The sequence below is a fragment of the Tractidigestivibacter sp. genome, from assembly GCF_057241865.1.
Genome location: NZ_DBHHPX010000003.1, coordinates 1 through 54,340 on the forward strand (window position 1 = coordinate 1; position 54,340 = coordinate 54,340).

Sequence of the window (54,340 nt, forward strand, 5' to 3'; positions counted from 1 at the left end):
TGCATCAAAGCATCCGGTATCCGGCTCTCAGATGCAACGACTTGAAGATAGGAGTGCACCATGCGCAGATGCGGGTATCGCTCGAAGAAGTCGGAGAAAAGCTCCCTGCCCACCGCCGTGGTCTGGTCCACACAGCGCCCGTATGAGCGACGAAGGTTGTTGTAGCCCAACAGCGACTCCGCATGCACCGGCACCGGCACATGGTGGACATACACCGTGGCCCCCAGCGTGTCCAACTTGCTGAACAGCGGAGAGAACATCTTGTCATCCAGGTAGTGGTTGCCGTAGTGGGCGCACAGCTGCACCCCACCAAAGCCCAGCTCCCCTAGGCAGCGGTCTATCTCGGCATCTACGCGAGACCCTCCCGTGGCCGGTACTACTGCCAGCGGAACGAGCCTGCCGCCGGACTCGCGTGCATAGCGCGCCATGCCGTCATTGAAGAGCTGGCACGTCTCGAGCGACATCCACTCGTTGCAGCCTGGGACCTTCAATACGGCAGCATCCACGCCTGCCTTATCCATATCGGCGAGCATACGCTCGAGAACGTAGTCCCCCTGCGCGTAGTTCAGACTGGGGAATCCTGTGGGCTTCTCCACCACCACCTGGCGTACGCCGTCAGACTCCTTCAAGTACGCATTCGTGTCGTACGCGCGTGGAGCCTCTGCCACGAACCGGTCCAAAGCCTCGGGGTCATCGAACAGCCCCTCCGGAAACCAATACATGTTCGCATCTATTACCATGTAACCTCCAAGCGGACTGGACGAATACCATGTTTCGCTCCTTACCAGGAAGTCTAAAGGGGATTTTATTCCACAACAATTCAGTTGTCAGTTTTACTTATTCTTATTCTTCATAATTTGAGATGGGGCCACTGCGTGGCGCGTATGAGTTGGTCGCGAACCTAGGAGTGCCGCCCGAAATGGTCGACGTATTCCAAGAACCTCATACCTGCCGGCGAGAGTTCCCCGTCACGCAGGTAGTACGCCTTTATCTGCGTGGAGATAGTAGGCTCCAGCTCAACCAGCGCCACGTCGCACGTGGCGAGATAGCTCGCCGGCTTACGCATGAGAAGCGAGACACCCATGTGCCGGCCCACCAAATCGATGATGTTCTCCGCGCGCTTACCTTGATAACGCACCTGAGGCACAAACCCCTCGACCGCGCAGGCATCCAAGATCAACGCATGCATGATGGACCCCTTGGGCAGCAGCAGGAACTCCTCGTTCGCAAGATTGGACAGGCTGATTTGAGTGCGGGCCGCAAGCGGATGATCCTTGGGCAGCACGGCTACCAGGTGGTCGTCGGTGTAGGGAACGGTAGCAAACTCCTCGTCGCCCGAATCCTTGTTCGCGTCGCCATCCCACTCGCGGATGAAGGCGACCTCCAGTCTCCCCTTGCGCAGCATCTCCTTGAGCTCATCGGCGTCACCCTCGTACACCTGCAGACGAGTCGACAGGTTGCCCTTCTCGTACGCAGAGAGAATTGCCGTTATGCCGTATGGGACCATGATCGGAATGGAGCCAATGTCCAAGATGTGCTTCTCGTTCTCCTTCTGGTCGTGCAGGGCCACCTCAAGCTCGTAGCCATCATGTGCGATGCGCTTGGCGTAAGGCAAGAACACACGGCCGGCAGAACTCAGCTCCACGCGCCGAGTGGAGCGGTTTAGCAGCGTAGCGCCCAGCTCTTTCTCGAGTGCCTTGATGTGCTTGGAGAGCGAGGACTGCGAGATGAACAGCTGTTCGCTGGCCTCAAGGAAGTTGCGCGTCTGCGCTAGCACCACAAACTCCCTGCACCGCTCTACATCCATCACTCCTGCCTTTCCGCAACAGCAGCTACGAGCTTTTTCTTAGCTGGAATGGTGCCTGTCGGCAGCAAGGCCCGCATGCGCTGAATCCCACAGACGCCTGCCGTCATCCGGCAGGCTGTCGGGCGCGCCAGCCATGAAGCCCTCGTTCCCGCACCTTGTTGCCATGCCATAGTACCAGCGCTTCCAGTCGATCATCGCACGCGTGCGCTCGAGCTCTGAAATCTGCTCATCCACCTTGTGGCGCTGCTCCTCGAAAAGCGACAGGCGCTCGCCGTAGGTCGCGGGCCCCTCCTGGCACAGGTCCATGAATCGTTTGATGTCGCGGATCTCCAGCCCGGAACGCTTCAGGCACTCGATCACGCGCAGCGCCTCAAGCTGGCCTTCTCCAAAGCGCCTGGTACCCGACGTGCGCTCGAGCCCAGGCAGCAGCCCCATCTTGTCGTAGTAGCGAATGGTCGAGACGGGCAGGCCAAACATCCTCGAAACCTGGCCAATTGTGTACATCGTGTTCCTCCAGAAATACCTTGACCTAAAGTCAGGTTTAGATTCTACAACAGTAATATCGGAGACGCGCAACCGCGAGGAGAAAAACGCCATGCTCGGAGACTTCACCTATCACAACCCCTGCCGCATGCACTTTGGCCCCAACGCCCTGGACGCACTACCCGACGAGCTGGCACAGTACGGCCCCAAGGTACTGCTGGCCTACGGCGGTGGCTCCATCAAGCGCACGGGACTCTACCAGCAGGTCATTGATGCTTTGACAGCGGCGGGCAAGACTGTGTTCGAGGTTCCTGGAGTCATGAGCAACCCCACCGTGGAGAAGCTGCGCGAGGGCTGCAAGGCCGCGCGCGAGAACGACGTGGACCTGATCCTGGCCGTGGGCGGCGGCTCCACCATCGACTACGCCAAGGGCGTCAGCGTGGGCGCCTGGGCGGACGACGACCCCTGGGAGAAGTACTACCTGGACATGGACCCCCTGGGCAACCGCGTGATTCCCGTGGGTGACGTGCTCACCATGAGCGGCACCGGCTCCGAGATGAACGGCGGCTCCGTCATCACCGACCACGCCGCCGGCCTCAAGGTGGGACGCGTATTCGGCTCCGACGTGATGCCGCGCTTTGCCATCGTGAACCCCGAACTCACGTTCACCGTGCCCGACTACCAGATGCGCGCCGGCATCTACGACGCCTTCAACCACATCTGCGAGCAATACTTCAGCGGTACCGATGACAGCACCAGCGACTACATCGCCGAGGGCCTCATGCGCAGCCTGGTGCACGCCAGCCGCATCGCCATCAAGGACCCCACCGACTACGAGGCGCGCTCCAACATCAGCTGGGTGTGCACCTGGGCGCTCAACACGCTCATCGCCTGCGGCAAGGCCACCGACTGGGAGGTCCACATGCTCGGCCAGGCCATCGGTGCCGTCACGGACGCCACGCATGGCATGACCCTCTCCGCCGTGAGCCTCCCCTACTATCGCCTGGTCATGCCCTACGGTGTGGAGAAGTTCGCGCGCTTTGCCCGTGTGGTGTGGAACGTGGATGACGCCGGCAGGACCGAGCGCGAGGTCGCCGAGGCCGGCCTTCTCGCCATGAGCGCATGGATGGACCAGATCGGCGTGGTCAAGCACGCCCGTGAGCTGGGCCTCACCGAGGAGAACATCCCCGCGGCAGTCAAGGCGACCTTCATCCTGGACGGCGGCTACCACAGGCTCGAGCCCCAGGAGGTCGAACGGATCTTCCGTGAGAGCCTGTAGGGAAGCGTTGCACACGGAGGGAGGCCGGCTATATGCAGTCAAGGGCTCCCGCCCAGTTTTCTTGAGGCGAGGCTCATCAAGCGTCAGCAAGCAGGGCACGACATTGCACCTTGAAAGCCGAATGCTTCTGGAGAGACTCCGGCCTACCTGCTGGGATCGTAGGCAACCTCGTCCCTCATGATGGGAAGACGATGTGGCAGAGCTTTCTTGCCACCGCCGTCACGGCTACCCTGTGGGGCGTGCGCTCGGACCTCTTCTTGTCGTAGAAGGCCGTGAGACCAGGGCCGTATTGCCTTGCCCCGTTGGCAGCAAGCCAGAGCGCCTGTCTGAGGTATGGCGAGCCATGCTTGGTGATAGGACCTCCGCCCGAGTCGAACCTCCCGGACTGGCCCACCGAGGACTCGAGTCCCGCGTACTTCGCGAGGGGAGGGGTACCTCCGAACCGCGAGACATCGCCGATTCCCGAGGCGGCCTGGGCCCATGATGTGGGAGACGCCGGGATGGTGGGGATGAGGGGCTCCCGTATGGGCCTCTCGACCTTGGCGCATCCCCACTTGAGGAAGTTCTTGAAGGATATGGGCCTGCCAAGCTCCTCGCTATGCTCGTCCACGGCCCCTGTCGTGCGGTCCGCCTTCGCGACGTCCACGCCTGCGTACGGCATCGAGAGCGTCCCATCGTCTCCTTTCTGGCGAAAGGTCTGCCCGCGTCACCCGGGACCGCAACCCCCTGGAGGAGATCCGAGGTGGCCGTCCTGGTTCCTCATCCAGCTAATCCGCAGCCAAACCCGGGTGGGTCAGGATGCCGTTCTTCTCTTGCCGGAACCGGCCTGATTGCCCGAGACGAGCACCCCATGAAACGCCGGGCTCCAAGCGGACGGATGGCGGCGGCGAGCGGTGGCAGGCAGCCTGCGGATACGCCGTCCTGTGCCACAACATGCAACGAACGTGTCAGTTGATGAATGAATCATGAATGAGACATATCATGAAGCCAAGCGTCCGGCCGTGTGCTGGACAAGGAGGGCCGAGGCAGGCCCGAAGACGCTTGGATGGGAAAGCGGGCATGATGGCGGGAGAGGGAAGCCAAAGGGATGGGCTCGAGCAGGGCACGCCGCACCTGGACAGCATGCCGCGCCGTGGCTTCAGGGTGCATCTCGAAGAGTACCGCTCCCTTGCCAGCACAGCAGAGAGCAACATCGTGGAGTTTCTCCTGTCGCATCCCAAGGATGCGGTCGGGATATCCACCCACCGTCTGGCCGAGCTGACCTATACCTCGCCCTCGACCGTGGTGCGTCTTGCGCGCAAGCTCGGATTCACCGGCTATCGCGACCTACAGCAGGCGCTTGTCTACGATCTGGCGGTGGCCGAACGCAGTGCGAGCGTCATCTCGGAGGGAGCGCTGCAGGGAGATTCAGTCCAGGCCATCATCAACAAGGTCGCAGCCCGCAACATCGCCACCCTCGAGCTGACGCGCGATGGGCTCGATCCGGCCGCGATCGAGCATGCTGTGGACCTTCTGGTTGGCGCCCGCCATATCTGCCTCTACGGCATTGGCGCCTCGCTCCTCGTTGCCCATGACCTGCAACTGAAGTTGCTACGCCTCGATGTCTCCTGCGACCTGTCGGACGACCTGCATTCGCAGATGCTCTACGCCCGGAACACGAAGCCACATGACCTTGCGGTCGTGGTCAGCTACTCGGGGATGACAGAGGACGTGCTGCGTTGCGTGCGCATCGCGAAGGGAAATGGGGCGACCATCATCTCGATCACCCGCGGCAGCTTCGGCTCCCCGCTCGTAGCGCTCTCCGACGTGGTGCTCGGCGTGGCCGCGACCGAGCTTGTCGTCAGGAGCGGTGCCATGTCATCGAGGATCGCGCAGCTCAACGTCGTGGACGTGCTGTTCACCGCCTATGTGGACAGGACCTACGAGACCAGCATCGAGCGCCTTTCCACGAACTGGATCGGGAAGGGGCAGGGCCTTGGCGGCGTGCCGGATGAGAGGCCTGGCGAGGGGAGAGGGAGAGAAAGATGATCGATCTGATGAAGCTGTCGACCGAAGGGCGCAACCCTTCGACCATGCATCTGGACGAGATGAGCCCACGCGAGCTGGTGGGGGTGATGAATGTCGAGGACCACAAGGTCGCCGATGCGGTCGGCGAGGTCCTAGACGAGGTTGCCCAGGCCATCGAGTGGGGCATCACCTCTGTCAGGGCCGGTGGCAGGATCGTCTACTTCGGGGCGGGGACCTCGGGCAGGCTCGGAGTGCTCGATGCAGTCGAGTGCCCGCCGACCTTTGGCGTCTCGCCTGATGTCGTGGTGGGCCTCATCGCCGGAGGGGAAGGCGCCTTCGTGCGGGCCGTCGAGGGCGCAGAGGATTCATTGACCCTCTGTGGCGAGGAGCTCGACGCGATTGGCCTTTCGGAGCGCGATCTGGCCATCGGCATCGCTGCAAGCGGCCGCACCCCCTATGCGATCGGCGGACTCAGGCATGCCAGGGAACTCGGCTGCCACACGGTCGCAATAGCCTGCAACCGGCACTCGAAGATCGGCGAGGTAGCAGACCTGGCGATCGAGCCCTGCTGCGGTCCCGAGGTGCTCTGCGGCTCAACGCGCCTCAAGGCCGGCACAGCCCAGAAGATGGTGCTGAACATGATCTCGACCGGCGTGATGGTGGGGCTCGGGAAGGCCTACGAGAACCTGATGGTGGACGTGAAGCAGTCCAACGAGAAGCTCGTGACCCGCGCCCAGAACATCGTGATGGCAGCATGCGGCTGCACCCGAGACGAGGCTGCTGCGGCACTGGCTGCCGGGGGCGGCTCTGCCAAGCGCGCCATCGTTGCCCTCAAGGTGCCCTGCTCGGCCGAGGAGGCCACATTGCGCCTCGAGAGGGCTGCAGGCCGGGTGCGCGAGGCCTGCGCACCCGGCAGATAGCGGTGTTCCGCGGATGGCAGGGCGCATCCGTCAGACATAATGCATGGACGGGAACGAGAGAAGGAGCAAGCATGAGCATGGACTACGGAAAGGTCGCCCAGAGCATCCTCGATGCAGTCGGCGGCAAAACGAACGTCGTGAGCAACATGGCGTGCATGACGAGGGTGAGGATCAAGGTCCATGATCCCTCCAGAGTCGACGAGGCTGCCATCAAGCAGATCAAAGGCGTGATGGGTCTGGTCGCGGATGGAGACCACTACGAAATCGTCCTCGGGCCGGGCACGGTGAACAAGGTGCTCGAGCCCCTGTCGAAGCTTACCGGCATTAGGCCTGACGATGTGACCAACGAGGTGCTCATCACGGCTGCTGCCAACAAGACTACCCAGAAGGCAAAGCACGACAAGCCGGTCCAACGCTTCCTGAAGAAGATTGCGAACATCTTCGTGCCGCTGCTGCCAGGCATCATCGCTGCCGGCCTCATCAACGGCATCGCCAACGTCATCAACGTCTCGAGCGGCAACGCCTTCGCGGGCGTCTGGTGGTACCAGTGCATCCGCACCATGGGCTGGGCCCTCTTCCTGTACCTGCCGCTCTTTGTCGGCATGAACGCCAGCAAGGAGTTCGGCGGCTCGGGCATCCTCGGCGCCATGGCAGGCGCCCTGTCCATCGCGAACGCCGCCATGCCGCTCCTGGCCAAGACGAAGGATGGCGCGGCCCTCGTGAACCTGCCGCTGGCCCTCCCGGTGCCCTCGTTCGCCGACGGCGCCATCTCGGTCAGCTTCTCGACGGTCTACAACCCCGCCGCGGGAGGCCTGCTGGGTGCCCTCATCTGCGGCATCTTCTTCGCCTGGCTTGAGAAGAAGTTCCACAAGGTGATGCCGAGCATGCTCGATACCTTCCTGACGCCGCTCTTCACGGTCTGCATCGGTGCCGTGGTTTCCGTCCTCGCGCTGCAGCCGATTGGCGCCTTCCTGACCCAGGCCATCTTCGTGATCCTGTTCTTCTTCTACAACACCCTCGGCGTGTTTGGTGCCTACCTGCTCTCCGCCACCTTCCTGCCGCTTGTGTCGGTCGGCCTGCACCAGGCCCTGACGCCGATCCACGCAATGCTCAACGACCCCGCCGGCCCCTCGGCGGGCGTGAACTACCTGCTCCCGATCCTGATGATGGCAGGCGGCGGCCAGGTCGGCGCGGGTATCGCCCTCTACGTCAAGACCAGGAACGAGCGCGTCAAGACCTACCTGCGCGAGTCCATCCCCGTCGGCATCCTCGGCGTCGGCGAGCCGCTGATGTATGCCGTGACCCTGCCCCTCGGCAAGCCCTTCGTCATGGCCTGCCTCGGCTCCGGCATCGGCGGCATCCTCGCCTGGCTCTTCCACCTCGGCACGGTATCCCAGGGCGTCTCGGGCCTCTTCGGACTCCTGATCGTGGTGCCGGGCACCCAGCTCTACTATGTGATCGCGATGCTCGCCGCCTATGCGGCAGGCTTTGCCTTCACCTACTTCTTCGGCGTGGATGACGCTCGCATCGACGACGTCTTCGGCACCGAGGCATAGGGAACGAGACACGATCGGTCCGGGGCCTGCAGGACTCGTGCCTGCAGGCCCCATCTGCACGGAGGCACCACACGGCAAGCAACACGGGAGGACTCAATGGAAACTGGCATATCCATCTATCTCTCTCAGGATCCAGAGGCGCAGGCAGCGCTCGTCGAGCGCTCTGGCACCGCAGGCGTCCGCTATGCCTTCACGTCGCTCCATATCCCCGAAGAGGCGGGTGTCGACTATAGGACCCGCGCACGGCAGCTGCTCGCGCTCTGCCATGGCCACGGCATCGCCCTCATTGCCGACATTGCGCCGGCGACCCTGAAGAAGCTGGGCTGCGAGAACTTTGAAGAGCTGCGGCGGCTCGGCGTCGAGTATGTGCGCCTGGATGACGGGTTCGACGCCACGCGGACGGTGGAGCTCTCCGGCATCTTCCATGTGGTCTTCAATGCCTCCACGATCTCTGAGACAGACATCGTGGCCTGGAGGGCAGCCGATGCCGACTTCTCCCGCTTCGCTGCCTGCCACAACTTCTATCCCAAGCCGCTCACAGGCCTTGCAGTCGAGGATGTTGCCGCCATGAATGCCCGCCTCAAGGCTCTGGGGTTCCAGGTCATGGGGTTTGTTCCTGGTGACCGCGACCTCAGAGGCCCGCTCCATGAGGGGCTGCCGACAGTCGAGGCACATCGGGGAGACACCGGGGGAAAGCTGGCCCTCGACATGCTCGAGCTCGGAGATGCGGGCTGCGATGTGGTCCTTCTGGGCGACCCAGGCGCCTCGCCGGAGCTCTGGCAGCGCATGGCAGAGATCTCGTCGGGATGCCTCGGCCTGCATGCCGAGCTCGACGCTCCCTTCCGGCATCTCTTCGGCCGCATCCAGCACGAGAGGCCCGATTCCTCGCCCTGGATCGTGCGTTCGCAGGAGTCGAGGCTCTGGGACGATGTGCCCGAACCGCCATCTCCCCAAGAACATCCCGGTGCCGAGGCGCAGCCCGGCGACATCCTCATGAGCACGACGGCCTACGGCCGCTATGCCGGGGAGCTCGAGATTGCACGGAAGCGCCTTGCCCTCGATGGGCGCGATGTCAGGATCGGACAGGTGGCAGCGGCAGACCTTCCCTTCCTGCCCTTCATCAGGAGAGGTGCCGGCTTCCGCTTCGTGGAGGCCTGAGGAAAGATACGGTAGCGGCGCGGCAGGAACGCCTCACCGCCAAAGCGCAGAAGGAACCTACGCCCTCATGACGTCAATCCAGCCCTTCAGATGGGCGACAAACTTGTCGTAGGTCATCAAGGGATCCGGTTCTTCGACAACACCGTTTTCCAAATCGATGACTGCAACCCATACGGCCTGGTAGACTCTCTCGCGAAGCAATCTTTTGCCTAGGATGGTGAATCGCTCGACATAAGATGAGTCTTCGAACTCCTTGTCAAACGCATAGCGTGACTTCGCGCCAATCTTTGATGGTCTTGTGCTCTCGGGGGTCTTGCGAACCAGCAGTACATAGCCGAAGTTGGGAGGAAGGTCATTCGGCTCGAGGAGGTGGTTGTGAGTAGCGTAGTCCACATCGGAAGCACTCCCCAGCGCCTCCTCCGCCCGGTTGTTTGCGTTGTTCCCAAAGCTGCTGCTGATACTTTTCAGTTCGATTGCTGCGACAAGGACCCCATCCTCGAACGCAGTGATATCCCACTTCTTGGAGGGGCGGAACCATCCAGGAAGGGTCACGTTAACGTCATCGAGGAAGATGTCGTTCCGGTTATAGCCCACCTGCTCCATGTCCTCAGCGATTTTCATTGCTAGAGGCGCGATGTGTCTCCCACTTTGCGTCCCCTTAATCACCGCGTAGTTCACGCAGTCGAGAACCGCGTCCTTCACGTCATCACGCATGGATGACCCCCAGCCCGTACGCTCGCCGGCTTGCATTGTTTGCACGAACACGGTCTCCGGCGGCGAACGCCTCGGTCAGCTCGTGCTTTGTGTCGTCGTCAACCTCATCGGCCCGGGGAATGTGCACCATTCGCAGGTACTGAGCCTGGAAGCGCAACGTCGACCCACGCATCTTCACCCCGAAGGCGTCCACGTAACCCTCGACGAGGTCGCTCATCATGAGGCCGCCGAGCGCCCGAACATCCCACTCTGTCGACGTCATCCAATAGCAGTTGTGGTGGGGATAGCGCGAACCGTCACTGTACACGGGGTCTGCTTTCGCCGCCATGTCGGGGAAGAGAAGCATCTCCTTCCCCAAAAGGTTGTGGTCTGGTTTGTCGAGCGTCCGGTACCACGAGTCGGGATGGTCCCTCGCAACCCTGCGATGTCTGAGTCTCTCCTCGTTCTCCTCAAAGTATCTCTTCAGCCTCGGGAAGTCATCAAGGTCTACGAGGGTTCCGTCATCGTTCCATGGATTCACGAGGCACTTCTTTACGTCACGCCTGCCAGCGCGCCAGTCACGCATGAAGAAGAGGGGCATCATGCGATCATGCTCTACAAGATTGGGGTCCTCTGTTATGTAGACCTCATCGCATCCCGAGGCGATGCCGATGCCCAGCCTGATGCCCGCATCTTCCAAGGTCGGAAATTTACTGGCCAGGTCACCAAGCACTTTGAGACGCTCGGGCGGCGCCAAGGGTATTGACGACGCCCCCGAAAGGGGGGGCAGGGTTCCAGCGGAGGCATTAGTCAAACCAGCCAAGCCACCCTCTCCAAGCAGCCATGCTTTTGCAGCCGAGGTATCATCCCGAGAGAACTGAGCCTCGCAGTCCATGTATCGGATTGCCCTTCCAGCCCCTCTTTTGAGTAGGGAAATAGCCGGATAGGCGGCGACCTCGTCCTCGAAGGCATCAACGCCATGCATCCGGACGTGGGCATCGAGGCTAAAGCCCTTCGAGATGAACGAACGAAGACGGGATCCGTATCGATTCTGAAGCCAGCGGTCCGCGCAGATGAAGCAGAGGGATCCGTCTTCCGTCAGCGCACTAAGCCCCTTCTCGAAGAAACCGACGTAGAGATCAGACCCCATCGTGCAGCACGAGAGCCTTTGCGCATAGAGTTCGCGTTGTTCCTTCGGAATCAAAGTCGCCCGAACGTAGGGCGGGTTCCCAACCACCCAGCGCGCCGAAGGTGCGTCGGAGAGGAGGAAGTCTCCTTCTGACACCCAGACATCCGCGAGGCCCTTCGACTGCTCCGAAGCGAGACCATAGCCTTCGAGAACATCGCGAACGGCACGTCTGCTCTTGTCCACGGATACAGGGTCGAGGTCATAAGCGCGGATGCATCCCTCTAAGGTGCCAATGGACAGTCTGCCCTCGCGGCTCGCGCTTTCACAGAGACGCTCCGTCATGCACCGTAAGAATGCGCCATCGCCACATGAAGGTTCTATTGCGCAGTAGGATGCAAGGCTTCGCTCCGAGGTGTAGCCAGCAATATCCAAAACAAAATCGACAACCCAATCTTTTGTAAAGACCACGCCTGGACTTGACAGCACCTCTACCTTCCTCCGAATACGAAGCGAGCCATCTTTGCCATGGGAACCATCATACCCGTGGCCCGCGGCAAGATTTTGGCTGAATCAGTGTTCGGGCGCGAGAAGCCCACAGAGGCTATCTTGGGTGCATCTGCCTGCATGAATATCATTCATTGGGACATGTGACGGACAAGCAAAGAAGAACAAGGTAAGCGTCATCGGCGTCTGCCCGGACCGGGAAAGCCCCCTCTGGAAGATGGCGAGCGTCGCGCTCCATGCCGCATCGGACCGGCTCAGCATCAGCCAGATAGACCTCAATTCCCGCTTCACCGAGTTTGCCGTAGCTGATGCACTTGTCGACGAGCTGCTCCGCAAGAAGGCAGACAGCTCGTCTCCCGGCAATGGTTGATTGGCTATGACATCCTAGGCCAGGTTGCGCTCGATGGAGCCATCCAGGAATCCCATCTCGTCTGCACTCAGCTCGAGTGTAGAGGCAGCACTGTTCTCGTGCGCTCTCCTAGGCGAGGAGCATCCCACAAGCGCCGTCGTGACGAATTCCTTCTGCATGGTCCAGGCAAGGGCCACCCGAGAGACCGAACATCCATGCTTCGCTGCTACAGAGTCCATATCCTGGAGCAGCTTCTGCACTTTCGAGAACAGGGGCTCCTTGAAGGCGGTATAGAACGTGTAGCGGATATCCTTCTCCTCGAAGTGCGGAAGCATCCTGAAGGCACCCGAGAGGATACCTCCGCCAAGCGTTCCGTAGGTCAGGGTTGCAAGGCCTCTCTCGTGTGCCCACTTCATGACCGTCTCATATGCTCTGTCCACCATGGAACACCTGAGCTCAACCGCGTCGATTTTTGCATAGCGCATGCATTCCTCAAGCTGCGGGATGCTGACGTTGCTGACACCGATATAGGAGATTTTCCCTTCCTCCAGGAGCCGGTTCAGCGTATCCATGGTCTCTGCCACAGGAACCTTATCATCTGGGTAGTGCATGAGGTAGAGGTCGATATGGTCGGTCTGGAGCCTCTCGAGCGATTCCTCGATCTCTCGCAGGATATCTTCCCTGCTATCGTCAATCACTCTCGCCCCGGTCTTGGCATCACAGTAGTCGCCAAACTTCGTGACGAGAAATGCCTTCTCGCGGTAGCCGTCCTGAAGCGCCTTTCCGACCAGCTTCTCTGCAGAACCGCCCATCCCATAGACAGGTGCCGTATCAATCACATTGACGCCTTCGTCGAGAAGCGCCCTCAAGGTTTTGATGGAGCGTTCCTCTTCGGTCTCGCCGAAGAGGAGGCCATAGGCATTCCTGCCACCCATGGCCCAGGTGCCAGCTCCCAAGACAGAAAGCTTTTCTCCGATACTCTTGCCAGTTCTATAGCGCATAGAAAGCTCCAATACAGTGATGAGACGCCACAAGGCGCTGCTACACTTCGTTGAATCTCGTGCGCTCTCTGCCGATGTCGCTATCAACATCCTGCCCAACGACCAGGTCTCCACCGATGAGTTCCAGCGTGGTGCCTGCATCTGAAGCTTCTATAGCTTCGCTCACTTTTCCATCAGGGTCGTAGTCCATCACCATGGCATCGAAATCAGCAATGTCACCGAATTTGACAAAGCGTGGAGCTCTGACCTTCGAGGCATCCATCAGCATGATCCGGTCTCTTGCTTGTGCCAGGAAGCTGCGCTTCACTTCGGCGTTGCCCATAAATTCTGTCGTAAAGCCTTTGCCGGGAGTGAAAGCATCCGTCGCCAGAATGGCCTTATCCACGAATATCTCTGACAGATTCCTCAGCGTCATCATGCCAGTGATATAGCGGTGGTTCTTTCTCAGGTGGCCGCCGAGGCAGATGACATCAGCATGGGGAAGGTTTGAGTCGGCATATGTCGCTATGGAAAGGTCGCTTGTCACGATGGTGATATCGCGCTTGTCGGCAAGGGCACGCACGAATTCAAAGGTCGTCGTACCGGTATCGACCATCAAAGACTCGCCATCAGATATAAGCCCAGCCGCTTTGGAGGCAATCGCACGCTTGGCAGCTGAATTGACATTCATGCGCTGGTCCGGATAAGAAATCGTGATAGTTCGCATAATTGATACGGCGCCGCCACGTGTCCTGCGGAGCTTGCCTGCATCCTCGAGCTTCTTCAGGTCGCTCCTGACGGTCACTTCCGACACATCAAACTTCCTGCAAAGATCAGCGACGAGAACCGTGGATTTATGCTCAAGCTCTTCCATGATTCTGGCCCGCCGTTCATCGGCTAGCATTTTGTCCTGCTGACGGCTCATCAGGATACCTCCATAGCATCGAGCCCCTATCGGCTCAGATTATCGCGCATATCACTTGAACCACTCATCGCAATAATCCGGATGAAAGGTATACTCGGTCATCGTATCCATTGCGTCGAGAGCCGCCATCGCCTCGTCGCCAAGCGAGAAATCGAAGATTTCCGCGTCCGACTTGACTCGCTCTGGATGAATGGATTTCGGCAGGGGCAGGAACCCTTTCTGAAGGGACCACCTGACACATATTTGGCCAATATCTTTGCCTTGACGACCAGCGATGTCTTTCAGCTGCTGGCTCGAGAAGGCCCTGCCTCTCATAAGGGGTGCCCAAGCCTCAAGCTGTATATTGCGTTCCCGGCAGTACTGCACCGCTTCGCGCTGCTGATATGACGGATTGAGCTCTAACTGATTGACCATCGGCAAGATGTCTGCCTTCTGGGCCAATGCGTCGAGATGATGGGGCAAGAAGTTGCTGACGCCAATTGCACGTATAGCTCCATCCGAATAGAGCTTCTCGAACGCTCTCCAGGTGTCCCAGATTCTTTCATGCCAACTATCCCGATACCCCGGGCAGATAGGCCAATGAATCAGGTAGAGATCGAGATAGTCTGTCTCGAGCCATTTGCAGCTGCGCTCAAACGCTGCAAGAGTCTCTTCGTAGCCCTGGTCATCGTTCCAGAGCTTGCTCGTAATGAAGAGGTCGCCGCGGGAAATGCCGCTTTCCGCCACAGCCTGTCCAACCATCTCCTCGTTGTGATACGAAGTGGCAGTATCGATATGCCGAAACCCGAGAGACAGAGCGGCAAGCACTGCACCCTTTCCCGTCTCATCGGCTGGCATCTTGTAGGTTCCGTATCCAATGCACGGGATGCGGACGCCATTGGAGAGCGTGTAGGTATCGTTCTTGTCCTTCAGATCAATCATCTGCACACACCTTCCTGAACAGCTCGAATGCATTGGTTACTTCATCAGGTCCTATTCCGCCCTCACGCATGTCGCACAGCTCTTCGACGGCTTTCTTGGCCGTCTTAACCGGCACCGCTGAGTCAGCATGTTCGAAGGTGGATTCATCTCCAAAGGCAATCACATAATGAATTGGCACCTCATCGCCCAGGGTCTTCCTCAGAAACTGTTTCTGCTGCGCAACCAAAGCCAAGGGCGAAGGCATTCGCACCGTTTTTCCCTGCCGCGTTACCTTCCAGTTGCCATTGCCGACTGCAGAGACGACATCGCCGCTGTATGGCATCAAACAGATTGAGATAAAGCCATGCTCGCTGAATACCGTCACGAAATCCGCCAGCTTTGCACCCTTCTTGCCAACCGCCGCGTTGTAGACGATGCGATGACTTCCGACCTTGCTCTTCAAGTATGAAGACGTCGAAAGATCGTGCTGGAATCTCATGTGCCAGAAGTACTCAAGAAAGCTGGAAAACAGCTCCTGATATATGGTCCCCTTGTACGAGGGCCATAGCTGGATGCCTTGAGCAGCAATGAGCGCAACCAGCACTGCCACGAGGGCAGCCAAGACAGTCGAATCCATCAGATTCCTTTACCTATAGATTTCTTTGTACAGCTCGATAATGTCTTGCTTGCTTGGCTGCCGCCACGTATTCTGCGGGCTTCCGTTTGCAAGAGCGTCATCGGCCATCTTTTCAAGGACGCTGCAATAGGCACCCCGCTCGATGCCAAGCTCGGACATTGTCGGGATCTGGAGTTCAATCAGCAGCGCATGAATCCTTTCGATCAACGACTCAGCAGCCGCATTGTCATTCGCATCGCTTGCAATTCCGCAATAGCGAGCAACTGCAGCAAACCTCCCGGGTGCACCAGTAAGCGCAAAACGAAGGCACGCTTCCATAAGCAGTGCATTGGAGAGCCCATGAGGCACATGGAACATGGCGCCAATAGGCCTCGACATGCCATGAATGATTGTGACTGATGCATTGTTGAAACCAATGCCAGCCTGCAAAGCAGCCAATGACATTGCAGAACGTGCACTCAGATCATCCGGTGTCTCACAGCACTTGCTGAGATTCTCGAGAATCAGTTTGGCTGCAGACAGAGAAAACACTTCGGAAAGCGCCTGGGCCTTGCGGGAGGTATACGATTCGATGGCATGACAGAGGGCGTCAAGGCCCGTGGTTGCAGTGACTCCATGTGGAGCGCTTTTCGTAAATGCCGGATCGATCACCGCAACATCGGGGATGAGCGATTCGCTGGCAATGAGCATCTTCACCTGCGCGGCGGTATCCGTGATGATGGTAAACTGCGTCGCTTCTGAACCTGTCCCCGCTGTTGTAGGTATGGCTACCATTGGGCACGCTGGCCTCGTGAACCTCTTCCTCCCCATGAAGTCAGAGATCTTGCCTTCATAGCCATTCATAAGTGCAATCGCCTTCATGGCATCCATAGGCGAACCGCCGCCAAGGGCAATCAGGAAGTTGCATTCATCCGAGACAAAACGTCTGACTCCTTTATGGACCACGGTGTCTGTCGGCTCTGCATTGACCTCGTCGTATACAGAATATTGCACTCCTGATGCATCGAGGGCTTCTGTCAGCATCTGCAGGTTGCCAAGTTCTTTCATGACAGCATCTGTAACGATGAGCGCTTTCGATCCGCAACGGGCAAAGGCCGGGGCCGCTTTAGCCAATGCGCCTTCGCCATTGATGATTTTCTTTGGTACGAGGAATTCGCGTGCCATAAACGACACTTCCAATCTTGGCCAGTTTCCGAATACAAGAACATGCAGCGGCTCCTGAAGGAACCTGTTGACGAGATTAATGACGTGCCCAAGGAACAGGGCGGGGACCACTGCTGTCAGTCCAAAACCAGCAAGACTGCCGAGCATGCAGATTGAAAGCAGCACAGCGCTGCAGCACCCAGCCCGCTCTTTGTCTGGACGACAATGCCGGCAGCCAGTGCAAGAAGCCCAATGCAATAGATGCGACTCTCAGCACGAGACGCGTCAGTGCGGATTTCTTTTCCGTACTATCAAGGCAGCTCTCGTCATTGTGTGTCCGACTCTGAGACGAGGCGCTATGCACGTGCTACCATCTCGCCATAACGCGATTTCTCGTCTTCGATGAATTCGGCGACCTCTTGTGCCGTCGGCAAAGAATCAGAGCAGTTGTTGCTCCTCACCATCATCGATGCTTCGGCAGAGCCGAATTCCAGACAACGAGCAATATCCCATCCTTGGAAAAGACCATAGAGGAAGCCTGAGCCATAGCCATCTCCTCCCCCAAAGCCCTTTCTGGCCTCTACCGGGAATGGCTTTATCGAATAGCTCTTGCCATCGCTCGTATAGGCCGTTGATCCCTGCATTCCATGCTTGATGACAACGATTGTTACGCCTCTGCTCCGCCAATAGGATGCGCTCTGCGTATCGTCCATACCCGGTGATACGAGATGCTCCATCAGGTCAAATTCTTCACGCGATCCCATGATGATATCTGCCTCTTTGGCGACAGCAGAATAGTAGATTGAGATCGTATCGTCGTTTTCCCAGTTATATGGGCGGTAGTCGATATCGAAGATGACCTTTGTGCCAAGTCTCTTCGCAAGAAGAGCAGCCTTGAGGGCGGCTTCCCTAGATGGGCTGGACGCTAATGCCGTACCGGAAATGAGGATGGCCTTTGCTCTGCCAATATAGTCAGGATCGATGTCATCGACACCCAGCTTCAGATCGGCAGCATCGTTTCTATACATGAGAATGTCAGACTTTGACGGGCCCATCATCTCCGTGAATGTAAGGCCCAGCTTCTCTCCGTGAGTACATCTCGTAATATGCGATGTGTCGATACCCAGTCGATTGAAGTAGCCCGATGCAAAGTCACCGAATTGGTCATCGGATATCTTTGCAAAGAAGCCTGCTTTCATGCCATGATGCGTAATCCCAACTGCAATATTTGCTGGAGATCCGCCAATGAACATCTCGAAATAGTGCACATCCTTGAGGGGCTTGAATTCCTCCTTGATAGCATCGCTATACGCAGGGTTGAAATCGAGGGCAATCCTACCGAGACAGATGATATCGAGTGGCCGCGATGCATCATAGCCGAACAGATCCATGAGAGCCTCCATAATCTCACAGTTTAGAAGGGGAAGAAGACAAGTGCGAGTGCAACGCCGATGCAGATCAAGGGGGCAATCCTCGCCCTGTTTTCTGCCTGGCTATAAGAATTCACGTTCGAATCCTTTGCGACCCTGGCTGCAAAGGAAGCACGGACCTTTGCCAATAGGCCTATCCCAATGGCCACGGAAATAAGCTGCATTGCCTCTGAGATTTGCATCGTCATCTCTCCTGATAAGGCATATGCGCCGACACCTAAAACCAATGGCACCAGCGCATAGCGTCTCGCGAACAACAGACTAGGTGTCAGTCAGCTTCTACTCGGCAAGCTCCTTAACAAGCGCCTCAAGCTCAGGATTCTGGCAGTTTGCATAGAAGCAATCGAGGAAATGGCCCGTAAGAGCCGCCTGCACCATTTCGGGGTCAAGAGCGCGAATGATGTCGGGAAGCGGCTTTGCGACGCGCTTCTTCACGTCGTCGAGGAGCCTGACGTTGCGGTTCTGCGATTCCTTGCGATCAGCAGGATAGCCCATGCCCTTCGGCGAGCTGAATGCCCTTGTAAAGATGTTCTCGAGGTTAATCTCTGCGCCCCAGCCAAATCCCTTTGCGTACGGGATTGAAAGAGCGTTCCCATCATTGATCTGGAGGAACAGATACGCATCCGTCGGCTCGATGCAGTAGCCGCAGACAACACCCGGATACATGTTGCAGCTCATGAGGGCTCCCTGGCCAGTGCCGCAGCCCGTCACAACGAAGTCAACGGCCTTCGAGTTGAGCAGAAGGGCAGCCTGGATGCCGATATGCAGATAGGTCAGGCGCGGATTCTCGGGAGTGTAGTCCGACGGCAGATCGTTCGGATTGTCAACCTGCTGCATGCCCGTGTTGTAGACCGTGTGACCAAGAGGCTCGACTACTTTCTTGAGCGTCGAAAGAATGAGCCCGTTCTTGGATGCTTGCGAAAACTCGTTAATCAGTGCGATCTTCATTGTCTGTCCTGCCTCCTCGTGCGTTTTCAGAATGAGGGGTGCGGCACAGCTGTGTCGCACCCTTGTAAGGCCCATTCCTTCGAATCCGAATAGGCTCCGCCATAAACGTATTGGTCATTGGAACTGATAATGTGAATGTAGTCCTTGACGAACTTCTTTACACCTGCCTCGGCTGCAATCTGCAGGGCCATGAAATCAGCCTTTGGATCGTCAGCCAGAAGATCGGTCATGGCATCTTTTGCAGCGTGGAACGCATCGGTACAGACATTGATCTTGTTGATGCCCCCCGCAACCGCCTTGCGGAGATTCTCCTCTCCCGACCCAGAGCCGCCATGAAGCACAAGCGGCATCTGGAGTTCATCCTTGAGTTCAGCAAGGCGATTGAAGTCGAGGATGGGCACATATCCCTTCGGATAATTGCCGTGAGCAGTACCAATGGCTACGGCAAGGGCATCGACCTTCGTGCGATCAACGAACTCGCGTGCCTGCGCAACGTTGGTGTACATGTCATCAGTGCGCCCGTCGCCATCGGCAGCCTGGCCGACATGGCCGAGCTCCGCCTCGACGGAAATGCCCATCGGATGCGCAAGGCTGACGACAGTCGAGGTCTCCTTGATGTTTTCCTCAAAGGGAAGAGAAGAGGCGTCAATCATGACATTCGTGAATCCGGCCTGGATTGCACGGATTTCGTCTTCGAGCTTGGAGCCATGGTCGAGATTGTAGGATACAGGCACGGTAGCCTTGTTTGCAAGTTCCCTAACGACCGGAACAATCTCGTCAAGATGTGCGTGCTTTGCAATCTGTCCTGGACCCATCTGGACGATGATTGGCGAGCGCTCCTCTTCAGCCGCCGTAATCACGGCACGCACCATTTCGATGTTGATGCTGTTCACTGCCATGACGCCGTAGGTGTGTTCGTTTGCATGATCGAGGATGCTCTTCATAGAAACTAGCATGAGCCTGAACTCTCTCTTCCTCTTTGAGGTTGAATCAGCCTTCGGGGCCTTGGATTAGAAGTCGATGTCGAGGTCAACAATCTCCTCCTCGGCGTCCGCCTCTTCGGCCTGCTTCTTCTTGATGATTGCGTAGATAACGCCGGTGACCAGAGAGCCAACAACAAGAGCGACAACGGCCCAAAGCGGATTCGCCATCATCGGGAATACAAAGATTCCGCCGTGGCCAGCAACAGATTCGACGCCCATGCCAACTGCGATAGCGCCGGCAACTCCCGAACCGATCATGGAAGCAGGAATGAAGCGCAGGGGATCTGCCGCAGCGAAGGGAAGAACGCCCTCTGTAATGAAGCAAAGGCCCATCGGGAATGCAGTGATAGCCGTATCACGCTCTGCCTGGCTGAACTTGTCCTTGGCAATGAGGCTTGCAATGAAGACGCCGCAAGGAGGGGTCATGCCACCGATGATCTTTGCAGACATAGGGCCATAGACGCCGTCGGCACCGAGGCCATTCGCAGCCATAGAAGCTGTCTTGTTGACAACACCGCCCATATCGAAGCCCATGCATGCTCCAATGACCGCGCCGATGACTGCCTTGGAGCCGCCATTGAGAGAGATAATCCAGCCCTCAAAAGCGGTCATGACAGATGCCAGTGGACGAACGATGAAGCAGAGGAATATGCCCCCACATACAAGGGTGGAAATAACGGGGATGATGAATACCGGCATGAGGCCGACGGCCCACTTGGGAAGCTTCCACGTCTTCATCCAGAGGACGAAATAGCCGATAACGAAGCCAATCAGAAGGCCGCCGAGGAAGCCGGCCTTAGACATTGCGGATGTATAGCCAATAATGAATCCAGGAACGATGCCGGGGCGTTCCGCAATGGCATAGGCAATGCCTGCCGTAAGAACTGCTACTGCGAAATTCATCGCGTAGGTACCCAGCATGCTGATGCCCCACCAGAAGCCCTGCCATGTAAACGGCTCCATACCAGAAAATGGTGTTGCCCAGCCCGTAGTGTCATAGAGCGAGCCGATGGTGTAGCCGCCGAAGCCCTTCGCCAGAGCGCCGAGAATGCCACCTGCAACAACCATGGGAATCATGTATGAAATGCCCGTCATGACCGGCTTCTGAATCTCGAACTTCTTCTCTGCCATAAGAACTCCTCCCTTCTTTCTCCTTTTGCTTTGCACTTGCACGCTCAAAACACAACGATCACTCGTTGAGCTTCTTCTCAATCGTTGCAATGAGACTCTTCGGGCTCTTCATTGCGACCTTGATGGGAATATCGACGACACGCTTGCCCTTGAAGCGACTCTTGTCTACCGCAATGTCATGGCAGATGATCACAACGTCAGCATCGCGGACCTCATCTTCCGCAAGCACATTCTCTGCACCGATCGTGCCCTGCGTCTCAATCTTGCACTGATGCCCTGCGGCTTCGGCGGCCTCCTGGATCTTCTGCGCGACAATATACGTATGCGCAATTCCGGCTGTGCAAGCAGTTACTCCGACAATCTTCATGACGCTCATCCTCTCTCGAACCCCACCAGTGCCGTCATTCGCTATTTCGTAAGGACGTCTATCAGCTCCTCCTTTGATCCGACATGCTGAAGCTTGTCAATGACTCCAGCGCTCCCCAAACGCCTAGCAAGTTCAGCTTCCGCCTGAAGCTTGGTCGTATACGTTCCGGAGTTCTCCGCACCGTGAATGCAGAACAAGAAGATGAGAGTTACCGGCTCATCGTCGTAGCTCTCCCACTCGATCATCGAGGACGCTCTGCCAATCGCGATTCCGATCCTCTTGGCATGAGAGCTAATGCCATGGGGAATCGCGATGTGGTCCCCCATGCCGGTGATGCCTTCAGCCTCGCGCGCATATATATCAGACACGAATCCTTCTACGTCATCTATGTAGCCATGAGCCAAAAGCAGCTTCGAGAGCTCACGAAGCACCTCACCCTTTGTCGTTGCTTTGAGATCAAGCTCGACGATGTCTTCATCGAGTAATTCTTCAAGTTCCATCGCCTTGCCTCCCGCCTGTTTCAGCTCGCGATCATTACTATCAGCTGTTTGCACATCACGGGAAGCACGCCGTAGGCAGGCGGTATATTTTCGTTCGTAAACGGTTCTTAAATACTAGAGAAGCCCGTTATCTTAGGCTTAAAGAATCTAATAATTATGCCTATTAGCCTTTTTATCTGCTATTTTATCATTATCAAAGAATTCGTACTTGAAAATACAAGATTGTGAGCTGAGGATAATATCGAAGATATCGTCTTTTTAAACCTTATTTTCTTATGTTTTCTTTCGTTTTCTATAATTCATTGGAGGATGCCGAGGTCAGCGCATTTAATTTCTGCGATTCCACTGAAACGAAAGTGATTCCGAAAGGAGCAAGTAAATGGAATATGAAGAGGTGTTCAGCCTTGAGGACAAGGTCGCTCTTGCGACCGGGGCATCGCATGGCATTGGTTTCACAATTGCGTCTGCGCTTGGCGAGGCCGGTGCAAACGTCGCATTCAACCGTCGTAACGAGGAGCATCTATCCAGGGCTCTTGGGCAGCACCGCAGTGAGGGAATCGATGCGGCTGGCTCTATCTTGGAAAGATGCCTGGACCGGATAAGCAATCCTAGCGCATAACATAGTCCCCAGGAGCGGTTAGCTGCCAAAAGCAATCTATAGGAGTCCTATGGTGCGCCTCATATTCTCTGACCTGGACGATACATTCCTTGCAAGCGACAAGACCATACCGTACCCAAACCGCCAGATGCTCGAGAAAGCCGCGGCAAGAGGTATCCAGTTCGTTCCCTGCACCGGCAGAAACATGAACGGCATCCCGCCCGCGCTTGCAGAGTACGAGTGTGTGCATTATGCCGTATGCTGCAACGGTGCCCTTGTTGCGGATCTCGACCATGGAAAGATCCTCCACGAGATAGATATCGAGAAGGAGGAAGTCCATCGCCTTTTCGACGCGCTCAAGGACCTGCCCATCACCTTCGACCTCTTCGCGGATGGCCATGTCCTGACCGCACAGAACCGCTGGCACCATCTCGACGAGATTCCCGTGACCGAGGCGACACGCGCCCATATCAAGGAGGTCAGGACCTGCTACCTAGGAACGACCAGCAGCATGATCGATGCTGCAGGGCGTATCTGCCGTATCAACATCTTTTATCTCGACGACGGGACCAGGGACAAGGTCTGGAAGGCCGTGGATTCCTTCCCTGACCTCATCAGGGCGTCCTCCCAGCCCTGCAATGTGGAAGTCACTAAGGTTGGAGCGGACAAGGGAGCAGGACTTCTCTGGCTCGCATCCTATCTGGGCGTGCCAAGAGAAGAGACCGTAGCCTTCGGAGACTCGAGCAACGATATCGCCATGCTCAAGGCGACAGGAGACGGTGTCGCCGTTGCAAACGCACGACCTGAATGCCTGGCCGCAGCAGACCACACTGCCCCTGAGAACAGCAACGGTGGCGTCGGGCTCTACATGGAGGAGCTCTTCAAGAGGCAGCCGCGAGAGATCGGATATCGACGCTGAAGTATTCCGTGTCCCCCTGGTTCAGGAAGTTGTTGTATATCTATCGCGACAGTATTCCGCACACGAGCGGCAACGCAGCAAGCCAGACAGGGTCATTCTGCATATGAATGGGGTGCCGCACCAAGTGCAGCATCCCATTTCGTTACTTGCTGTTTCCCTATCTACTGCTTCAGAAGCCCCACCCCGTCATGCCATGCCTTTCCGACTTCCTCGCCGACGACCCGGTAGCCGTTGGCAGAAGAATCGAAGATGGTGTGACGGAGCTTGTCCAAGCCGACATGCCCATACGTCAGGATGCTCTCATCAGCCCGCTCGGCCACGACCTTGTCGATGGGCATCCCGTGCTCATCATCGGAGAGTTCGACCGTGCATTCAGGCGTGAGCGGATGCTCCTCGACGGCCGAGACATCCACATGGGCACCCTTGTGGACATGCGCGTTAGCTTGCTCAACCTTGTTCTCTCTGGCCCTCCCGGCAATGCCGAAGTAACCCGCCCCCAAGAAGGGGCAATCCCTCCTCTTTCGCACTGCGCCAATGAAATACGGGCGATCGGCGTTCCATCTTGTGGGAGGTGAGAGGAATTGGAGACACCAATGCATAGGGCGGGCCGGTACGGCAATACGTTTCCTGAGAGGACTGGAGGCAGGGACATGGGAAGCAGGAAACGCTCAGCACGCGCAAAGGAGAGGAAGAGGTTCCTCTCCGGTCTTGGCGGCATAGACGATGTCTTTGCCGAGGAGGAGGCGCATCAGCGCAAGGCTGAAGACGAGAAGGAAGAAGCCCGCCTAATGAAGGCCTGCCTCTCGAAGCAACGCTATGCAACGCGCCAGGAGGCAGAAGAGACCGCTGCGCTCTGTGCCCAGCATGGAACCCATGGCCTTGCGGTCTACCGGTGTTCCCATTGCGGAGGATGGCATCTCACGTCGCATCCGTGGAAAGACTGACCTTTGCATAGGACCGCCGCAGCAGCATAGTGCCTGCATGGCGGCCACCAGGACACCTTCGCCAAACCCTCCGTCTGCAGACATCAAGAGCCAATGCACCTGGCTTTATCTGCATGGATTTCTTTTCTGCCAGAAGGGGCAGAATCGACCTTGCTGGGCATCTGGACATCGCACGGCCTCTGGCAAAGATGGAATCTATCTCGTGATGTAACGGTAGGTATCCCCCACCTGGACGAACTCGATTGGCGCATCGGTGCCAATCGCCTCTGCCAACCACGCCGGGGCATAGCGCATACCAAGCTCCTCGCAGTTGAAGTGGCCCATCTCGAGGATTGCCTTGTGGGCTCCCAGGGCTGCCGCATCCTTCACATACTGCGTAAGCGTGAAGTCGCAGATCCCGAAGGGAACGAAGACGTTCACGTTTCTGGCCTCGGCAAGGATGTCTGCATCCATCCTGTCGCCCATCGTATGGCTCGAGAGCCAGATGCGACTGACGGGTGCATCGAGGTTGCCGACACAGCGCAGGCCATCGAGATAAAGGGCATCGATGAAGAGTTCCGCAAGCTCTCTCGGCGTCGTCTCGGAAATCTCGAAACGCTGGCGCTGGCCAGGGACGGCAAATACGACGAGGCAAAGGCCAAGCTCAAGGCTGCGGACAAGGCACAGCTTACGGCCCACAACCTCCAGACGGAGCTTCTCCAGAAGGAGGCATCGGGCGACCATACGCCGGTTGATGTGTTTCTTGTCCATGCACAGGACCATCTGATGTGCGCGATGCTCGCTGTCGAGCTCATCAAGGAGATGGTGTATCTCTACGAGTGCAAGCGGGATCGCTAGGGATTCCGCACAATCTGAGGGCGCGCAGGGCATAAGGCCTGCGCGCCTTCTTTCATATCTCGGCATGATGATTCCCGTCTGGCTGAATGAGACTCCGTCCGAATCAGGCAGTACGGCAGGGTATAGGTTTGCTGTCCAGGTACTTGCCATGCAGAAGGAGACAGCGGATGGAGACAGTCCTCGCGTTTCTCGAAGACACCTTCATGCCTGCAACCCTTCTGCCGGAAGGTCAGGGCTGGCCGGGGCATCTCGTCCCCCATGCCCTTGGCATCCTCGGTATCTGGGTCCTCATGCACAAGCTGTATGGGAAGCTGCACGGAATCGAGAAGGCCGCATATCCCCTGCTTGGAGGCTTAATTTATGCCGAATGCTGCAAACGCCTCATTAACAATTCGGCCCTTTCTTGATGAGATTGTGAAGTACTGGGATACTTGCCTCTCGTAACTGATGGTGGTGGTATCCGGAAGGCAGGTGCCTTCTGCTTCTTGGGTACTGTCTTCGCGAGAAAGGGTACAGATGGAAGCACTCAAACTCCTTGGCATCCTGATCGTCGTGATCGGATTCGCACTCAAGTGGGATTCGATCTTGACGATCATGGCTGCCGTTGTCGTCACTGCCCTCATTGCCGGCATGGATCCTCTGGTGTTCCTGCAGACGCTCGGCAAGAGCTTCGTCTCGAACCGCAACATGCTCATCACGGTCGTCGTGTTCCTGCTGACAGGCACGCTCGAAAGGAACGGCCTCAAGGAAGCGGCGAGAGACGTGATGGCAAAGGTGAAGAACGCCACAGCCGGCCTCGTGCTCGGTGCCTACGGCGTCTTCCGTGTCATCTTCGCTGCCTTCAACGTGAGCTTCGGCGGTGTCGCCGGCTTCGTCAAGCCTGTTGTCATGCCCATGGCTGAGGCGGCAGACGAGGCAAGGGGTCACAAGATATCCCACAAGCACCATGAGGGGCTCAAGGCCATGGCAGCAGGCATGGAGAACGTTGCCTGGTTCTTCGGCCAAGTGCTCTTCGTTGGCACCTCGGGCATGCTGCTCGTCCAGGGCACGATGTCCGATCTCGGCTACACGGTCGACCTTCCCCAGCTCGCCGCCATCCAGATTCCCGTTGCGATCGTCGCAGTCGTCGTCACGACGATCTACTACGCAATCGTCGACAAGAAGCTCACGAAGGAAGACCCGAAGCAGCTCGAAGCTGAAGCAGCAGGCGTGAAGGGGGATGAGGGTTGATGGGTATCATCGAATTCTTCCAGAGCGCAGATGTGACGCTCTCCCAGAAGCTCCTCGAGATCGTCTATCTCATCATCGGCCTCGTCTGCATCTATGCCGGCGTCCGCAACACAAAGGATGAGACGAACGAGAAGAGAATCGGCACGACCTTCTTCTGGTGCATCCTGGGCGTCCTCTTCATCGTCGGTCCCTGGGTGCCCTATGAGGTCGATGGCGTCCTCGTGATCCTCATGGTCATCCCGCCAATCACAAGGCAGGTCGGCAAGGGCGAGGATGTCACGAAGCCCACAGAGGCAGAGACCCATGCCGGCTACAGGCAGCTCGGCACGAAGATCTTCATCCCTGCCTTCTCAATCGGTGCCATCGCTCTAGCCTTTGCACTGTTCACGAAGATCAGCTCCCTTGTCGGCATCGCGGTTGGCGTCTTCATCGGCATGATCATCCTGCACTTCATGCGTCCAAAGCAGAACACGATGAAGGTCTACCTCGAGGATTCCCGCCGCATGCTCGATATCGTGGGCACGCTCATCATGCTCCCGACCCTGCTTGCCATCTTGGGCTCTGTTTTTACGGCGGCAGGCGTTGGCACCGTCATCTCCGATATCGTCGGTGCCATCATCCCGCAGGGCAACATGGTCATTGGCATCGTCGTCTACTGCGTCGGCATGGCCCTCTTCACGATGGTCATGGGCAATGCCTTTGCCGCCATCACGGTCATGACGGTAGGCATCGGGGCTCCGTTCGTGCTGTCGCTTGGCGCCGACCCTGTCATCGTCGGCTCCCTGGCCCTTACCTGCGGCTACTGCGGCACGCTCATGACGCCGATGGCAGCCAACTTCAACATCGTGCCTATCGCGATCCTCGAGATGGACGACGAGTACGGCGTCATCAAGAAGCAGATCGTCCCTGCCCTCATCATGCTCGCCTTCCAGATCCTCCTCATGGTCTGCCTGGTCGCTCTGTAGGATGCGTCGTATCTGGGTAAAGAGATAGAAAGCGCAGGAAGAGAGCCTGCCTTCGGGCAGGCTCTTCTGGGAGAGAGAAGGATCTCGATGAAGAAGATTTTGGTAACCGGCTTTCAGCCGTTCGGCGGCGAGACCATGAACCCGGCCTGGGAGGCCGTGCGCAGGCTTCCCGACACGATTGCCGGCGCCTCCGTCACGAAGGTCGAGATTCCCGTCGTCTTCGGCAAGGGTCCCGAGGCCGTGGAGAAGGCGATCGACGAGGTCCAGCCTGACCTCGTGCTCTGCGTCGGCCAGGCAGGCGGACGCGCGAAGATCACGCCTGAGTTTGTCGGCATCAACTATGCCGATGCCCGCATCCCGGACAATGACGGCAACCAGCCGGTGGCAGAGAAGATCGCAGAAGACGGCCCCGACGCCTACTTCGCGACGCTTCCCGTCAAGGCCATGGTCCAGGCCATGGACGAGGCAGGCATCCCGGCAGAGGTCTCCTACACGGCCGGCACCTACGTCTGCAACGACGTGATGTACTCCCTGCTGCATACGCTTGCGACCCGCCGCCCGAGCGTCCGCGGCGGCTTCCTCCACGTCCCGTATGCGACGGAGCAGGCCTGCCACCTACCATCCTCGACGCCGAGCATGTCGCTCGACATGATGGCCCACGGCATCGCGCTTGGCCTTGCGGCTGCTGTCGAGCACGAGGACGATGTGAAGACGGCGACCGGCACGACGCACTAGCCAGACATCCGTGAAGCATCTGTGGGAAGCCTCGGAAGATTCTGCTCTTCCGGGGCTTCCTTCGTCTTTTGGCATGAATTCGTCGACCCCTATTACTGGCAGGTCGTGAATTAGGCAGCAGAGTGGCTGTATACCCGCATCTGGCACTAGCCACAGCAATCCGACCTCTTAAAAGTAACCGCATACCGCACGCCCAGCCCCTGATCGAGCATGACGTCCCACCCGCCGTCGATCACCACGTGGCGAGCATGGATGGTGTGCGGCTCGTCCAGGTGGTAGGAGAAGTCGATTCCCATGGGCCGCAGGGATTCGGCGATACGGTTCAGGTAGACGGTCTGCTGGGAGTCAGGATACTCGTCGGGCAAGGTCAGCAGGCGGACACCCGCCTCGGAGGATGAGCAGTCGAAGTGGCTCGGAATCACCTCGAGGGGCTCCTTGAGGTTCCTGCGCTGGTAGAACTGGCGGATGTAGGGGTCAACGATCTCGACCTTGCGCACCATGTAGCCTGCGAAGTTGTCGTTGCGCTTCCTGTCGAGGTCATCCAACCACTTGCTGACTCTCGGTATCGTTGCTTGCTGCTCGTCAGCTTGTCTGAAACCGTGCGTTCGATAAGAGCCCGCTCGAGGGTGGGTGTCCTCCGGTAGTTCCTCCTGAAGTTTGTCCGATGCTCGAGGCCCATTCTCCCTATGAGCTCGAATATGAAGAGTTCGTCATCGCCGAGGGCAGTAAGAAGCTCGTCGACTGGGTCACTGGGCCGCGTGACTTGTCGTTTGATTGGTGGATTTGATCGTGTTGGTATGATTAGCACTGCCATTGACACCAATATGCGCATCATCGTCTCGTTTCGCGGGCCAGAAATCCCGCCGGCCTTCCCCCTCGTCAAGAGAGATGCGAACCTTTCGGGCCAGAGGGCATAGGCAAACCGTTCGCACCCTCCTCGGCACCAAGTACAATCGCTCCCCCGTCAGCGAGAGTGAGCGATAGCCACATCATCTCCCGGTCAATAGCCGTCCGTTACATCCTTAATGCAGAGCCGCCCCGGAAAGTGAGGTGAAACATGCTGAACGAACTGTCGAAGGACGACTTGCTCTGCACGTACTACAAGGAATGGATAGCCGTCTACAAGGAAGGGGGCGTGCGCGCGGTCACGCTCAACAAATACCGGCTCGCACTCTCTTGGATCGAGAAGCTCGCTCCCGACCAGAAGCTCTGTGATCTCGACCGCATCGCCTATCAGAGCCTGCTCAACGGCTATGCGAAGGACCACGAGCGGCAGACGTGCATGGACTTCCACCATCTGGTCAAGGGGGCAGTGCTGGACGCCGTTGACGAGGAACTCGTGCCACGCGACCCCACGCGCAAGGCCATCATCAAGGGAAAGGCACCGCGACCCAAGAAGCCCCGTTACCTCAACCAGTTCGAGCTTCACAAGCTGCTGGAGGGCCTCGAGCTTGGGAAGGAGCCGAGCTGGGAGTGGTTCATCCTGCTCGTGGCAAAGACGGGCCTGCGCTTCTCGGAAGCCCTGGCCGTGACGCCGGCAGATTTCGACTTCAGCCGCCAGACGCTCTCGGTGAGCAAGACCTGGAACTACAAGAATGGCGGGGGCTTCGTGCCTACGAAGAATCGCTCGTCGGTACGCAAGGTCCAGATCGACTGGCAGCTCATCGTGCAGTTTTCGGTGCTGGTGAAGGACCTGCCCCAGGACGAGCCGATATTCGTGAGGAAGGGGGCCAAGGTCTACAACTCTACCGCTAACCATGCGCTGGCGAGGGCATGCAAGCGGACCGAGGTGCCTGCGATTTCCATCCACGGCCTGCGCCACACGCACGCTTCGCTCCTGCTCTTTGCGGGGGTCTCGATCGCGAGTGTCGCCAAGCGCCTTGGCCACGCGAGCATGAACACAACGGAGAAGACCTACCTTCACATCATCCAAGAGCTCGAGAACAAGGACATCGATCTGGTCATGCGCTCGCTCACCAGCCTCGTCTGACAGCAAGCGTAAGTCAGTATTGAACGAATGGGGCGGCTCTCGCTGATGAAGTGCGATGAGGGAGTCGAGGCGGGAGAAGAGGGCGCCGATCCGGCGCTGCTCGGCCTTGTCGGCAGGCACCGCAAATTCCGAACTCGATATGAGAGCCCAGTCCGCACGGGGCATCTTCGAGCCCGACGAGACGCTCGCAAGGGCATCGAACCGGTCGCTCTGCACGAGCCGGTAGAGGAACGAACCGTCAACACCCTTGGGCTCCAGAACCCAGAAGTCGCCAACCGCAATGCCTGCGAACTGCGGAAATAACCAGTTGTGAAGGTATGGTCGCAGCTTGCCGTATAACACGTCGCCCGATTCAAACGCGATTCCCACCTTGTGAGTCTGCTTGCTCTTGAGATTCTTGTTGAGAGTCCCCTGTCCGGAGTCGATGTCCTCGTATTCCACGGTCGGGAGCGTGGGATCGCCGGACATGGACGCCCTGCGTTCGACGAGCTCCCCCAGCTTACGCTGTTCCCAAGCAATTCCCTCTACAGGTCAAACCCTCCCTTGATGATGAACTCACGCAGGAACCTGTCGAGCCGCATCGCTACCTGGAAGGGCAGGATTGGCTTGCCCTCCTTGGCCGCGAAGTAGGCGGCGGCCTTCTTGGTGTCGCAGCTATCTTCAGGGCGTCGAAGCGCCCGTACTCGTTGATGGTGGCGTCGGTGGGGTGGCGGGCCATGAACTCGCACAGCTTGGCCTCGTCCACGCCAACGGCCTCGACAAGGGCGGTGACCTGATCGTTCTTCCCCCGGACCTGGAAGTCGTTGATGTAGTCCATGAACGTCTTTCCAGGCTCTATCGCAAGCTCCCTGCGCTGGACCGCGTGGATGACCAGCTCGGCATAGCGCTGCTGCTCCTGTGTGAGCGTCGCGAATGACCCGTGCAGGAGCCCCAGGGCCTGTCGCGTGTCTTGCCCGGCGTCTATCTTCCTCAGCCACTTGGCGAAGTTTTCGTTCATATAGTCGGAATCGATGCGGCCCGTGTCAATCTCGGTCAGGTAGCCATCGATGTCGAAGGGCATGTCGCTCGTGCCGTCCTCGTCCCCGGGCTCCTTCTGGAAGAGTTCCTTGTAGCGTAGGGCCAGCACCAGGTAGGCGTTGAGGTCAAACTCAAGATCGATTTGGGTCTTGCTGCCGTCCTGGTCGAACTCGTAGCCGAGCTTGTCCCAGGTGAACCCCTGCACCTCGGCCGCCTCGATGTAGGCCGAGAGCTGCTTGAAGAGCTTCGCGAAGCGCGCACAGGCGGCATCGGAGTCTGGCAGGTGCTCGAAGTTCTTCACATCATAGCCCTCGAAGAGCCTACGTATGTCGTCAAAACACAGGTTCATGTGCTCAAGGTTGCTCGGCAGCTTCTCCACGAAGAGGCCGAAGGGCTTGTCGCCCGAGTAGAGCCGCACCGCATCCTCCACGTTGCACTTCATCGTGTGTGGGTAGCGGTAGTGCTTAATCACGCCGAAGGGCTTCTCCGGGCCGAACAAACGGTTCGTGCGGCTGAAGGCTTGGATGAGGTTCTCGTAGACAAGCACCTTGTCCAGGTAGAGGGTGTTGACCCACTTGGAGTCGAATCCGGTGAGCATCTGGTTCACCACGATGAGGAGGTCCAGCTGCTCCTTGGGGCGTCGTTCGATGCCCACGAAGGGCTTCTTATGGGCGAGTCTGGCTGCCACGTCCTTCTTGAACTGGGCGTGCGTGGGGATGGTGTATTCCTTGCCGGGGTAGGTCCTGGCGTAACCGTCCAAGATCTCGACCAGACCCTCCTCCTTGAAGATGGTGCCGTCGGGGTTGTCCGGGTTGTCGTTTCCGATGTTGGGGTCGAAGAGCGCTGTCACCTTGAGTTGGGGCGCTCGCTCTTGGAACATCCGCCAGTAGGTGATTGCCTCCGGGATGCTCGATGTGGCCAGTATCGCGTGGAACTTGCCACCGTGCGAGAGCGTAGTCCAGCCCTCGAGAATGTCCTTAACCACCATGTCGAAGTGGTCGGGGTTGCCCGCCCCGTCGACACCCGCATACTGGCTCTTGGGGACGTAGTCCTCGATGCCGGGGTCGTAAGTGCCGTCGGGCAGCAGGTGCCCCGCCATGGGAACCTTCGAAGGGTCCATGTAGCGCAGATAGGCCTCGCGCTTCTTGGGGTTGGCAAGGGCCACGGACTCGCTGTCGGCTCGGGCCTTCTCGAGCGCCACCTCCCGGCGCAGGTTGCGGTCCTTGAAGGTGCACACCATATAGGGGTCGAAGGCCAGCACGTTGTGGTCGCGGATGCCGTCGGCGATGCTGTAGCGGTGCAGCTCGTCGCCGAAGACGTCCATGGTCGTGTTGAGCTTGCGCTGGTTCTCGTCCTAGATGGGCGTGCCCGTGAAGCCGAAGAGCATGGCCGTGGGGAAGGTCCGCCGGATCGTCTGCATCATGTCTCCGAAGGTAGACCGGTGGCACTCATCCACGATGAAGACCATCCGCTTCTCACGAATGAGCTCAAGGTCGCGGGCGGTAAGGCCTTTGTCGTGTTTGTGGATATTGCTCATCTTCTGAATCGAGGTCACGATCAGGGTATCGGCCGGGTCGTCGCTCTTGAGCTTTGCCCTGAGAACATCGGTGTCCTCTGTGGCCTGCACGCTCATGGAGTCGTCTGCGAAGCTGCGGTACTCGTCCAGCGACTGCGTACCCAGCTCTATGCGGTCGACCAGGAATATGACCTTGTCGGCGTCGTGGGAGTCGGCGATGAGCTGGGCGCTTTTGAAGCTCGTCATGGTCTTGCCGGAGCCCGTCGTGTGCCACACGTAGCCACCGCACGCGCCCTGCCTGTCCCAGGTCGCCCGGGCCACCCTGTCCGATATGGCGGAGGCAGCATAGAACTGGTAGCTGCGCATGACCTTGAGTGTGGCGTCCTTCTCGTCGGCGACTGAGTAAAAGCCGATGAGCTGGTGGGCCATGGGGATGGAGAGCAGATTGGCGATGACGTCGGCCCAGTCGTTCATGGGCTCGTTGTTGAAGTCGGCCCAGTGGAAACGGAAGAGGGAGAAGTCGCTACCTTCGCCCGGGTTGGCGAAGTAGAGAGTCTCCGCCGGCTCCATGGCCACGAAGACTTGCACGAGCGAGAAGAGCCCGGTGAAGACGCCCTCGTGAGCGTACTTCTCTATTTGGTTGCAGGCCTAGGTCACCGGAATCCCGCTGCGCTTGAGCTCCACGTGGATGAGCGGCATCCCGTTGATAAGCAGGGTCAGGTCGCCGCGCTGGCTGTTGAGCCGGGCCGACTTAGCAGCGAAGACGGGCTGCTCGGCAATCTGGTAGACGCTCCTGCCGCCAGCGATGTCATGTCGGTCGTAGACGTAGAGGCTCACCTCACGACCGAAGTGCAGGGTATCGTCGGGGTTGTCGCGGGTGATGAAGACACTTCTGCCGTTGATGAAGCTGTTTAGACGCATGGGAGTGCGCAGGGCCGTGATCTGCTTCATGAGCTGTCCCATCTCGCCCTGCGTGAGCGGGCAACTATTGAGCTGGTCGATGCCCTTGTTGTTCTCGTAGAGGATATGGGCCCAGTTGTTCAGCAGATCCTGCTCGGTGGGATTGTGAAGGACACCGCCCGTCCAGCCGTAGGACTTGAGGCGCTGCACGACCGCGTCCTCGAAGGCGGCTTCGGATTTGAATGTGTCAGCCATCTAACCTACCCGATTTCCTTGTTTCTGATAATGGGCCGTTGGCTCATCCATTAAGGTGCCTGGCATCCACAAGCCCCGCGTTGAGGGGAATCTTAGGGTCACACGGAATGGCGATCCTCAAGAACATGTCGATGAGGCCGCCGTAGTCGCGTTCCTCCGCCGCGTCGCGGCTGGCCCGGTCGTTCTCCTCGCCCGACACCGACCTCCACATGAGGTCGTATCCCGCATCGTGGCACACGAGTGTCCAGAAGAGCCTCTGCGTGCGACCATTCCCCTCACGAAAGGGATGCACGAAGTTGTAGTTGTCGTAGTGGTAGGCGAGACGTCGTGCGAACTCGTCACGTCCCATTCCTCTCAAGTGGTCATCCTTCTCCAACTCGGACAGGGACCAGACAATACCCATGGGTATGTTCACCGACGGGAGAAAAAACTGCGACCCCTCCTCGTTCTTCCGTATCTCCACAGTCCTGATCTCCCCGGCCCAGTCGTAGATGTCCTGGAACAGGTAATGGTGGATGATCTTCAGGTCGTCAAGCGTCCCTACGACGTGAGGCGAGAACTTGCTCACGAACTCGGCAGCGCGGGATGATACGAGTTCCCCCTCGGCGTTGGCCAGCTCGTCGTACGAGGTCGCACCAACGAGATTGCGGAGTACCCCCGTCTCCGGGTCGATGTAGGGATCCACGAACTCATCCGGCATGGGGTGCACCCTTCTTGCGCTTTGGGTCCCAGCGCCGCTTCGTGCGTCGCATGAGGTCCTCTATGGGAATGTTGCCCTTCACGTACTCGTCGGCGTCCTTGCGGAATTCCGCGGAAACGTAGGCGCCTTCCATCTCGCCCGAGTGAATCGATTCCTCTACGAGCGTCTTGCGATCCATACCAATCCTCCTTCTGACTGTCTAGACGAACATCCTCTCGAGCAGGGACTTCTTGACCTTTTGGAGCAAGTCCAGCTTACGCTGATGAAGGGTGCTCTTCTCTCTGGCTCATGCAGCATCTCAAGGCCCGTACGAAGAGTCTACTTCTTGAGTGCGGAAAGACCGGCACGACGGTCGAAAGCATCGACTTCGCGAAGATGAAGTCGATGTCCCTCATGCTTCCTGAGCTTGGCGAGCAGGAGGCAATCGGCAACATTTTCTATCAGCTCGACTCCCTCATCACCCTTCATCAACTGCAATGATGAGGTGATTATCGGTGCGGATGGTCCTGACGAGGAGGAAGCTCTGATTGCGCTCGCTGCGGCACTCCGCGATTGAGCCGTCTTGGATGAGACAAAGGGACTGTCCCTTTGTCTCATGCCTGCTGGGAGTAGTCGTTGGGACCCCAGACCCATGCGGGAGCCTCGTCGGGAACACGATAGTACGGCTTCTGGGGAATCCGGTTGATTGCCGCCATCTCTTCATCGGTGAGCTCGAAGTCGAATATGTTCGCATTGTCGGCCATGTGCTGTGGGTTGAGCGTCTTGGGAAACACGATGTTGCCCTCCTGCATGTGCCAGCGCAGGATGACCTGCGCCACGGACTTGCCGTACCTCTCGGCAATGCCCTCGAACACGGGGAGGCTCAGCAGCTTCTTGTCGCCGTGTCCCAGGGGATACCAGCCCTCCCACACGAAGTGCTCATCGGCAAAGACCGACTTGAGCTGGTGCTGGTTCGAGCGTGGGTTGATCTCCACCTGGATAACGGCAGGCTTGATCGTGGCCTCGAGGAGAATCTCCTTGACCTTGCGATCGTTGAAGTTGGAGAGGCCGATGGAGCGGACCTTGCCCTCCTTGACGGCCTCCTCCATGGCACGCCAGCCGTCAACGTACTCGCCGTAGGGCTGGTGGAAGAGCAGCAGGTCCAGGTAGTCGAGGCCCAGGCGCCCAAGCGTTGCGTCTATTGCGGCCTTGCACTTCTTGTACGGGTAGTCCTGGGGGAAGAGCTTGGAGGTCACAAAGAGGTCCCCTCGCTTGGCACCGGAAGCCTTGATGGCCTTGCCCACAGCCACCTCGTTGTAGTAGGCGTTCGCCGTGTCGATGTGAGTGTAGCCGGCGGCGATGGCCTCAGGCAGGTGTGCCTCCACCTCGGCAGAGGACATCTGGAAGGTTCCGTAGCCAAGCTGGGGAATCTTGTTTCCGTCATTCATGGTCAGGTATTGCATGGTACTCTCCGTCTCTCGTGGTTATCGTCGCTGATGCCTTGCCGTCACTATGCCTGCTTGGGCGCATTCTCGAACCACTTCATGAGACCGGCAATCACCTTGGGGTTGCGGTGGTCGAAGATGATGGACCTATTGTCATCCATCGCAGCGATCTGCCTGCGGTCCTCGTCGGAAAGCCGGAAGTCGAACACGTCGATGTTCTGTGCCATACGCTCCTTGTGCGTGGACTTGGGGATGACAATGACACCCAGGTCCATGAGGTAGCGAAGCGCCACCTGACCAACGCCATGACCGTACTTCTGGCCGATCGCCGTGAGGGTGGGATCCCTGAAGAACCCGTTGGCACCCTCGGCAAAGGGGCCCCAGGCCTCATGTGCAACGCCGAGCTCCTGCATAACCTCGTGGTTCTCGCGCTGCTGCCAGTAGACGTGCGTCTCGATCTGGTTGACCATGGGCTTGACCTTCGCAAAGGTGCAGATGTCCAGGATCCGGTTAACATCGAAGTTGCTGACGCCGATGGCGCGAACCTTGCCCTGCTTGTAGGCCTTTTCGAGGTCGCGATAGGCACCGTAGTAGTCACCATAGGCCTGGTGCAGGAGCATCAGATCGAGGTGGTCTGTCCCCAGCTTCCTGAGAGAGGCATCTATCGAGCGCATGGCGTTGCCGTCACCGTAGTTGGACACCCACACCTTGCTCGTGATGAAGAGCTCGTCACGCGAGACGCCCGACCTTGCGATTGCGGTACCAACGCCCTCCTCGTTGCCATATGCCTGCGCCGTGTCAATGAGGCGATAGCCACAGTCGATGGCATCCGCCACGCATGCCTCGGTCTGTGCGTTGTCAATCTGGAAGACCCCATAGCCCAGCATGGGCATCTGGACTCCGTTGGAAAGTGTCGTGTACTCCATAGCGCTTCTCCCCTTGCCTTTCTCCTGGCATCTGACATGTTGCGCGCTACAGGCCGAGCCCGCTCACCCAGTTGTCCACCTCGTCGTCGCCTGCGTTCTCCCCAAAGCGCTGGCCGTCCTGCCAGTCGCCAGTCCCCGCAACCGCGGCAAGATTCTTCGCGGAGCTGCCCACACCCGAGGAGATCGAGGTACAGAACGGAATCACCGTCTTGCTCGCAAAGTCGTTGTCGCTCGCGAAGCGTCTGATTGGCCACGCGTAGTCATACCACCAGATGGGGTACCCCGCGAAGACCACGTCGTACTCGGACCAGTCATCCGGCATCGTCGCTTTGAGCGCAATGTCGCGCAGGCTCTCGTCCTGGTACTCCTTCGAGACGCGGCTGTCATCGTCGTTGTAGTCGAGGTCGTCGTCGCTGTATGCCTGCTCAGGAACGACCTCGAACGTGTCGCCGTCCATGTCCTTGGCGATGCGTTCCGCGACCCGCTTGGTGTGCCCCTGCGCGGAGAAGTACGCCACCAGGACCTTGTGGGAGTCTCCGTGCCCCTCTGCCCCGTGGCTGGATCCGGAGTCGTCAGCCGCGGACTGTGAGGAGCCGGAACCGCCGCCCGTCTGGGTGGAACCGCCGCTTGCGCACGCCGAGAGGCCCAGCCCGGCAACAAGCGCGAGCGTGCCCGTGACAAAATCCCTGCGGGTGATGCCAATCTGGTTCTTCATGCCTCTCTCCGATCCTCTCGAGCAGCGCCGCCACCCGAACGGGCGCCGCGACCTGACAACACGCGAGCCAACGCACCAGCAAACACAAGGGGAAGGCCCGCCAGCAGCACCTCGAGCACCCCGTACGCGACGGGCGCGTCAACGGCGACGCCCGCAAACCCGTACGCAAACGCAAGGTGCACGGGGAATCCCATGACCACAAAGTCGTATGACCCCAGGGCGAGAAGAACGGCGCATCCCACAAGCGCGGTCGCTCGCGCCAGGGGCCACGCCCCTCTCCACCAGGCCTGCACGCCGCGCCCGCAATGCGTTCCCACGTGGAGCTGGGCCAGCACGTACATCCAACACGCGAGCCCCGCGTGGACGGAGCGCGACCGCCACAGGCCCAGGGGGCTTGGCAGGCGCAGGGGCAGCGCCGTCGTGAGCGGCCCGACTGTGAGCAGCAGCGCCACACAGACAACCACAAGCAATACGATGGGGACGACGACCACGGCCCTCAGAGGCGTCCACCGTCCCCTGCCAAGCGTCTTCCACCAGGTGCGGTTGAGGAGGTTGTGCGCGACGGCAAGCGCAAAGAAGCCGATGCCCAACCACTCGTGGACGGCGCTTCCCGTGAGCGAGCGCGCCACGAGGAGTACCAGATCCAGAAGCATGGCCACGTCGACCATGACCTTGAGGCCGCGGCGCAGCCCCCTCCGCACGGCTCTAGCCAAGCTGCTCGTACGCCTGGGCGTCAACGGGCTCCAGCCACTCGGCGCTGGCGCCCTCGGCAGGCACGGCCAACGCGATGTGCTGGAACCAGGAATCCGCCGCGGCACCATGCCAGTGCTTGACCTCGGGCTGGATGCTCACGACGTCACCGGGCCTAAGCTCCTGCGCGGGCTTACCCCACTCCTGGTACCAACCGCGGCCGGCGATGCAGACGAGCACCTGGCCGCCCTTGTGGTGGATGTGCCAGTTGTTGCGGCAGCCCGGCTCGAAGGTGACGTTGGTGGCACCCAGCTGCGGGTCACCCAGCGGGGCCACCCAGCTGTTGCCCACAAAGTACTGGGCGTAGGCGTCATTGGGCACGCCCTTGGGGAACTCTTTGGAAAGGCCAGACGGTTCGGCAATGCGCACGCCCTTCTCGCCCGCAGGCTCCTCGTCGTCCGTCCAGACCTCCTTGGCGAGGCGGAAGGCCGCCCAGCCCTTGGGCCAGCCGCTGTACATGGTGGCATGCGTGATGATGGCCGCCGCCTCTTCGCGCGTGACGCCGTTTTTGCGCGCGTTCTCCATATGGTGGCGCAGCGAGCTGTCGGCGATGCCCTGCGAGATGAGCGCTGTCATGGTGACGATGCACTTGGTCTTGGTCGAGATGGCCTCCTGGTCCCACACCTCGCCAAAGAGCACGTCGTCGTTGAGGTGGGCGAACATGGGGGCAAACTCTCCGAGCACGTCCCTGCCTGCGGTCTGCTTCATCTTAGTTCCTCTCCTTTGCCAAGGTGGCCACGCGGCCAGCCCAGTCCGTAACCTTGCGAGGGTCCGTCGCCATGCGCGAGCCGCCGTCGGAGGCAAACGTGACCTCCAAGGGCTCTGCCACCTGAGCGCCTTCTGCCAGCTCGCTGACATCATCCAGCGTGGTGCCCGCCCATCCGGCACAGGTCGAGAAGGGCACGACGACCTTGCCGCGCCAGTCCCGCGCGTGCAGGAGCGTACGGACGGCAGGTGCCATAGTGTACCACCAGGTGGGCGTGCCCACCGCAATCACGTCATAGTCGGCCGAGTCGTGCGCCAGGGGCTCAAGCTCGGGCTCGAAGCCCGCCTCCACCTCGCGCTTTGCCTGGTTCACCGTACCGTCGTAGTCCTTGGGATAGGGATCGACGGTCTCGATGCGCTCGACGTCGGCGTCACAGGCGTCGGCCAGCTCCTGCGGCACGCACTCCGTGTTACCGTTCGACCAGCTGTAGTACAGAACCAGAACCCGTCCCATGGGCACCTCCATCACGCCCGCAGTATCCTTTGCCGCGGCTCCTCGCCTACAACGGTAGTGTCTACGTCGCGCAATGTGAAATGCCTATGTACGCGAGTTTGGAATGCATGTCCTACATGCCAGACACGAGATATCTCGCTCGATATCCAAGCGAGAATGGTCAGGGGCTGGCGACGCTCAAGCTTTGACACATTGTTTTGAGAAGTATTTCAGGAAAATGCTGCTATAGTTTCCTAAAATGTTTCGCGAAAGGGGATCCGATGGATGAGAAGACCCTAATCGAGAGAATCAGTTCCGGTGAGTTAGCAACGTGCGAATTGAAGCGTTGCGGAGGAAGGCCGGAAAAACGACACGTTCGAGACAATCTGCTCCTTCGCGAACCATATGGGAGGCAACATCTATCTGGGTGTTGCCGACGATGGAGAAGTGCTCGGCATACCCGAGGCAAGCACCCTTTCCGTTCAGCGCAACATTGCCAATGTCGTATGTAATCCCAAGCTTTTCTCGCCTATCGTAACGGTCGAGACCGAAGCCGTAAGGTGCCAGGGAAAGGCCGTCGTCCGAGTGTGGGTTCCCATGAGCCCCGACGTCCACAGCTATAAGGGCACCGTCTACGACCGGGTGGCCGATGCCGATGTGGCAATACGCGGGGGAGGTCAACTAACCCAGCTCTACCTGCGAAAAAGCGGAGTGGGCTCCGAACGTCGGGTGTATCCCTATCTTTCCATAGAAGACTTGGACCCCACACTCATCGCCCAGGCTCGCAACATGGCAATCCTTCGTCGGCCAGGACATCCTTGGGGAGAGCTCTCGGACTCAGAGCTCCTACGGAGTGCCGGACTCTGGCAACGCAACTACGCGACCGGCGAGAAGGGGCTCACATTGGCCGCAGGCCTCCTCTTTGGTCCCGATGACGTTATTCGCTCCATCGCGCCCTCCTATCGAACTGACGCGCTGCTGCGCGTAGAGAACACCGATCGCTATGATGACAGGCTGTCTACTTCCACTAATCTGATTGACGCGTACAAGCAACTCATGACCTTTTGCGAGCAATACCTTCCCGACCCGTTCCATCTGGAAGGGGGTGTTCGAGTAAGCGTTCGGAGCATCGTATGCCGGGAGCTGGTCTCGAACATGCTCATCCACCGTGAGTACTCCAGCCCAACCGCCGCCCAGCTTGAGATCAGTCGAGACGGCATAAGAACTCGCAACGCAAGCCGGACCTTCTTCCAAGGTCGGATACGACTGGACGACTTCAGCCCCGTCTCCAAGAATCCTCTTATTGCGTCCGTCTTCGCACAGGTCGGCCTTGCCGAGGAGCTTGGCAGCGGGACGAGAAATCTCTACAGATACTCGAAGCCGTTCCTTGGCGGAGACCCCTTACTTGAGGACGGCGACGTGTTTCGCGCCTGGATACCTAGAGACCCGCACAATCGACCCGCAGGGGAGACCAACACGAGGATTGGCGTGAACGACATCATCATGGAACTCGTTGCAAACGATGCCGAGACGACCGTACGCGACGTGGCGGAGCGGGCAGGCGTTACGCCGAGAACAGCCAGTTCGCATCTGAACGCCCTTGCCAATGAGGGCAGGCTCGAGGCAACCGGCTCGACGAGGGACCGCCGTTACCGCAAGGCTCGTAAGTAACATTAGCCACTCTCGTCGAAGCCTGCAGAGCCGCTTTGCCCGTCACCAATCGTTGTGAGGCGCAACCATGGAGCTACGAACCCTGAAGTACTTCCTCGACGTCGCGCGGGAGCAGAACATGACCGAGGCCGCCAACGTCCTGCACGTGACGCAGCCCACGCTGTCGCGCCAGATGACAGACCTCGAGCGCGAGCTGGGCTGCACCCTCTTCATGCGCACAAACCGTGCGACTATGCTGACTGCGAACGGGATGCGCCTGCGCCAGCGCGCCGAGGAGATCCTGCAGCTTGGTGCAGCAGACCGAGGACGAGATGGGCACCAAGCGGGAGGTCGCGGGCCTCGTCCGCATCGGCGCGGGCGAGACCCAAGCCATGCGCGTGCGGACCGACGCCTTTGCCGAACTGCGCCGCAACCACCCCCGCGTGACCTGCCAGCTCTACACCGGCAACGCCGACGCCGTGGAGGAGCGCCTGGAGCGCGACCTCGTGGACTTCGCGCTGATGATCGAGCCCGTGGACGTGCGGAAGTACGACCACCTGGAGTTGCCCGCGCGCGACACCGTGGGCGTCATCGTGGGAACGCGAAGCCCCTGGACAAGGTTGGACGTCGTGACGCCGCAGACCCTGGTGCAGATGCCGCTGCTCGTGAACTCGCGCACAACGCACCGGTCCTTCGACCTCGCGGCGTGGTCGGGTGGCCTCGTGACGTCCGGACGCCTGAACGTGGTAGGCACCTTCGGCCTCATAGGCAACGCGTCACTTCTGGTCGAGACCGGCGGCGTGTGCGCCCTGGGCATCAACCACCTGCTGGGGCTGCAGACGAGCGCGCTGCGCTTCTTGCCGCTGGAGCCGCAGCTCACCACTGGGTCCGTCGTTGCGTGGAAGCGGCACAGGATCTTCTCGCCCGCGTGCGAGGCGTTTCTGGAACAGCTGCGGGCCACGCTCGAGCAGTGATTACGCCCCGTAACGAGCAAGGATGTCAGCACGGTGCTGCAGCAGGTACTCGCGCATGAACGGGATGGAAAACGCGACGAATCCCGGCGCGGTACTCTCAATGATCTGCCGCTCGATCAGAATCCTACGATACGTGTTGGCGCTTGATGCCGGCATGCCCATACGTTGGGCAATCTCGGACGTAGACGATGCTCCTTCGTCCTCGGTCATGGCCAGCAGGTAGTCCACGGAGGGCTTCGTCAGCCCAGATATGGCTGTCTCCAGAACCGAAGAACCAAACTCTTGGAGCGCAACCTCCGAGCCACGTTTGGCATCCGCCAGCGTGATGGTGACGGAGTCTTGCGCATGTCGACGTCCTTCTCGCCAGACATAGTAGCCAACAAGCTGAATCAGATACGCATAGCCATGCGACTGCGCGGCTGCGTAGGACAGCGCGCCGTCGCCAATTCGCAGGCCCGACACCTCGATTGTCTTTCTGAGCGCCTGGGCGACCTCATCCGTCGGGATGCTGGCGAGCTCCTCCGCCTTTGCACGACGCAGGAACGTGATCCCCTCGCCGTTCAGGAGGTCGAGTGCCCCCGTAGTGATGCCCGCAAACAGCAGGCCGATGTCCTGCTGCTCGCGAATCATGTACTGAACGCTCGTGGCTATGGTGGCCATCTCGTCGTGAGAGGCATCCTGCACCTCATCCACGGTTATCAGCAAGCCCGAGCCGTGATTTGTGAGCGAGCGCGTCGCACGGGACAGCACTTCCCGGAACAACAGCTCCTCGGCTGCCCCGCCCAAATGCGCCTCAGCCGAAACGATGGGCAGCGAGATCTTTATGTCGAGTGACCTAATGCGTGCGTCATGGGCAAGCTGCTCCTGAATCGAGGCACAGAGCGGCTCCCTACCCGAGACGTTCACCACCGTCCAACCACGGTCGTTGGCAATGTCACCCAGCTGGGTGAGAAGAACGGTCTTTCCCGATCCGCGCGGTCCCGTGATTCGCATCAGGCGGCCAGGTGCACCTGGGCCCTCGTCCAAGCCATCCATGAAATCATCGATCACGACCTCGCGGCCGATGAGCACCGGAGGCGTCATGCCCGCCGTGGGCTTGAACGGATTGACAAGTCTTTGCTGGCTCGGCATGACTCCTCCTCTATACTCGACAGTAGAAATTATAGAGGATGTAGAAATTTTAGAAAAAATAGAAATTGTAGAAACTCTTGGAGCTTCAGACAAGACTATTTCCGGAGCCTCAAAGTGACATCCTGGTGAGGTCCCTGCTGCCGAGGAGGAAGCGGCGAACCTCCATCGCGTTGCCTTCGACTACGTAAAACACCATATAGTTCCCGATTGGGAGCCAGTAATAGGCCTGCCTCCCGTCCGACCGACGATACACGGTTCCGAAGGCAGGTCGCTTGGCATGCTCCAAAATCGCCCGTTCAGTCTGGTCCAACAGGTTCTCCGCAGCTGCTGGGTTTTTCAATTGGGTCGCGATGTACGTAACAGCCGAGTTGAGGTCATCCCAGAAAAGGGGCAGGTATCTCAGCTCGTAGCTCTTGTCGACCCCGTCAGGCGCGCTTGGCATTAAGCCCCTCCCGAATCGAGCCGAAGACCTCCTCATGCGTATAGTGCAGCGACGTCATCGAAGCCTGCACATCGGCCTCGTCGAGAGCAGCATCGACCGATCCGTTGATCCGGTCAAACTGGTCGATTGACATGACCACCATCGAACCATAGCCATTCTTCGTGAGAAAGACGGGACCATGCTCCTCGACGTCCTTCTCGACGTCTGAGTAATGATTGCGCAGGTCAGAGATGGGACGGATGTTCATGAGCACCTCCTGGCGTATCGTTATCTTATCGATATTTTATCATCTTCGTCCCACTAACAAGGGTATGGCGAGACAAACGGCGGTTCTACCCCAGGAATGGCTAGACATACCCGGGGTTTCTACCCCAGCCGCTCGCGAACGGCTGCTAGCGCCTCGGCGGCGTCGCAGTCCAGGACGACGCTCCTTTCGCCCAGCTCGGCGGGGACGAGCGTCTCCCCTTTGTTGAGCTGCACGTAGGTGGCATGGCGGTTCCTCGCTGTGAACTGCCAGAACGGGTACTTGATGATGCCCGGCGTGTTGCCGCCCACGCCCAGCTCCAGGTAGACCAGGCGGTCGCGGCGGTGTCTGTGTAGGAACGCGTCGTAGCGCCGGGCAGCGGCGTGCCAGCCCTCGTCCTCCACGAAGGCGTCGTCGCTGCGCAGGTTGGGAACCATGGGCTCGCCGCAACGCGGGCAGCGCGGCACCAGCTCCGTAGGCACGCGCAGGTCGCGCTGCCGCTCCACCATCTGGCGGACGATGTCCTCGTTGTCGTAGGTGGCTTGGTGGCAGGGCTTGGAGCACTGCAGCAGGCCGTAGTCGCCCTGCGTGTAGAACAGACGGTCGCGCTCGATTCCCGCGCGCTGGAACTGGTGGTCCACGTTGGTGGTCAGCACAAAGTAGTCGCGGCCGTGCAGCATCTCCACCAAGGCCTGGTAGGGCTGACCCACGGGACAGGCGTAGCGGTTGAGCCAGATCATACGGCTCCACCAGGCCCAGTAGGTCTCCTGGTCCGGGAAGGGGTAGAAGCCGCCCGCGTACATGTCCGTTATGCCATATGCGGCGCGGAAGTCCGCGAAGTTGTCGTCGAAGCGCTTCCCTGCGTACGAGAAGCCCGCCGCAGCCGAGAGGCCTGCACCGGCACCCACCAGCACGGCGTCGGCATCGCGCACCGCATCCGTAATCCTATCCACGCACTCCGAGAAGCTCCCGGTAGATGTCGTGGTCCACTGGCTTGAATACATCAAATATCACCCTCATCTGGCTGTCGGTCTGTCTCTTCCAGTCGCGCACCGCGGCTACGGCCACCTGCGCCGCATCGCGGTTGGGATAGCCGAACTCCCCCGTCGATATGCAGCAGAACGCCACGCTGGCAAGCCCCCGCTCGCGCGCCAGCTCCAGGCAGGACGTGTAGCAGCTGGCCAAGAGCTCACGGTCCCGCCGCGACGGACGCACGCTTCCCACGATGGGCCCCACCGTATGCAGCACGTGCGCCGCCGGCAGGTTGTAGCCAGGCGTGATGCGCGCGACGCCGGTGGGCTCCTCGTGGCCTTGCGCCGCCATCTGGCGCGCGCACGCCAGTCGCAGCTGGATGCCTGCGTAGGTGTGGATGGCATTGTCGATGCAGCGGTGGTTGGGCACGAAGCAGCCCAGCATCTGGCTGTTGGCCGCGTTGACGATGCCGTCCGCCGCAAGCCGGGTAATGTCGCCGCGCCACACGGCGATGCCCTCGGGCGAAAAGGACACGTCGTTCTCGCCCACGGCCCCGCCGCACTCGACCAGGCGTTCCCGTAGGTACGCGTCCTGCACACGCAGCAGCTCGGGATCGGCCGGCTCGGGCGGGCGCACGTTCACGAGGGCCCGCAGCAGCAGGCGCTGGCCCTCCTCGTCTGCAGGTATCTCGGGAACGTCTGCACCCCAGCTGCGCCTCTCGTTGCAGAACGCACGGATGAGCCAAAGCCTCCGCTCGTCCCGTGTCATGTCCTTCTTCATCGGATTCCTCCGTTCGCATTCACCTGTCGCCGTGCTTGTTGTGGCAATACTACCAAACGTGTCAAATTCTTCTTGACACGTTTCATGTCACAACATATATTACATGTAAGCCAAGGGAGAGGAACCATAATGGATGCACAGGACTGCCTACAGACGCTTCGCGAGATCAGGGACATCTCGTTCGCAACGGTAGACGCAGAGGGCCACCCACAGATCCGCATCATCGACGTGATGCTCGTGGGCAAGGGTGCGCTTTACTTCTGCACCTCGCGCGGCAAGGACTTCCATGCGCAGTTGATGCGCGAGGCGCATGTGGCCATCGTGGGCATGACGCGCGACTACAAGATGGTGCGCCTGGCGGGCAAGGCGCACTTCGTCACCGACGACCCGCACGCCTGGATCGACCGCATCTTTGACCAGAACCCGTCGATGAACGACGTGTATCCCGGCCAGTCGCGCTACGTCCTGGACCCCTTCGTGATCGACAACGGCTGCATTGAGATCTTCGACCTGGGGGTCTCCCCCATCTATCGTCAGACCTTCTCGCTGGGAGGCGTGCCCGTGCACGTGCAGGGCTTCCAGATTACCGACGCCTGCATCGGCTGCGGCACGTGCGCACGCAACTGCCCGCAGCAGTGCATCACCCCGGGCAAGCCCTTCGTCATAGCCCAGGAGCACTGCCTGCATTGCGGACTGTGCTTCGAGAACTGCCCCGTCAAGGCCATAGTAAGGAGAGGATAGATGCTGCAACAGATGTGGGACCTGCTCGTCCAACGCTGGGACTTCTTCTCGGGCCTGCTCTTGGAGCACGTGGAGATATGCCTGGTTGCCATCCTTATCGCCATCGTGTTTGGCGGCATCGCCGGCATCCTCATCAGCGAGTACCAGAAAGCGGCCAAACCCACGTTGGCTGTCGTGAACTTCCTGTACACCATCCCGTCCATCAGCATGCTGGGCTTTCTCATCCCCTTCAGCGGCGTGGGTGACGCGACGGCCATCATCGCGCTTACCGTCTACGCGCTGCTGCCCATGGTGCGCTCCACCTACACGGGCATGACCAACGTGGACCCCGCCATCATGGAGGCCGCCAAGGGCATGGGCGGCACGCGCATGCAGACGCTCGTGCGCGTGCAGCTGCCGCTGGCCCTGCCCGTTATCATGAGCGGCATCCGCAACATGGTCACCATGACCATCGCGCTTGGCGGCATCGCGTCGTTCATCGGTGCGGGCGGCCTGGGCGTGGCCATCTACCGAGGCATCACCACCAACAACGCCGCCATGACCATGGCAGGCAGCCTTCTCATTGCCGTGCTTGCCCTGGTAGTAGATGCCATTCTCGGCTTTGCCGAGAAGCGCATGCAGATGCGCGGTGCCAAGGCGCGCCGCACCAACCGTAGGCTGGCCATCGGTGCCGCGGCGGCATGTGCAGCCGTGGCGTTGGGTGTAACCGTACCGGGGATGCTCGCCGGGGCCAGCGACACCATCCACGTGGCCACCAAGCCCATGACCGAGCAGTACGTGATGGGCGAAGCCCTCAAGATGCTCATCGAGCACGACACCAACCTTAAGGTGGAGCTCACCGAGGGCGTGGGTGGCGGTACCTCCAACATCGAGCCCGCCATGGAATCCGGCCAGTTCGACCTGTACCCGGAGTACACGGGCACCGGTTGGGCGATGGTCCTCAAGAACGAGGGCACCTACTCCGAGGACGAGTTCGACCAGCTGCAGGCAGGCTACCAGAACCTTGACATGAGCTGGGTGGGGATGTACGGCTTTGGCAACACATACGGCATAGCCGTGCGCAAGGACGTCGCCGAGAAGTACGACCTCAAGACCTACTCGGACCTGGCCCGCGTGGCAGACCAACTGACCTTAGGCGCTGAGGCAGACTTCTTCGAGCGGGATGACGGCTACGATGCCCTCTGCAACACCTATGGCATGAGCTTTGGCAGCACCATGCAGATGGACATCGGCCTCAAGTACGACGCGCTGGCCCAAGGCAGCGTCGATGCCATCGTGATCTTTACCACCGACGGCAAGCTGAGCACCGCAGACGCCACAGTCCTCACCGACGACAAGGGCTTCTTCCCCTCCTACCAGTGCGGCAACGTCGTGCGCAACCAGGTATTGCAGCAGCACCCCGAACTGCGCGACGTGCTGGAGAAGCTCCAGGGCACCATCTCCGAGCAGGACATGGCACGCATGAACTATGAGGTGGAAGAGGAAGGCAGGGACCCCAAGACCGTGGCCGAGGAGTTTCTCAGCTCGAAGGGACTGATCTGATGAACACCACGACGACCAACGACGTCGCTATCGAGTATCGCGACATCTGCAAGTCCTATGGCGAGAAGGACGTGCTTGAGCACCTGGCTCTCAAGGTCCCCAGGGGCGAGTTCGTCACCATGATCGGCTCCTCCGGCAGCGGCAAGACCACGGCGCTCAAGATGGTGAACCGCCTGATGGAGCCCACTTCGGGAGACGTGCTGGTCAATGGGCGCGACGTCCGCGACGTGGACCCCATCCAGCTGCGCCGCAACATCGGCTACGCCATCCAGGGCAGCGTGCTGTTCCCCCACATGACGGTGGAGGACAACATCTCCTACGTGCCCAACCTGCTGAACAAGCGCGACCACGAGCGCACGCACAAGGCGGTGCGTAAGTGGATGGACATCGTGGGGCTCTCCGACGACCTGCTGGAGCGCTACCCGTCCGAGCTCTCGGGCGGCCAGCAGCAGCGCGTGGGCATCGCGCGCGCCCTGGCCGCGTCGCCGGACATCCTGCTGATGGACGAGCCGTTCGGCGCCGTGGACGAGATCACCCGCGCTCAGCTGCAGGCGGAAATCTCCCGCATTCACCACGAGACCGGCATCACCGTGATGTTCGTGACCCACGACATCGGCGAGGCGCTGCGCCTGGGTACCCGCGTGCTGGTGCTCGACGGCGGCAAGGTCCAGCAATACGGCGCGCCCGAGGAGATTCTGGCGAATCCCGCGACGGAGTTCGTCGAGCAGCTGGTCTCACGCCAGCGTCACACCTGCGACTTGCCGGACGACCAGCTGTGCGCCTGCGGTCACAGCGGCGCGGCGCGGGCTAGGGCGGCACTCGCAAGGTAACGATCAGAGGAGGTCTTTCGATGGCAACTTCCATTCCCGAATCTATGCGTGCCATCGTGGTACACGAGGCCGGCGGACCCGAGGTCCTGCGTCTAGAGCGGCGCCCCGTACCCGCATTGAGGCCGGGATGGTCGCGCGGGCGCGTACGTGCTCGCGGCCTCAACCACTCCGAGGTGTTCACGCGCCAGGGGCTCTCGCCCTCGGTACGCCTCCCGCGGGTCCTCGGAATCGAGTGCGTGGGCGAGGTCGCGGCAACGACCGACCCCTCACGTCTGCCCGTGGGCCAGGAGGTGGTCTCCATCATGGGCGAGATGGGCCGCGCCTTCGATGGCAGCTATGCGGACTACGCACTTCTCCCCAACGAGCAAATCCATCCCATCGAGTCGAGCCTCCCTTGGGAAGCTCTCGCGGCCATCCCCGAGACCTGCTACACCGCCTACGGCTCCCTCCTCAACCTGCACCTGGAGGCAGGGCAGACGGTCCTCGTACGCGGCGCAACCAGTGGCGTTGGCATGGCGTTCGCGAAGCTGGCTCGCTCCATGGCTCCGGGGCTGCACCTTGTGGGCACCACCCGCAGCGAGGCGCGCACAGGCCTGCTGCTCAAGGGCGGATACGACGACACGGTGCTTGACCTGGACGGGACGCTGCAGGTGGAGGGTCGTCCCTACCAGCGTGTCCTGGAGCTTGTAGGACCGGCAACCCTTAGGGACACGTGCAGCCATGTGTCTGCGGGTGGCATCGTCTGCAGCACAGGCCAGCTGGGCGGCGTATGGTACATGGAGGACTTCGACCCCATCGTCGACCTGCCGAGCAACGGCTTTCTCACCAGCTTCTACTCGGGAAACGTGGATGAGGGACGGCTTGCCGGACTCGTCTCGTACGTGGAGGAGAAGGACGTGGACGTCGGACCCGCAGCGGTCTTTTCGCTTGGCCACATGGCAGACGCCCACCGCTTCCTGGAGGGCTCGAAGGGCTTTGGCAAGGTTGTTGTTACGGAATAGGTGAACGAATGCAGATAACCAGCAGGCTCACGATGGCGGCGCACATGGTGTGCGCCATAGACTACTTTGGTGACACGAGGCCCGTGACCAGCACCTTCCTCGCGGGAAGCATCGGCACGAGTCCCGTCATGGTGCGTACGATCATGGGCATGCTCAAGCAGGCGGGCATCATCAGCTCAAGCAAGGGCAAGACCGGCATCACACTGGCTAGGCCCCTGGATCAGATAACGCTCTTGGACCTGTGGCACGCCGTGGACCAAAGCGACGCGGACTCGCTCTTCCACTTCCACGAGAGCCCCTGCCCGCAGTGCCCTGTGGGCGGCAACATCCACGCCGCCCTGGACAGCAGGCTTGAGGCGGCGCAGCGCGCGCTCGAGGACCAGCTGCAGCGCGCCACCCTGGCAGACGTCGAGAAGGACATCCGCCTGCTCGCCGCCAGCCAGGCTTTGCCAGGCGGCCCCATGGGAGAGATGGTTGCGTTGTGAAGCTCATGTTTGCCTCGCCTGAAGTACCCATGTTTGGCAATACTATCTTCTAGTAAAAACTACTTCGTGTTGGAGGCATCTTGGACGAGAAGACCAGGCAGCAGCTGCGGCAGGAGGAGAACTCCCCCGCAGGCCGCGTGACGCGTGCGATGGGCCAGATCCAGAGCCGCAGCCTCTCGAACGCGCCGCAGGTGTCGCGCGGCGAGATTGGCGTGCTGGGCTTCCTGGAGTCGCACGGAGGCTCGGCGGCCCCGTCCGACCTTGCCGAGGCTCTCAACGTGACCACCTCACGCATCGCGAACACCTTGAAGGCGCTCCAGCGAAAGGGCTACGTCACACGCGACATAAACCCCGACGACCGACGCGGCGTCATCGTGACCATCACGCCTTTGGGAAGGTCCTTCGGCGAGGAGCGCTACCTCGAGGCCGTCCGGAACACCAGCCGGCTGATGGCCGTGCTCGACGCCTCCGAGCAGAAGGAGCTGACTCGCCTCGTCCAGAAGATCGCGCACGCCGTTACGGGCGAGAAGGACGATCCGTTCCGATAGGACGCTCTTCTCCCCCATTTAGCTTCTACTATTTGTTACTTCTACCACTAGCTACAAACGACGAGAAGGGGCGCTGATGCTCAAGACACTCCAATACCTTGACGGGAAGCAGCGCTGGCAGTGCCTCGTGGTCCTGGCCTTCGTGGTCGTGCAGGTGTGGCTGGACCTGACCCTGCCCGACTACATGGCCAACATCACCACGCTGGCCGAGACCGCCGGCTCCTCCCTGTACGCGATCCTGTGGCAGGGCCTCATGATGGTCCTCTGCGCGCTTAGCTCCATGGTGTCCACCGTGGCCGCGACCTACTACGGCAACAAGGTGGCCGCCGGGCTTGCCGCCACGCTGCGCCAGGAGGTGTTCGACCACGCGCTCGACCTCTCCAAAGCGGACGTGGACCAGATGGGCGCCGCCAGTCTGGTCAACCGCTGCACCAACGACATCACGCAGATCCAGACCCTGGTGTCCATGGGACTTTCCGCCATCATCAAGGCTCCCATCATGGTGGTGTGGGCCGTCGTCAAGATCATGGGCTACGGCTGGCAGTGGACCTGCGCCACCGTGGTGGCAGCAGTCACCCTGTGCATCGTGCTGGGCGTCACTATGTCCATCGCCGTGCCGCGCTACCAGCGCATCCAGGGCCTGACCGACAACATCAACCGCCTGACGCAGGAGCATCTGCAGGGCATCCGCCCCGTTCATGCCTACAACGCGGAGCGGTACGAGCAGGACCGCTTCTCGGTCGCGAACAGGGAGATCACCCGCACCAACACCGTGGCAAACCGCGCCACGGCGGTGATCAATCCCATCCTGACGCTGGAGTCCTCCGCGCTCACCCTGGCCATCTACTGGATAGGCGCCTATCTCATCCAGGGCCTGACCGACGGCTCGGGCCTCACGCTCTTCTCGCAGATGATTGTCTTTAGCAACTACGCCATCCAGATCATCATGAGCTTCATGCTGCTATCCATGGTGTTCATCCTCTATCCCAGGGCGCAGGTGTCGGCAGGCCGCGTGATGGAGGTCATCGAGCGCACGCCGCAGGTCCAGGATGGACCGGGCGTCGAAACCACGGACGAGAAGGGCACCGTGGAGTTCCGCAACGTCAGCTTTAGCTATCCGGATGACGGTGCCCGCGCCCTGGACGGCGTGAGCTTCCGCGCGGAGCCGGGCCAGACCGTGGCCTTCATCGGCGCCACCGGTTCGGGCAAGACGACGCTGGTGCAGCTGGTGGACAGGCTGTTCGATGCCACCTCCGGACAGGTGCTGGTAGACGGCCACGACGTGCGAGAGTACACGTCAACGCAGCTGCACCAGCGCATAGGCTACGTGCCTCAAACGACGACGCTCTTTGCCGGCACCGTCGCCAGCAACGTGTCGTACGGCAACGCGGGGCACGAGGTCACGCACGACGAGCTCATGCGGAGCTGCCCCACCTACCAAGAGATCGTCAGCTCGCAGCTTTCCAAGGAGGAGATTGCACATGCCTAAGCCAGGAGAGATGCCCGTGGGCACGGGCGAGAAGGTCGACCTCGGCTCAGCGCTCGGCAGGCTGGCCCGCTACGCCCACCGGTACGCGAAGGTGGTGTTGCTTGCCGTCGTGCTGGCGGTTGCCGGCGCCGTCCTGAACCTCATGGGACCGGGACGCCTGGGGCAAATCAGCGACCTCATAACCCAGGGCATCGGGGGCACCATCGACATCGCGACCATAGGCCGCATAGGAGCCACGCTCGCCCTTATCTACCTGCTGGGATTTGCCGCCAACTACGCCCAAGGCTGGATCATGGCGAACGTGACGCAGGACCTCACGCGCGGCATGCGTCGCGACATGACGGCAAAGATCGACCGCCTGCCCCTGCGCTACCTGGACTCCACCCCGCAGGGCGACACGCTGTCGCTCATGAGCAACGACGTGGACTCCGTGGGCCAGAGCCTCAACCAGTCCGTGTCGCAGCTGGTCATCGGAGTGGCGCAGTTGGTCGGTGCGGCAATCGTGATGTTTGCCACCAACTGGCAGATGGCCCTGGCGGGCATTGCCACGGCACTTCTCGGCATGTGGCTCTCCATGGGCATCATCAAGCGCTCGCAACCCTACTTTGCCCGCCAGCAGAGGGCGCTCGCCAGCGTTGACTCCCAGGTGGAGGAGGTCATGGGCGCCCTGGACGTGGTGAAGGTCATGAATGGTCAGCAAGGCGAGCGCCAGCGCTTCCGCCAGCGCAACACCACGCTGTACGACGCAGCCTGGAAGAGCGCCTTCCTCAGCGGCATGATGATGCCCCTCATGACCTTCATCGGCAACTTCGCCTACGTGGTGGTGTGCATCATGGGTGGCGCCTTGGCACTGGAGGGCACCATCAGCTTTGGCACCGTGGTGGCCTTCATGATCTACATCCGCCTGTTCACCCAGCCGCTGCAGACCATAGCCCAGGCGGCGACGTCGGTGCAGACCATGGCTGCAGCCTCTGACCGCGTGTTCGACTTCCTGGCACAGGACGAGGTCTCCGACGAGTCCGAGAAGACCGCACATATCAGGCGTGCCGCCGGCAACGTGGAGTTCGACCACGTGCGCTTTGGCTACGATTCCTCACGTGAGATCATCCACGACTTCAGCGCGGCCGCAAAGCCCGGCCAGAAGGTCGCCATCGTGGGCCCCACCGGTGCCGGCAAGACCACGCTGGTGAACCTCCTCATGAGGTTCTACGAGGTGGACGGGGGCTCTATACGCATCGACGGCACCAGCACGGCAGACCTCACCCGCGCCAACCTGCGCGACCAGTTCGCCATGGTGCTGCAGGACACCTGGTTCTTCCAGGGGACGCTGCGCGAGAACATCGCGTTCGACACGCCGGGCGTGACCGGCGCCCAGTTGGACGCCGCCTGTGACGCCTGCGGACTCACAGGCTACGTGCAGAGCCTGCCCCAGGGCTACGACACCATGCTGGAACCCGACTCCATCAGCGCCGGCCAGCGCCAGCTCATCACCATCGCACGCGCCATGGTAAAGGATGCGCCGCTGCTGATCCTCGACGAGGCCACCTCCAGCGTGGACACCCGCACCGAACTCAAGGTGCAGCAGGCCATGGACACCCTCATGCGCGGTCGCACGAGCTTCGTGATCGCGCACCGCCTCTCCACCATCCGCAACGCCGACCTCATCCTCTACATGGAGGACGGCGACGTGAAGGAGAAGGGCACGCACGACGAGCTGCTAACACGCGGTGGACGCTATGCCAAGCTCTACCTGAGCCAGTTCGACAGCGCGACATAACGAGCTTGCCAGCCAACGGTACGGGGAGCGCCCATGCAGTGAGCGCCCGTGTGGGAACCGCACAGACACCCTGCTCCACGAGATGGGCGTACTCCGATACGCCCGTGATCACCGCCATGAACTCTGGGGGTCGCACACGAGCATCGGCGTTGGGAATCAATTCCTCGCGCAGTCTCCCCAGGCTGGCGACCCCGCCACCGACCCTGGCTTCGCTGGTTTCTGCCTCTAGAGCCGCCCAACGACCGTCCACAAGCTCGATGGCGGCACCTGCCTCAAGCCCGGTCGC

At 59.9% G+C, this 54,340-nt stretch carries 62 protein-coding genes and 3 pseudogenes; 27 read left to right on the forward strand and 38 right to left on the reverse strand.

Features of this window, described 5'->3' with window-relative positions; genetic code table 11:
• From ACO59D_RS01420 to ACO59D_RS01430, 3 genes are all read right to left on the reverse strand, one after another.
• Nucleotides 1-740 (reverse strand): amidohydrolase family protein (locus ACO59D_RS01420; protein WP_485125453.1); only part of this gene is annotated, 740 nt, incomplete at its 3' end.
• Between the two features lie 161 nt (nt 741-901).
• Complete coding sequence (locus ACO59D_RS01425; RefSeq protein ID WP_485125454.1) at nt 902-1,807, reverse strand: LysR family transcriptional regulator; 906 nt, start codon at nt 1,805-1,807, stop codon at nt 902-904.
• A gap of 39 nt (nt 1,808-1,846) precedes the next feature.
• Complete coding sequence (locus ACO59D_RS01430) at nt 1,847-2,311, reverse strand: MerR family transcriptional regulator (RefSeq protein WP_485125455.1); 465 nt, start codon at nt 2,309-2,311, stop codon at nt 1,847-1,849.
• 91 nt (nt 2,312-2,402) lie between these two features.
• Here ACO59D_RS01430 and ACO59D_RS01435 point away from each other — a divergent pair, with 91 nt between their 5' ends.
• Nucleotides 2,403-3,569, forward strand: coding sequence for an iron-containing alcohol dehydrogenase (locus tag ACO59D_RS01435; protein WP_485125456.1), 1,167 nt, complete (start codon nt 2,403-2,405; stop codon nt 3,567-3,569).
• A 175-nt stretch (nt 3,570-3,744) separates the two neighbouring features.
• On the opposite strand, the gene ACO59D_RS01440 is transcribed toward ACO59D_RS01435, so the two are convergent.
• Nucleotides 3,745-4,230, reverse strand: a complete 486-nt coding sequence (locus ACO59D_RS01440) for a transposase (protein WP_485125457.1) — start codon at nt 4,228-4,230, stop codon at nt 3,745-3,747.
• 380 nt (nt 4,231-4,610) lie between these two features.
• On the opposite strand from ACO59D_RS01440, the gene ACO59D_RS01445 reads away from it, so the two are divergent.
• From ACO59D_RS01445 to ACO59D_RS01460, 4 genes are all read left to right on the forward strand, one after another.
• Nucleotides 4,611-5,597 carry a MurR/RpiR family transcriptional regulator gene (locus ACO59D_RS01445; RefSeq protein ID WP_485125458.1) on the forward strand — a complete coding sequence of 329 codons (987 nt, stop codon included), beginning with the start codon at nt 4,611-4,613 and terminating at the stop codon, nt 5,595-5,597.
• Nucleotides 5,594-6,496 (forward strand): N-acetylmuramic acid 6-phosphate etherase, encoded by a 903-nt coding sequence (gene murQ, locus ACO59D_RS01450; protein ID WP_485125459.1) that lies wholly within the window; start codon nt 5,594-5,596, stop codon nt 6,494-6,496. The genes ACO59D_RS01445 and murQ overlap by 4 nt, the downstream gene beginning before the upstream one ends.
• A 71-nt stretch (nt 6,497-6,567) precedes the next feature.
• Nucleotides 6,568-8,052 carry a PTS transporter subunit EIIC gene (locus ACO59D_RS01455; RefSeq protein ID WP_485125460.1) on the forward strand — a complete coding sequence of 495 codons (1,485 nt, stop codon included), beginning with the start codon at nt 6,568-6,570 and terminating at the stop codon, nt 8,050-8,052.
• Nucleotides 8,053-8,148: 96 nt separating this feature from the next.
• The gene (locus ACO59D_RS01460; RefSeq protein ID WP_485125461.1) at nt 8,149-9,210 is read left to right on the forward strand and encodes a MupG family TIM beta-alpha barrel fold protein; all 1,062 of its coding nucleotides are present in this window, start codon (nt 8,149-8,151) and stop codon (nt 9,208-9,210) included.
• A gap of 57 nt (nt 9,211-9,267) precedes the next feature.
• Here ACO59D_RS01460 and ACO59D_RS01465 read toward each other — a convergent pair whose 3' ends face one another.
• Nucleotides 9,268-9,924 (reverse strand): PaeR7I family type II restriction endonuclease, encoded by a 657-nt coding sequence (locus ACO59D_RS01465; RefSeq protein WP_485125462.1) that lies wholly within the window; start codon nt 9,922-9,924, stop codon nt 9,268-9,270.
• Nucleotides 9,917-11,275: an Eco57I restriction-modification methylase domain-containing protein gene (locus tag ACO59D_RS01470; RefSeq protein WP_485125463.1), complete on the reverse strand. Its 1,359-nt coding sequence runs from the start codon at nt 11,273-11,275 to the stop codon at nt 9,917-9,919. Before ACO59D_RS01470 ends, ACO59D_RS01465 begins: the two co-directional genes overlap by 8 nt.
• Nucleotides 11,276-11,753: 478 nt before the next feature.
• Here ACO59D_RS01470 and ACO59D_RS01475 point away from each other — a divergent pair, with 478 nt between their 5' ends.
• A complete protein-coding gene (locus tag ACO59D_RS01475; protein ID WP_485125464.1) occupies nt 11,754-11,906 on the forward strand; it encodes a hypothetical protein in 153 nt (50 codons plus the stop codon).
• A 14-nt stretch (nt 11,907-11,920) separates the two neighbouring features.
• On the opposite strand, the gene ACO59D_RS01480 is transcribed toward ACO59D_RS01475, so the two are convergent.
• The 12 genes from ACO59D_RS01480 to ACO59D_RS01535 form a co-directional block, all read right to left on the reverse strand.
• Nucleotides 11,921-12,886: an aldo/keto reductase gene (locus ACO59D_RS01480; protein ID WP_485125465.1), complete on the reverse strand. Its 966-nt coding sequence runs from the start codon at nt 12,884-12,886 to the stop codon at nt 11,921-11,923.
• A 40-nt stretch (nt 12,887-12,926) separates the two neighbouring features.
• On the reverse strand, nt 12,927-13,790 hold the full coding sequence (locus tag ACO59D_RS01485) for a DeoR/GlpR family DNA-binding transcription regulator (protein WP_485125466.1): 864 nt from the start codon (nt 13,788-13,790) through the stop codon (nt 12,927-12,929).
• A 51-nt stretch (nt 13,791-13,841) separates the two neighbouring features.
• Entirely contained in the window at nt 13,842-14,711 is an 870-nt protein-coding gene (locus ACO59D_RS01490; RefSeq protein WP_485125467.1) for an aldo/keto reductase, read from the reverse strand.
• Nucleotides 14,704-15,327 (reverse strand): NERD domain-containing protein, encoded by a 624-nt coding sequence (locus ACO59D_RS01495; protein ID WP_485125468.1) that lies wholly within the window; start codon nt 15,325-15,327, stop codon nt 14,704-14,706. Before ACO59D_RS01495 ends, ACO59D_RS01490 begins: the two co-directional genes overlap by 8 nt.
• A 9-nt stretch (nt 15,328-15,336) precedes the next feature.
• A complete protein-coding gene (locus ACO59D_RS01500) occupies nt 15,337-16,656 on the reverse strand; it encodes an iron-containing alcohol dehydrogenase (RefSeq protein ID WP_485125469.1) in 1,320 nt (439 codons plus the stop codon).
• Nucleotides 16,657-16,826: 170 nt separating this feature from the next.
• The gene (gene iolC / locus ACO59D_RS01505) at nt 16,827-17,861 is read right to left on the reverse strand and encodes a 5-dehydro-2-deoxygluconokinase (RefSeq protein ID WP_485125470.1); all 1,035 of its coding nucleotides are present in this window, start codon (nt 17,859-17,861) and stop codon (nt 16,827-16,829) included.
• Between the two features lie 23 nt (nt 17,862-17,884).
• Nucleotides 17,885-18,082 (reverse strand): hypothetical protein, encoded by a 198-nt coding sequence (locus ACO59D_RS01510; protein WP_485125471.1) that lies wholly within the window; start codon nt 18,080-18,082, stop codon nt 17,885-17,887.
• A gap of 97 nt (nt 18,083-18,179) precedes the next feature.
• Complete coding sequence (locus ACO59D_RS01515) at nt 18,180-18,848, reverse strand: RpiB/LacA/LacB family sugar-phosphate isomerase (RefSeq protein ID WP_130811099.1); 669 nt, start codon at nt 18,846-18,848, stop codon at nt 18,180-18,182.
• Nucleotides 18,849-18,874: 26 nt separating this feature from the next.
• A complete protein-coding gene (locus tag ACO59D_RS01520) occupies nt 18,875-19,792 on the reverse strand; it encodes a class II fructose-bisphosphate aldolase (protein ID WP_485125472.1) in 918 nt (305 codons plus the stop codon).
• Nucleotides 19,793-19,858: 66 nt separating this feature from the next.
• Nucleotides 19,859-20,962 carry a PTS fructose transporter subunit IIC gene (locus tag ACO59D_RS01525; RefSeq protein ID WP_485125473.1) on the reverse strand — a complete coding sequence of 368 codons (1,104 nt, stop codon included), beginning with the start codon at nt 20,960-20,962 and terminating at the stop codon, nt 19,859-19,861.
• A 58-nt stretch (nt 20,963-21,020) separates the two neighbouring features.
• On the reverse strand, nt 21,021-21,329 hold the full coding sequence (locus ACO59D_RS01530; protein ID WP_130811102.1) for a PTS fructose transporter subunit IIB: 309 nt from the start codon (nt 21,327-21,329) through the stop codon (nt 21,021-21,023).
• A 41-nt stretch (nt 21,330-21,370) separates the two neighbouring features.
• Nucleotides 21,371-21,829: a PTS sugar transporter subunit IIA gene (locus ACO59D_RS01535; RefSeq protein WP_485125474.1), complete on the reverse strand. Its 459-nt coding sequence runs from the start codon at nt 21,827-21,829 to the stop codon at nt 21,371-21,373.
• A gap of 379 nt (nt 21,830-22,208) precedes the next feature.
• On the opposite strand from ACO59D_RS01535, the gene ACO59D_RS01540 reads away from it, so the two are divergent.
• Together ACO59D_RS01540 and ACO59D_RS01545 are read left to right on the forward strand one after the other, a co-directional pair.
• The gene (locus ACO59D_RS01540; protein ID WP_485125475.1) at nt 22,209-22,448 is read left to right on the forward strand and encodes an SDR family NAD(P)-dependent oxidoreductase; all 240 of its coding nucleotides are present in this window, start codon (nt 22,209-22,211) and stop codon (nt 22,446-22,448) included.
• Between the two features lie 49 nt (nt 22,449-22,497).
• A complete protein-coding gene (locus ACO59D_RS01545; RefSeq protein ID WP_485125476.1) occupies nt 22,498-23,346 on the forward strand; it encodes an HAD family hydrolase in 849 nt (282 codons plus the stop codon).
• Nucleotides 23,347-23,507: 161 nt separating this feature from the next.
• Here ACO59D_RS01545 and ACO59D_RS01550 read toward each other — a convergent pair whose 3' ends face one another.
• The gene (locus ACO59D_RS01550) at nt 23,508-23,873 is read right to left on the reverse strand and encodes a hypothetical protein (protein ID WP_485125477.1); all 366 of its coding nucleotides are present in this window, start codon (nt 23,871-23,873) and stop codon (nt 23,508-23,510) included.
• A gap of 123 nt (nt 23,874-23,996) precedes the next feature.
• Here ACO59D_RS01550 and ACO59D_RS01555 point away from each other — a divergent pair, with 123 nt between their 5' ends.
• A complete protein-coding gene (locus tag ACO59D_RS01555) occupies nt 23,997-24,290 on the forward strand; it encodes a hypothetical protein (RefSeq protein WP_485125478.1) in 294 nt (97 codons plus the stop codon).
• 195 nt (nt 24,291-24,485) lie between these two features.
• Here the strand turns inward: ACO59D_RS01555 and ACO59D_RS01560 are convergent, their stop codons facing one another.
• Nucleotides 24,486-24,743, reverse strand: coding sequence for a hypothetical protein (locus ACO59D_RS01560; RefSeq protein WP_485125479.1), 258 nt, complete (start codon nt 24,741-24,743; stop codon nt 24,486-24,488).
• Nucleotides 24,744-24,758: 15 nt separating this feature from the next.
• On the opposite strand from ACO59D_RS01560, the gene ACO59D_RS01565 reads away from it, so the two are divergent.
• The 5 genes from ACO59D_RS01565 (at nt 24,759) to pcp (ending at nt 28,057) form a co-directional block, all read left to right on the forward strand.
• Nucleotides 24,759-25,127, forward strand: coding sequence for a PTS lactose/cellobiose transporter subunit IIA (locus ACO59D_RS01565; RefSeq protein ID WP_485125480.1), 369 nt, complete (start codon nt 24,759-24,761; stop codon nt 25,125-25,127).
• A gap of 167 nt (nt 25,128-25,294) precedes the next feature.
• Nucleotides 25,295-25,534: a hypothetical protein gene (locus ACO59D_RS01570; RefSeq protein ID WP_485125481.1), complete on the forward strand. Its 240-nt coding sequence runs from the start codon at nt 25,295-25,297 to the stop codon at nt 25,532-25,534.
• Nucleotides 25,535-25,643: 109 nt separating this feature from the next.
• Nucleotides 25,644-26,357, forward strand: coding sequence for a 5-oxoproline transporter, DUF969 family subunit (locus tag ACO59D_RS01575; protein WP_485125482.1), 714 nt, complete (start codon nt 25,644-25,646; stop codon nt 26,355-26,357).
• Nucleotides 26,357-27,322 (forward strand): DUF979 domain-containing protein, encoded by a 966-nt coding sequence (locus ACO59D_RS01580; protein WP_485125483.1) that lies wholly within the window; start codon nt 26,357-26,359, stop codon nt 27,320-27,322. The genes ACO59D_RS01575 and ACO59D_RS01580 overlap by 1 nt, the downstream gene beginning before the upstream one ends.
• 87 nt (nt 27,323-27,409) lie before the next feature.
• Nucleotides 27,410-28,057, forward strand: a complete 648-nt coding sequence (pcp, locus tag ACO59D_RS01585; RefSeq protein WP_130811112.1) for a pyroglutamyl-peptidase I — start codon at nt 27,410-27,412, stop codon at nt 28,055-28,057.
• A 146-nt stretch (nt 28,058-28,203) separates the two neighbouring features.
• Here the strand turns inward: pcp and ACO59D_RS01590 are convergent, their stop codons facing one another.
• Nucleotides 28,204-28,602: an MIT C-terminal domain-containing protein gene (locus ACO59D_RS01590; RefSeq protein WP_485125484.1), complete on the reverse strand. Its 399-nt coding sequence runs from the start codon at nt 28,600-28,602 to the stop codon at nt 28,204-28,206.
• 26 nt (nt 28,603-28,628) lie between these two features.
• Nucleotides 28,629-28,892: pseudogene (locus ACO59D_RS01595) on the reverse strand (Fic family protein); the annotation flags it as partial.
• Between the two features lie 222 nt (nt 28,893-29,114).
• Here ACO59D_RS01595 and ACO59D_RS01600 point away from each other — a divergent pair.
• Complete coding sequence (locus ACO59D_RS01600) at nt 29,115-30,047, forward strand: site-specific integrase (protein WP_485125485.1); 933 nt, start codon at nt 29,115-29,117, stop codon at nt 30,045-30,047.
• Nucleotides 30,048-30,630: 583 nt separating this feature from the next.
• Here ACO59D_RS01600 and ACO59D_RS01605 read toward each other — a convergent pair.
• From ACO59D_RS01605 to ACO59D_RS01625, 5 genes are read right to left on the reverse strand one after another with little or no spacing between them, the layout of a single operon-like run.
• Nucleotides 30,631-32,388: a type I restriction endonuclease subunit R, EcoR124 family gene (locus tag ACO59D_RS01605; protein WP_485125486.1), complete on the reverse strand. Its 1,758-nt coding sequence runs from the start codon at nt 32,386-32,388 to the stop codon at nt 30,631-30,633.
• 30 nt (nt 32,389-32,418) lie between these two features.
• The gene (locus tag ACO59D_RS01610) at nt 32,419-33,168 is read right to left on the reverse strand and encodes a DEAD/DEAH box helicase family protein (protein WP_485125487.1); all 750 of its coding nucleotides are present in this window, start codon (nt 33,166-33,168) and stop codon (nt 32,419-32,421) included.
• Nucleotides 33,169-33,228: 60 nt separating this feature from the next.
• Complete coding sequence (locus ACO59D_RS01615) at nt 33,229-33,735, reverse strand: type I restriction endonuclease (RefSeq protein ID WP_485125488.1); 507 nt, start codon at nt 33,733-33,735, stop codon at nt 33,229-33,231.
• Between the two features lie 43 nt (nt 33,736-33,778).
• Nucleotides 33,779-34,435, reverse strand: coding sequence for a Fic/DOC family protein (locus ACO59D_RS01620; protein ID WP_485125489.1), 657 nt, complete (start codon nt 34,433-34,435; stop codon nt 33,779-33,781).
• The gene (locus tag ACO59D_RS01625; protein WP_485125490.1) at nt 34,425-34,613 is read right to left on the reverse strand and encodes an antitoxin VbhA family protein; all 189 of its coding nucleotides are present in this window, start codon (nt 34,611-34,613) and stop codon (nt 34,425-34,427) included. Before ACO59D_RS01625 ends, ACO59D_RS01620 begins: the two co-directional genes overlap by 11 nt.
• Before the next feature lie 107 nt (nt 34,614-34,720).
• On the opposite strand from ACO59D_RS01625, the pseudogene ACO59D_RS01630 reads away from it, so the two are divergent.
• Nucleotides 34,721-34,915: pseudogene (locus ACO59D_RS01630) on the forward strand (restriction endonuclease subunit S); the annotation flags it as partial.
• Between the two features lie 113 nt (nt 34,916-35,028).
• Here the strand turns inward: ACO59D_RS01630 and ACO59D_RS01635 are convergent.
• The 6 genes from ACO59D_RS01635 to ACO59D_RS01660 form a co-directional block, all read right to left on the reverse strand.
• The gene (locus ACO59D_RS01635; protein ID WP_485125491.1) at nt 35,029-35,862 is read right to left on the reverse strand and encodes an aldo/keto reductase; all 834 of its coding nucleotides are present in this window, start codon (nt 35,860-35,862) and stop codon (nt 35,029-35,031) included.
• Nucleotides 35,863-35,924: 62 nt separating this feature from the next.
• Nucleotides 35,925-36,785, reverse strand: a complete 861-nt coding sequence (locus tag ACO59D_RS01640) for an aldo/keto reductase (protein WP_485125492.1) — start codon at nt 36,783-36,785, stop codon at nt 35,925-35,927.
• Between the two features lie 46 nt (nt 36,786-36,831).
• The gene (locus ACO59D_RS01645; RefSeq protein ID WP_485125493.1) at nt 36,832-37,500 is read right to left on the reverse strand and encodes a flavodoxin; all 669 of its coding nucleotides are present in this window, start codon (nt 37,498-37,500) and stop codon (nt 36,832-36,834) included.
• Nucleotides 37,497-38,213 carry a hypothetical protein gene (locus ACO59D_RS01650; protein ID WP_485125494.1) on the reverse strand — a complete coding sequence of 239 codons (717 nt, stop codon included), beginning with the start codon at nt 38,211-38,213 and terminating at the stop codon, nt 37,497-37,499. The genes ACO59D_RS01645 and ACO59D_RS01650 overlap by 4 nt, the downstream gene beginning before the upstream one ends.
• Complete coding sequence (locus ACO59D_RS01655; RefSeq protein ID WP_485125495.1) at nt 38,206-38,958, reverse strand: carboxymuconolactone decarboxylase family protein; 753 nt, start codon at nt 38,956-38,958, stop codon at nt 38,206-38,208. Before ACO59D_RS01655 ends, ACO59D_RS01650 begins: the two co-directional genes overlap by 8 nt.
• 1 nt (nt 38,959) lies before the next feature.
• Nucleotides 38,960-39,469, reverse strand: coding sequence for a flavodoxin (locus ACO59D_RS01660; RefSeq protein ID WP_485125496.1), 510 nt, complete (start codon nt 39,467-39,469; stop codon nt 38,960-38,962).
• Between the two features lie 363 nt (nt 39,470-39,832).
• Between ACO59D_RS01660 and ACO59D_RS01665 the strand changes: the two genes are divergently transcribed.
• The 3 genes and pseudogenes from ACO59D_RS01665 to ACO59D_RS01675 all read left to right on the forward strand — a co-directional run bounded on the left by ACO59D_RS01665 (nt 39,833) and on the right by ACO59D_RS01675 (nt 42,072).
• Nucleotides 39,833-41,119 (forward strand): RNA-binding domain-containing protein, encoded by a 1,287-nt coding sequence (locus ACO59D_RS01665; protein WP_485125560.1) that lies wholly within the window; start codon nt 39,833-39,835, stop codon nt 41,117-41,119.
• Nucleotides 41,120-41,237: 118 nt separating this feature from the next.
• Nucleotides 41,238-41,309, forward strand: a pseudogene (locus ACO59D_RS01670) (LysR family transcriptional regulator); the annotation flags it as partial.
• A 100-nt stretch (nt 41,310-41,409) separates the two neighbouring features.
• On the forward strand, nt 41,410-42,072 hold the full coding sequence (locus tag ACO59D_RS01675; protein WP_485125561.1) for a LysR family transcriptional regulator substrate-binding protein: 663 nt from the start codon (nt 41,410-41,412) through the stop codon (nt 42,070-42,072).
• Here the strand turns inward: ACO59D_RS01675 and ACO59D_RS01680 are convergent, their stop codons facing one another.
• The 5 genes from ACO59D_RS01680 to ACO59D_RS01700 all read right to left on the reverse strand — a co-directional run bounded on the left by ACO59D_RS01680 (nt 42,073) and on the right by ACO59D_RS01700 (nt 45,641).
• Nucleotides 42,073-43,203: an AAA family ATPase gene (locus ACO59D_RS01680; protein ID WP_130811146.1), complete on the reverse strand. Its 1,131-nt coding sequence runs from the start codon at nt 43,201-43,203 to the stop codon at nt 42,073-42,075.
• 109 nt (nt 43,204-43,312) lie between these two features.
• Nucleotides 43,313-43,645, reverse strand: a complete 333-nt coding sequence (locus tag ACO59D_RS01685) for a type II toxin-antitoxin system RelE/ParE family toxin (RefSeq protein ID WP_485125497.1) — start codon at nt 43,643-43,645, stop codon at nt 43,313-43,315.
• A complete protein-coding gene (locus tag ACO59D_RS01690; RefSeq protein WP_485125498.1) occupies nt 43,629-43,892 on the reverse strand; it encodes a type II toxin-antitoxin system Phd/YefM family antitoxin in 264 nt (87 codons plus the stop codon). The genes ACO59D_RS01685 and ACO59D_RS01690 overlap by 17 nt, the downstream gene beginning before the upstream one ends.
• 119 nt (nt 43,893-44,011) lie before the next feature.
• Nucleotides 44,012-44,893: an SIR2 family NAD-dependent protein deacylase gene (locus ACO59D_RS01695; protein WP_485125499.1), complete on the reverse strand. Its 882-nt coding sequence runs from the start codon at nt 44,891-44,893 to the stop codon at nt 44,012-44,014.
• The gene (locus ACO59D_RS01700; RefSeq protein WP_485125500.1) at nt 44,835-45,641 is read right to left on the reverse strand and encodes a protein-ADP-ribose hydrolase; all 807 of its coding nucleotides are present in this window, start codon (nt 45,639-45,641) and stop codon (nt 44,835-44,837) included. Before ACO59D_RS01700 ends, ACO59D_RS01695 begins: the two co-directional genes overlap by 59 nt.
• 129 nt (nt 45,642-45,770) lie before the next feature.
• On the opposite strand from ACO59D_RS01700, the gene ACO59D_RS01705 reads away from it, so the two are divergent.
• From ACO59D_RS01705 to ACO59D_RS01740, 8 genes are all read left to right on the forward strand, one after another.
• Entirely contained in the window at nt 45,771-46,382 is a 612-nt protein-coding gene (locus ACO59D_RS01705) for a 4Fe-4S binding protein (RefSeq protein ID WP_485125501.1), read from the forward strand.
• A complete protein-coding gene (locus ACO59D_RS01710) occupies nt 46,383-47,924 on the forward strand; it encodes an ABC transporter permease/substrate-binding protein (RefSeq protein WP_485125502.1) in 1,542 nt (513 codons plus the stop codon).
• Nucleotides 47,924-48,754 carry an ABC transporter ATP-binding protein gene (locus ACO59D_RS01715; RefSeq protein WP_485125503.1) on the forward strand — a complete coding sequence of 277 codons (831 nt, stop codon included), beginning with the start codon at nt 47,924-47,926 and terminating at the stop codon, nt 48,752-48,754. The genes ACO59D_RS01710 and ACO59D_RS01715 overlap by 1 nt, the downstream gene beginning before the upstream one ends.
• Nucleotides 48,755-48,774: 20 nt before the next feature.
• Nucleotides 48,775-49,755 (forward strand): zinc-binding dehydrogenase, encoded by a 981-nt coding sequence (locus ACO59D_RS01720; RefSeq protein ID WP_485125504.1) that lies wholly within the window; start codon nt 48,775-48,777, stop codon nt 49,753-49,755.
• Between the two features lie 8 nt (nt 49,756-49,763).
• The gene (locus tag ACO59D_RS01725; RefSeq protein ID WP_485125505.1) at nt 49,764-50,240 is read left to right on the forward strand and encodes an Rrf2 family transcriptional regulator; all 477 of its coding nucleotides are present in this window, start codon (nt 49,764-49,766) and stop codon (nt 50,238-50,240) included.
• A gap of 80 nt (nt 50,241-50,320) precedes the next feature.
• Complete coding sequence (locus ACO59D_RS01730) at nt 50,321-50,788, forward strand: MarR family winged helix-turn-helix transcriptional regulator (protein WP_485125506.1); 468 nt, start codon at nt 50,321-50,323, stop codon at nt 50,786-50,788.
• Nucleotides 50,789-50,864: 76 nt separating this feature from the next.
• Complete coding sequence (locus ACO59D_RS01735) at nt 50,865-52,277, forward strand: ABC transporter ATP-binding protein (protein ID WP_485125507.1); 1,413 nt, start codon at nt 50,865-50,867, stop codon at nt 52,275-52,277.
• Nucleotides 52,270-54,054, forward strand: coding sequence for an ABC transporter ATP-binding protein (locus tag ACO59D_RS01740; RefSeq protein WP_485125508.1), 1,785 nt, complete (start codon nt 52,270-52,272; stop codon nt 54,052-54,054). Before ACO59D_RS01735 ends, ACO59D_RS01740 begins: the two co-directional genes overlap by 8 nt.
• The last annotated feature ends 286 nt before the right edge of the window (nt 54,055-54,340 follow it).

Bases quoted from the DNA above. Each gene is read 5' to 3' on its own strand.
- ACO59D_RS01690 (WP_485125498.1), bottom strand. From the start codon at position 43,892: ATGAACATCCGTCCCATCTCTGACCTGCGCAATCATTACTCAGACGTC.
- murQ (WP_485125459.1), top strand. From the start codon at position 5,594: ATGATCGATCTGATGAAGCTGTCGACCGAAGGGCGCAACCCTTCGACC.
- ACO59D_RS01480 (WP_485125465.1), bottom strand. From the start codon at position 12,886: ATGCGCTATAGAACTGGCAAGAGTATCGGAGAAAAGCTTTCTGTCTTG.
- ACO59D_RS01680 (WP_130811146.1), bottom strand. From the start codon at position 43,203: ATGCCGAGCCAGCAAAGACTTGTCAATCCGTTCAAGCCCACGGCGGGC.
- ACO59D_RS01455 (WP_485125460.1), top strand. From the start codon at position 6,568: ATGAGCATGGACTACGGAAAGGTCGCCCAGAGCATCCTCGATGCAGTC.
- ACO59D_RS01495 (WP_485125468.1), bottom strand. From the start codon at position 15,327: ATGGATTCGACTGTCTTGGCTGCCCTCGTGGCAGTGCTGGTTGCGCTC.
- ACO59D_RS01625 (WP_485125490.1), bottom strand. From the start codon at position 34,613: ATGGATCGCAAGACGCTCGTAGAGGAATCGATTCACTCGGGCGAGATG.
- ACO59D_RS01685 (WP_485125497.1), bottom strand. From the start codon at position 43,645: ATGCCAAGCGCGCCTGACGGGGTCGACAAGAGCTACGAGCTGAGATAC.
- ACO59D_RS01640 (WP_485125492.1), bottom strand. From the start codon at position 36,785: ATGGAGTACACGACACTTTCCAACGGAGTCCAGATGCCCATGCTGGGC.
- ACO59D_RS01620 (WP_485125489.1), bottom strand. From the start codon at position 34,435: ATGCCGGATGAGTTCGTGGATCCCTACATCGACCCGGAGACGGGGGTA.
- ACO59D_RS01615 (WP_485125488.1), bottom strand. From the start codon at position 33,735: ATGGCTGACACATTCAAATCCGAAGCCGCCTTCGAGGACGCGGTCGTG.
- ACO59D_RS01565 (WP_485125480.1), top strand. From the start codon at position 24,759: ATGGCTCGAGAGCCAGATGCGACTGACGGGTGCATCGAGGTTGCCGAC.
- iolC (WP_485125470.1), bottom strand. From the start codon at position 17,861: ATGGATCTGTTCGGCTATGATGCATCGCGGCCACTCGATATCATCTGT.
- ACO59D_RS01475 (WP_485125464.1), top strand. From the start codon at position 11,754: ATGGCGAGCGTCGCGCTCCATGCCGCATCGGACCGGCTCAGCATCAGC.
- ACO59D_RS01545 (WP_485125476.1), top strand. From the start codon at position 22,498: ATGGTGCGCCTCATATTCTCTGACCTGGACGATACATTCCTTGCAAGC.
- ACO59D_RS01635 (WP_485125491.1), bottom strand. From the start codon at position 35,862: ATGAATGACGGAAACAAGATTCCCCAGCTTGGCTACGGAACCTTCCAG.
- ACO59D_RS01535 (WP_485125474.1), bottom strand. From the start codon at position 21,829: ATGGAACTTGAAGAATTACTCGATGAAGACATCGTCGAGCTTGATCTC.
- ACO59D_RS01460 (WP_485125461.1), top strand. From the start codon at position 8,149: ATGGAAACTGGCATATCCATCTATCTCTCTCAGGATCCAGAGGCGCAG.
- ACO59D_RS01600 (WP_485125485.1), top strand. From the start codon at position 29,115: ATGCTGAACGAACTGTCGAAGGACGACTTGCTCTGCACGTACTACAAG.
- ACO59D_RS01530 (WP_130811102.1), bottom strand. From the start codon at position 21,329: ATGAAGATTGTCGGAGTAACTGCTTGCACAGCCGGAATTGCGCATACG.
- ACO59D_RS01440 (WP_485125457.1), bottom strand. From the start codon at position 4,230: ATGCCGTACGCAGGCGTGGACGTCGCGAAGGCGGACCGCACGACAGGG.
- ACO59D_RS01555 (WP_485125478.1), top strand. From the start codon at position 23,997: ATGGGAAGCAGGAAACGCTCAGCACGCGCAAAGGAGAGGAAGAGGTTC.
- ACO59D_RS01570 (WP_485125481.1), top strand. From the start codon at position 25,295: ATGGAGACAGTCCTCGCGTTTCTCGAAGACACCTTCATGCCTGCAACC.
- ACO59D_RS01465 (WP_485125462.1), bottom strand. From the start codon at position 9,924: ATGCGTGATGACGTGAAGGACGCGGTTCTCGACTGCGTGAACTACGCG.
- ACO59D_RS01520 (WP_485125472.1), bottom strand. From the start codon at position 19,792: ATGAAGAGCATCCTCGATCATGCAAACGAACACACCTACGGCGTCATG.
- ACO59D_RS01655 (WP_485125495.1), bottom strand. From the start codon at position 38,958: ATGAAGCAGACCGCAGGCAGGGACGTGCTCGGAGAGTTTGCCCCCATG.
- ACO59D_RS01660 (WP_485125496.1), bottom strand. From the start codon at position 39,469: ATGGGACGGGTTCTGGTTCTGTACTACAGCTGGTCGAACGGTAACACG.
- ACO59D_RS01715 (WP_485125503.1), top strand. From the start codon at position 47,924: ATGAACACCACGACGACCAACGACGTCGCTATCGAGTATCGCGACATC.
- ACO59D_RS01725 (WP_485125505.1), top strand. From the start codon at position 49,764: ATGCAGATAACCAGCAGGCTCACGATGGCGGCGCACATGGTGTGCGCC.
- ACO59D_RS01740 (WP_485125508.1), top strand. From the start codon at position 52,270: ATGCCTAAGCCAGGAGAGATGCCCGTGGGCACGGGCGAGAAGGTCGAC.
- ACO59D_RS01540 (WP_485125475.1), top strand. From the start codon at position 22,209: ATGGAATATGAAGAGGTGTTCAGCCTTGAGGACAAGGTCGCTCTTGCG.
- ACO59D_RS01695 (WP_485125499.1), bottom strand. From the start codon at position 44,893: ATGTATTCAAGCCAGTGGACCACGACATCTACCGGGAGCTTCTCGGAG.
- ACO59D_RS01705 (WP_485125501.1), top strand. From the start codon at position 45,771: ATGGATGCACAGGACTGCCTACAGACGCTTCGCGAGATCAGGGACATC.
- ACO59D_RS01735 (WP_485125507.1), top strand. From the start codon at position 50,865: ATGCTCAAGACACTCCAATACCTTGACGGGAAGCAGCGCTGGCAGTGC.
- pcp (WP_130811112.1), top strand. From the start codon at position 27,410: ATGAAGAAGATTTTGGTAACCGGCTTTCAGCCGTTCGGCGGCGAGACC.
- ACO59D_RS01515 (WP_130811099.1), bottom strand. From the start codon at position 18,848: ATGAAGATCGCACTGATTAACGAGTTTTCGCAAGCATCCAAGAACGGG.
- ACO59D_RS01645 (WP_485125493.1), bottom strand. From the start codon at position 37,500: ATGAAGAACCAGATTGGCATCACCCGCAGGGATTTTGTCACGGGCACG.
- ACO59D_RS01605 (WP_485125486.1), bottom strand. From the start codon at position 32,388: ATGGACGTCTTCGGCGACGAGCTGCACCGCTACAGCATCGCCGACGGC.
- ACO59D_RS01430 (WP_485125455.1), bottom strand. From the start codon at position 2,311: ATGTACACAATTGGCCAGGTTTCGAGGATGTTTGGCCTGCCCGTCTCG.
- ACO59D_RS01510 (WP_485125471.1), bottom strand. From the start codon at position 18,082: ATGCAAATCTCAGAGGCAATGCAGCTTATTTCCGTGGCCATTGGGATA.
- ACO59D_RS01525 (WP_485125473.1), bottom strand. From the start codon at position 20,962: ATGGCAGAGAAGAAGTTCGAGATTCAGAAGCCGGTCATGACGGGCATT.
- ACO59D_RS01560 (WP_485125479.1), bottom strand. From the start codon at position 24,743: ATGGATGCAGACATCCTTGCCGAGGCCAGAAACGTGAACGTCTTCGTT.
- ACO59D_RS01720 (WP_485125504.1), top strand. From the start codon at position 48,775: ATGGCAACTTCCATTCCCGAATCTATGCGTGCCATCGTGGTACACGAG.
- ACO59D_RS01485 (WP_485125466.1), bottom strand. From the start codon at position 13,790: ATGAGCCGTCAGCAGGACAAAATGCTAGCCGATGAACGGCGGGCCAGA.
- ACO59D_RS01575 (WP_485125482.1), top strand. From the start codon at position 25,644: ATGGAAGCACTCAAACTCCTTGGCATCCTGATCGTCGTGATCGGATTC.
- ACO59D_RS01435 (WP_485125456.1), top strand. From the start codon at position 2,403: ATGCTCGGAGACTTCACCTATCACAACCCCTGCCGCATGCACTTTGGC.
- ACO59D_RS01425 (WP_485125454.1), bottom strand. From the start codon at position 1,807: ATGGATGTAGAGCGGTGCAGGGAGTTTGTGGTGCTAGCGCAGACGCGC.
- ACO59D_RS01710 (WP_485125502.1), top strand. From the start codon at position 46,383: ATGCTGCAACAGATGTGGGACCTGCTCGTCCAACGCTGGGACTTCTTC.
- ACO59D_RS01580 (WP_485125483.1), top strand. From the start codon at position 26,357: ATGGGTATCATCGAATTCTTCCAGAGCGCAGATGTGACGCTCTCCCAG.
- ACO59D_RS01700 (WP_485125500.1), bottom strand. From the start codon at position 45,641: ATGAAGAAGGACATGACACGGGACGAGCGGAGGCTTTGGCTCATCCGT.
- ACO59D_RS01490 (WP_485125467.1), bottom strand. From the start codon at position 14,711: ATGATTGATCTGAAGGACAAGAACGATACCTACACGCTCTCCAATGGC.